The sequence below is a fragment of the Streptomyces sp. NPDC002032 genome, from assembly GCF_042890765.1.
GTDB lineage: Bacteria > Actinomycetota > Actinomycetes > Streptomycetales > Streptomycetaceae > Streptomyces.
On the sequence record NZ_JBIASM010000015.1, the window covers coordinates 110310 to 156043 of the forward strand.

Genomic DNA, 45734 nt, shown 5'->3' on the forward strand with positions numbered 1-45734 from the left:
GGTCACGGTGGTTCCGACGTCCTCCGCGACCGTCGCGATCGAGACGTTCATCACCGAGCTGTCCAGAGCCATCAGGAACTGCCCCGCCGACAGTGTCAGCAGGACGAGCTTCGCGGCTCCCGCTTTCTCGCCCGTGCGCGCCATGGCTGACATGAAGGCAGTTTGCCACCGCGGTGAAGGGCACCCGGTCGCCGCGCCGGTCAGGTCAGCCGACCGGCCGGACGTTCTCGGGTGGTGCTCACGGCTTCGCCCGCTCCGGTCGCCGCCAGTTCGGGGCCGGGCTGTTCAGCCGGCGGGCGAGCCACGGATCCTGCGCCAGGACGGCGCCCACGCTGATGCCGATCGCGACGGCCACACACAACACGATCAGCCACGACAGCAGGACGAAGACCGAGCCGGCCGCCCCGTATTCGGCCAGCGCCCGGTTGAGGGCGACGGGCATGTAGAAGCGCGCCGTCAGCGACAGCGCGGTGACGGCACCGGCGGTGATCAGCGCACCGGGGAGCAGAGGAAGCCACCCGACGGTCCCGCCCAGCAACAGGTGCTGGGTCCACCACCACGCCGCCGTCTGGAAGACGAGCGTGAGGGGGACGCCCAGCCACAGGCCGACGCCGAACCCGTCGCGCACCGGGCCCTGTACGACGAGCAGACACATCCAGACAGCGATCCACACCCCCCAGCGCCAGACGGCGATCCGGGCCCCCCTCCGGGGTATTTCCCAGGCCCGCTTGCACAACCGCTGCACGGCACGGCTCACGGCCGTCGCCGACAGCAGCACCATCAGGGAGCCCACCACCCCCACCGTGCTCTGCACACCCTCGTCGTGGGATCCGCCGAAGAGGTCGTTCAGCTGGTCGTTCGCCGCCCCGGTGAGCCCGAATACCGCGCGCAGCGAGGCGGCCAGCTGGTCCTGCAGACCCGGCGGAGCGAACGACGCGATGACGAAGAGCAGGGGCACCGCGGTCAGGAAGACCTGCGCGGCCACCCGCGTCGCGGAGTCGAAGATGTTCACCGACACCATGCGCTCCGCCATCTGGGTGATCACCGGGAACCGGATCTCGACGTCGAGCTGGAGGCGCCGCACGGCTGCCACCGTCTGCCGCGAGCGGGTCCGCCACCAGGAGGACCGCAGTACGCCGCGCACCCGCCGGCCGACGGGCATCAGCAGCACACCGGTCGGAGCCGGGGGCATGCGGAGCCGGGAGACCGACGGCCGGACGCCAGGTTCAGAGCCGGCGGAGCGGTCGTCGTCATGAGGCCTCCTTCGTGTGCGTCCAGATTGGAGGACCCGGCCGGGTGGGGCATCTCGGACGGCGGCGGGGCGCAAGACGCAGAAGATGTCGCGAAGCCGTACGGTGCGTAATGTCGTCGTGTCTTCGCGTCCGATGTCGTCACAGGATTGGGGCGTCGTGGCCCTCGACCTCATGCTCATCGCACTGGCCATCGTCCTCGACCCGCTGCCCATCATGGCGTTCGTCCTGGTCGTGTCGTCCGCCAGGGGCGCGTGGAAGGGGCTGGTCTTCATCCTGGCCTGGCTCGCTTGCCTCGTGGTGGTCATCGCGATCGTCCTCGGGGTCACTGGCGGGGAGCCCCCGGCACCCCGATCCCCGCCCGGCTTGGCGGGCCTGGTGGCCAAGCTGGCCATCGGTATCGCGCTGGTGAGCTACGGATTGCGTCGCCGCCACCGCGTGCGGACGGCCGCCGACCAGAGCTCGGCCCCGGCCGGCGGCCCCGGGCCGCCCAGCCCCCCTTCAGGCGACACGGCCTCCGAAATGACCGCCACGATGGACAACAGCTCGGTCTGGGCGGCGGCGGGCCTGGCCGTGGTGCTCCAGCCGTGGGGCATGGTGGCGGCGGGTGCGGTGACTGTGCTTGAGGCGGACACGTCGCATCTGAGCTCCACTCTCGCCCTGTTCGGTTTCTGCCTGCTCGCCAGCGCCGGCCTGATCGGCGCCGAGCTCTACATCGTGCTCGCACCGCAGAGCGCCCAGGTCCGGCTGCTGCGGTTGCGGGGGTGGCTGGAGGGCCACAAGGAGCAGGCGATCGTGGTCATCTGCCTGGTTCTCGGCCTGTGGCTGACCGCCAAGAGCATCTACCAGTTGACCGGGTGACACCGCACCGGTGACCGGGGCGGCCGCCCGCACATGCGCAGGGGCGGGCGCGGTGCTGCAATGGGGGGAGGTGACGTCCGATCCAGCACCCCGTGTGCGCCGGGAACACCGGCAGCGCACCGTGGTCGACCGGGCGCGCCGATCACCTCCCTTCGCCTGACAGGAGTTGGCATGAGCAGCGAGGCCGAGGAACGCACAGAGTTCAATGACATCGAGGACATGGGCCCCGTCGACTACCTGGTGATCGAATTTCCGGGCAACCGCATGACGGGTGAGGGCTGGCCCCTGCTGGTCGATCTCGTCGAGCGGGGCATCATCCGCGTCCTCGACCTCGCCTTCGTCCGCAAGGACGAGGACGGTTCTGTCACAGGGCTGGAGATCCGTGACTTCGGCGACGAGGTCGATCTCAGCGTCTTCGAGGGAGCCTCGTCCGGACTGCTCGACCAGAGCGACCTGGACGAAGCCGGAACGGCGCTGGAGCCCGGCTCCTCGGCCGGCGTCCTCGTGTACGAGAACACGTGGGCGGCCCCGTTCGCCCGCGCCCTGCGGCGCGGCGGAGCACAGCTCGTGGCGTACGGGCGGATTCCCGTACAGGCGCTGCTCGCTTCGCTGGAGACCATGGAGGCCCCCCCGGGGTGACGGTCGCTTCCGCCCGCGTCAACGACATACGGGGAACGTGTGCAGATACGGCGTTCCCGCCATCTGGAGATGAGTGCCATGCCCGGACTTCTTCGCGGCGTCGCCCGCACCGCCGTCGTCGCCGGAACCGCCACGGCGGTGTCCAATCGGGTGTCCCGGCGGCAAGCAGGCCGCTGGGCACAACAGGATGCCGGACCGCAGCAGGCACCGGCTCAAAACGAGGCTCCGGCTCCGGCGCCGCCGCCCGCCGCCCCGGCCGACGACATGAGCAGCAAGATCGACCAGCTCAAGCAGCTCAGCTCCCTCAAGGAGCAAGGAGTCCTGACCGAGGAGGAATTCGCCGAGCAGAAGCGCCGAGTCCTCGGTTGAGCAGAGCGGCCGGATACGGTCAGCGGCCCACCCTGCGCGGCGGCGAGTCCTGCATGTCACAGGAGGCAGGGCCCAACAAGATGCCGGCGCACGCGAAGAAGAGGGCCTGGCTCCGATCGCGGGTCCTGCTGTTGTTCGCAGAGCTCCGCAGCCTCCTGTTCGTGGCAGTGAGACCGGCCGTCCTGGTCGTCCCGCCCGAAGGCTGCCTCCAGGGTTCAGCAGGGCGTTCAGTAGGCGTGGCATCCGGGTGAACGCGGTCCTGCCTGCGCGTCCATCGGCTTCTTCTGGTTCACCATGTTGTTCCTGTTGGTCGGACGGTTCGGTCGCCAGAAGCTGCTTCTATGAGCCGTGGCAGTCGGCGCGTCCGGATTGACACGTGGGCTGCCTTCCACACCCGGCCTCGGCGCGGGCCGCGGCTTGCCCCTCTCGGCCGTCATCGTCCGTCCCACGCGAAGGGCTATCGGCTCCGGTTACGACCACGGGCCGATGCGCGCCGTTGTCGTCTCTGCCGTCGTTCTTCGTTGTGATCGGGCTGGTGATCATCCTGAGTATGGCGCCCGGCACGAGGCGGGATCACTGCGACGTGTCCATGCGATCCGCAGCCATCGGGCCGGGGTGGGCTTCATGAACGCTGGCACGGGTGGGGTTCTCCAAACACACCACGGAGCACGGCGTCTGTTCGGCCGGCTCGTATGGAGCGCGCTGCGTGTGCTGGCCTCAGTCGCCACGCTGGTGACCCTGTATTACGCCGGGCCCCTGGACAAGGTCTCGATGAGTACCTCGATCGTCATCCTGATCCTGCTCACAGGTCTTGTGGGGTTCGTCGTCCTGGTCGCGTTCCAGGTCCGTTCCATCCTCCTCTCCCGGTACCCGGCGCTACGGGCCATCGAGGCGCTGGCGGTCAGCATTCCGTTCTTCCTGTTGCTGATCGCAGGAGGCTACGTCACGATGGCCGCGCAGTCTCCCGGCAGCTTCGGCAGGCACCTGTCACACACCAACGGGCTCTACTTCGCCGTGACCGTGTTCACCACCGTTGGGTTCGGCGACATTACCGCCAAGTCCGAGGCGGCCCAGCTGGCGGTCACCATGCAGATGCTGATGGACTTGATCGTCTTCGGCCTGGTCATCAAGGCCATTATGGGTGCGGCCCACCGCGGCCGGGAGCACATGCAGACCACGGCAGCCGACCCGCCCACGGACGACGGGCGCTGAGCCGGGCTGATGTGCACTGCAGGCCCCGGGCAGAACCAGCTGAACAGGCACTGCCCGGTCCGGGCCCCGCAGCCCCAGGTGGCGAGCGACTTCTCGGTCAAACAACCTGACAGCGGCAGCGGACGAGGGTACGGCTGGCAGCCCGGATCGTTCATGGCCTTTTAGGTGCGGTCGATGGACACCCATCGGCGCCGAAGCGTCGGTCGTTCACCAACTTCCCGAACTGCACCTCCAGGCTGCGACTCGCTCTGCAGTCTGATCGCGTGGCCAATCGAGTTCAGGATCGGTCCGATCGTTCGCCGCGGCCGCCGGCGGCGACATCGCGGGGCCCGCCGTCCCGGAGCTGGCGCCAGTGCGTCCGGTACAGCACGACGTACATGGCAACGAACAGAGCGCACAGTTGCATGCCGATGCCCAGCCACAGGAAGGTCTTCTCGCTCGACAAGTGGTTGCTGAGATAGCTGAAGTTCATTCCGAAGAAGCCGGTCAGGAATGACAGCGGCAAGAAGATGACGGAGGCGATCGCGAGTTTGTTGATCACAAGGTTCTGCTGGTCGGCGACGAGGGAGGCGTAGGTGTCGGCGGCCCGTCTGGTTTCATCTCGCAGGGAGTTGATCTCCATCACCACCAGTTGCACGGTGCTCTCGTGCGTATGGTTCAGCACTCGCCGCTCCTCCGAGATACCGGGGTTGGCCATCCTGCGATGAGTGAGAAACTCCTGCGCGACTGCGGCGTAGGGAAGGAACGCACGGTGCAGCTGGGCGGCGCGCCGTCGCAGGTGGGCCAGCTGATGGACGTACTGCGACGCCCGCCCCTCGAACATCGCCTCCTCAACCTCCCCTACGTCCAGGAGCGCATCGGCGGTGGCCCTGCGAAAGGCCTCCAACACACCGTGCAGAAAGAGGAAGGCCGCCGTCGTTCCGTCGGAGGGCATGTCCTCCGGCAACCGTCCGATGAAGTTTTCGATCAGTCTCACCGGCCCGTGGTGGATGGTGACGAGGTGCCGTTCGCTGGCGAAGACGTGGATGTGCTTGATGTGGCTGCCGTCGACCACCGGCACAACACATCCGACAACTCCTGCGTGGTACACGGCCCGTACGGGTTCATACGGTCTGCCGAGCCAATCCCACGTTTTGTCATCCAGTCCCAGCAGGCGGGCGAGTGGTTGTTCGTCAGACGGGGGGTCTTCTCCTTCGTCGATGTCCACGACCACGAAGTCGGAGGTCGCTAGACGCTCCCTGACCTCGGACAACGCTGTCCGAGCGACGATACCCTCCGGCATCGACACCACCGATACGATCATTGCCCCTCACCTAAGACGACAGCGCTACCCGCAAGGCGGGCCACCATGGCTTCCCGTTCACTGCTCGGCTGAGTTCCGCGGGCAACGCAATGCGACCCAGCCCGTGCGCCCCCTGCAAGCCCACCGGCCGCACGCTACCGCTCGATGCCGCGTAGACGACGGTCTTGGCGGCCAGGCTCGCGGACACACGGGCGAATCACCCAATCCCCCCACCTCCAGCCGGTTGGGGCGCCGCAGCAGGCTCCATCTCCCTGATGTGTCACGGTCACCCCCAAGGAGTCCCATGACCTCCCCCAGCCACCCAACCCGTACGTCTGAGCTCCGCCGCGTGCGTTCCTGATCACCCGGGCCGGTTCGCCAGGGCCACCGTGCTCATCGGGGACGGCATCTCGTCCCCACCCGCCGCCACACCGTGGCCGCACCGTCGAAGAGCCATCACTTTGACGCTCACCCAGTTCGCCGGGGCTTGGTGCCGACCTCGTGGTGTGCGGGTCGGGTGTGGGACTCGCCGATGGCGAGGACGCGTCCGACGTCGTAGCGGTTGGCGCGTCGCCGGTCGGGCACACCAGCTCGCGCACCGAGACCCACCCGCCCCCAGCCCCACCCGCCGGCTCGGCTCCAGGACGGGCGGGGCAGCGTCCAGGGAGGAGATCTCCCGGCGCCCCGCCCGGCCGGTGAGCGTGAGCGCGTAAGAGAGCGGCACCCGGACGCCGTCGTGGTTCGTGCCACGCAGTTCGACCAGGACCCGCACCCGGGTCCCGTCCCCGGTCTCGCCCTCGATGGCGACCTGGTCGACGGCCAGCCCCGTGTAGGGCGGTGGTGCGCAGCTTGCCCCGGTCGTCGGTGAAGGTGTAGCTGAATTCGCCGGTCGCGGCGAAGGCAGAGCCGGGAACGGCCAGGGTGGCTTCGCAGGCGATGGCGAAGACCGTTTGATGCCGAGTTCCAGCAGCGGATGTTGATCTTGCCGGGTGGAAATATCCCTCAGTTCTGGGTTCCGGCAAAGATCTTGGGGAGCGGTCGCGGAGCGTCACCCCAGCGTTCGATTGTGCGGGAGTCCAAGTCTGTCTTCATGCAGCAAGGTTGGGCTCTCACCTTCCATGTGAGCAGGCATCGCCTAAGATCGCTCGCCTGTGCGGTGGCAGACCCACGCGGCAGCGTTCTGCTCCGAGCGGGGGTCATATAGCCGATACTGGGGGAGGCAGGCCATGGACGCGGTACGCAGGGTTGTCACACGGGATCATCTGGCAGGCGTCGCACGCGCGGCCCTGGGCACCGAGCATCGCCTTGTGAACATCGCGCGGCTCCGAGGTGGAAGCAAGAAGGGCGTGTACCGCCTCACCCTCGACAATGACTCCACCGCCATCGTCTACATCTGGGACGACGCCGAGAACTACTGGCCCACCACGTCGGCCGACCAGGCCGACAACCATGCTGACCCGTTCTCGCCCGCCTCCGGCATCGAGCTCTTCGAAGCCGCCCACCGGCACCTGGACACCCTGGGGATCCGCACCCCCCGAATCCGTCTGGCCGACCGAAGCAGGAGCCACTATCCGGCAGACGTGGCGGTGGTCGAGGACGTGCCAGGCGAGAACCTGGAGACACTGCTCCGCCAGGACCCGCACAGCGTGGAAACGACCATGGCTCGACTCGCCAAGACACTCGATTCGATGCAACGACACCAAGGCCCACACTTCGGGAAAGTCGCCCTGATCGATAAAGGCGGCACTTCCGAGGGCAGCTCATGCGAGCAAACCGTCCTAGAACGCGCGCTCGATGACCTCTCCGAAGCCGCTTCACGCGACCCGCGGATCACACGCTCCCGCGACCACTTGGAGGACGCAGTCCGGGCACTGGCCGCCGCCGTGCGCCCACGCTCGCAACTCGGGCTCGTCCACGGGGAACTCGGTCCGGACCACGTGCTGGTGGATCCGGACGGGCAGCCGGTCCTCATCGACATCGAAGGGCTGATGTTCTTCGACGTCGAGTGGGAGCATGCGTTCCTACGACTGCGCTTCGGTGAGCACTACCAGTCGTTGGACCGTAGCGATCTCGACGAACAGCGCCTGACGTTCTACACGCTGGCGATGCGCCTGTCTCTCGTTGCGGGGCCACTGCGGCTCCTCGACGGCGACTTCCCCGACCGCGACTTCATGATGGGCATCGCTGAGCACAACCTCGAAGAGGCGCTCGCTTTCCTGCCTTCAGACAACCGTTGAACACCTTGGAATGGATGGTCTAGGCAAAAGATCTTGAGGAATTGCGGAGTGTTACTGGAGGAGGATCATCTTGCGGAGTAGTTCGAATCCGGCTCGGCCGTAGAGCTGCCTCTTGATCTTCTTGATCCGGTTGACGGCGCCCTCGATGCTGCCGGAGCTCCAGTCGAGAGTGAGCCCCGCTGTCACGGCGTCGAGGTCTCGGAGCAGGTGGAGTGCGAAGCCGGTGAGGCCCGGTAGCTGGCTGGCGTCGACTGCGTCGATCCAGGTGGGGAGTGTGGAGCCGAGGCGGTTGGTGAGTATCTCGCCGAAGTCGCGGACATGTGCGGCGGCCTTGTCCAGCTCGGGGCAGCGGGCCAGGACCTCCTTCAGGCCGGCTCGGTCTTCCTCGTTCAGCGTCGTGGGGTGCCGGGTGATCCAGCCGGTCACCTGCCGCACTGTCGGCGGCCGCACCGGCGTGCCGGTCGGAGCCCCGCGGAGGGTGGCGATGTGGGCGCGGACCATCTGGTAGGTGACGGGCGCGTTGTCGGCTACGAGTTCACTGTGGAGGTGGGTGACGCTGGTGAATCCGGCGGCGAACCGGCGCTCCAGGTAGGGCTTATAGGGGTCCAGTCTGCTGGGCCGGGGGCGGTTCTCGCGGAAGGTGTCCTGCCAGCGTGCGGCGTTCGCGTACCGGAGCACGGTGTTGAGACCCCAGCCCAGGTGCCGGGCGATCGCCCGGCGTGAGTGTCCCTGGGCCAGCAATTCGTGGACCAAGGCGTGTGCTGCCTTCTTCCGGTCGGCCCGCCGGCCCGACGGGATCCGAGTCGCCCTGCGGCCGACCGCCAGCCAGTGGCGTGGTCTCCGGCAGCGTGCCGCTGGGCGATGGGTTACGCAGGCAGTCGCGGTGGGCGGCGACGCAGGTCTCCACGGCCCGGCCGAGGCCCTGCCACAGATGGAACCGGTCAGCGACCTGCAGAGCATCGGGGGCACCGCGCCGGGCACCCTCGGCGTAGGCGCCCGCCCGGTCCCGGCAGATGATCTCCACGCCAGAGTGGCGGATCAGCCAGGCGGCCAGTGGCCCGGCCTCGCGGGTCGGGAGGACATCGACCACACGATGGTCCTCGACACTGGTCAAGACCGCGGAGTAGGTCTGGCCGCGACGGATCGCGAAGTCGTCCACGCCCAGCACCCGCGGAGTGCTGAACTGCGGATCGGGCAAGGCCATGACCCTGCGTAACAAGGTCATCCGTCCCGCTCCAAACCCCAGCTGGGCCGCCAGCCGGGCTCCGGCCCGCCCGGCCAGCGCCAGCGCCACTCGCTCCAGGGCGTGGTTGAGCCGAGTGGTGAACCGCGCGTGCGGAGCGGCCAGCTGGGAGAACGGCTCGGCGAACGTCCGGCGCGGACAGTCCGCGGCTCCGCAGATGAAGCGCCGAACCGTCAGCAGGATGACAAAGCCCTGCTCAGCGAGCGGGAGGTCCTTCAGCCTGCGCAGGTATCGGTCGTGGACTCGGTCAGAGAAGCAGCCGCAGTCCGGACATGCGGAGCTGGCCGCGCGGCCTCTCGCCACCACCTCGACTCTGCCGAACGCGGCCGTCACCGCATCGACATCCACCTCGTCGATCCCGTCGAACACCAGCGAGTCCCAAAACGGTACATCGGTCTGCATGACCAGCACCATCACCGTTCACAGCCGACCACAGCAGCGGCCGGCAAGCACCTGAGGGAGCGTCACTTCCGACGATCAGACGACAAGGCGTACGCGGTCTCACGCGAACCGTCCTCTCGCAATCGAACATCGAGGTGACGCTCCGCGACAGCTCCCCAAGATCTGTGCCAGAACCCAGTTCTGAGAGCACCAGCATCGGCGTGTCGACCGCTCGGTGCAGGTGCCAGGGGGGCCGATATCATTCTGGCATGACACGTGAGTTCGATATGGTGCGGTCGCTCACCGCGGGTGTTGAAGGCCGCGGGGGTGCATGGGAGTTCATCCGTGGGTTCGTTGCGAACTGGTCGGAGGCTCTCGGTGATGACGACGGCTGGGGCGAGGCGGATCTCGTGGCCGCGGAGGAGAGGCTCGGTATCCGGCTGCCGTTGGCGCTTCGAGAGGCGTATCTGCTGTTCGGCCGCCGTCGGGACCTGACCAGCAACCACGACGTCCTGCTCAGCCCGCCCGAGCTGTATGTGGATGAGGCCAAGGAAGCGCTGGTCTTCCGGCACGAGAACCAGGGGGCCGCTTCCTGGGGGATCCTTCTCGACGAACTGGTAGACGAAGACCCTGCCGTCTTCATCAGGGCGGACTTGGCCGACAAGGCCGCCGAACGCTGGGATAGCTGGCTGGAGCGGCTGTCCCTTTGCTTCGTTGAGATCGTGCTGTCGGAATCCGTGCAGTCCGAGGGCGAGCTCTGCGACTTCCTGTGCGACTTCGACGACGACGCAATGGAGGTGCTGGAGCAGAACTGCGCTCGACTGCCTTTCCCGGCCTATCCGATGGGCGAGGAGGAGCACAGCATCCGTTGGTTCCTCGGCCGTGACGTGCTTCTGCGTGACGACGACGGCATGGCTCTCTTGGCCCGTGGCCGCACCGAAGCAGCCCTCAACGAAATACGCGACCTGCTCCCGGGCGATTGGCTGAACGACGCCCGGTAGATCATGTTCCTTCGGCGAACCTCAGCAGGGCTTCCGTATTGCCGCTAAAGGGGGTCCACCATGCCCAGCGCGCGCGACGTGGAACGCCTGCTGACGGGGGAGCGCTGACCCGGGTGAAATTCCGGCTAAAGGTTGTTGCAGAAGGATCGCCTACGGGAATTTCTCCTGTGCGGGTGGGGTGTTGCGGGCTGAGCCGGTGTGGGTGGAGACGTTCACGGGCTTGCGGATCGACCGATTCGCGAAGCTGGTGAAAGCGGTGAAGGGGCGGGGCGGCTACGGTCCGGGCGGTGGCTGGCCGTGGTGTCTGCCGCTGGCCGCCTGCCTCGGCCTCGGCGAATGCCACCGGCCTGGGCCGGGTGAGACCCAGAGAAGCAATGACGCCTGCTTGCCCCGGTCGGTACAGCTATCCAGTGGAGCCAGCACGTCGACAGCGGCCTCAGCTGGTCGCTCCTTGCGATTCTCACGGCCACGGCCTGCCACCCCAGCGCCCGCCTGTTCGAGGGCGGACGTCAAACGACAAGCGAAGTACCTGTTCCCGAGGCTCACATGACAAGGGTCGAGGGGCGGTCGACTGGGCCGCTCCCGCCGACCTTTCTTGATGTTGCTCTGGCAAGAGGTTGTTTATGGGGCCGGGAGAGGCCGGGAGTCGGACGAGACCGCGATGTAGGCCAGCCCGTCGTATTCATCGCCCAAGGAGTTCGGGCTCAGCTTGAAGCGGTAGGTCCAGCGCGGCACCATGGCGCCGAAGCTTCGTATGCCGTGCCGGCCGTTGAGCCATGCCTGTACGGCCGTCGGCGCGTCGGCTGCGCTGCGCAGGTCCACTAAGTGGTTGCCGGGGTTGGCAGTAGCCAGCTGGACCTCTACAACGCCGACGCGGGCAGGGCCGACCCGGTTCGTGACGACGGCGCCGGCTCGGGGAAGGGACCACGGACCGGGCCACATCCGACGGGCGCGGAAGGAACCGCTGCCGAACAGCAGGCCAAGTGCGCGCGCGGACGGGTTTGACGTCCGTGACGAGGACGTGCCCCGACTCTCTCACCCTTCGTGCGGCATCACATCAACGTGCTGGGCCGATACTCGCTCTCCCTGCCGGACCTGCCGGGCCCTGCCCGGCGGCCTGCGGCCATTGCGTGCTCCGGGCATCGGCGACGAGGAGTGACAAGCGCCAGCGGCCCTACTCGGCCGGGTAGGCCGGGAACCGACGTCCAGCGTAGGACGTACACCGGCCGACCGGCGTCACCGGAGACCGGACCGAGGTATGCCCGGCCGGCCGGTAGGGAGACCGATCCGCAGTCTCGAGGCAGGCGACCTCTGCCTCATTCGGCGTTGGCTTGTCGGCCGGTGGGGGTGGGGGTGTGTGGCGGGCGGCGCGGGAGAAGCGCGGCGGCGGTGAGGCCGATGAGTCCGACGACTGCGAGGGTGATCATGGCGGCGGCGTAGGCGTGGCTGGTGAGGCCGGCGACCAGGATGGTGCCGGCGATGGCGGTGCCGAGTGAGGAGCCGAGGTTGGAGACGCTGCGGGAGAGGCCGGAGATCTCGCCCTGCTGGTCCTCGGCGAAGCTCGACTGGACGATGTTGACCGAGGGGGTGAGCATCACGCCGAGTCCGAGGCCGATGAGGAGGAGTCCGGGCGTGAAGGCCCAGGGGCTGGGGGAACCGCCCACCACGACGACCAGGACGATGATGCCGGCGGTGGTGGCGGCGAATCCTGTGAGGATGAGGGTGCGCTGGGCGTGGCGCTTGGCGAGGCGTTCGGCTGCGAGGGAGGACACGAGGATCCCGAGGGTGGCCGCGGTGAAGATCACGCCGGTCTGGATCGCGTCGTAGCCGCGGACGACCTGCAGGTAGGAGGCCACGGAGAAGGACACTCCCATCAGGAGCAGCCACTGGGTGTTCTGGGTGACGAGGCCGAGGTTGGAGGTGCGGACGTGGAACAGCCTGGTGGAGAGCAGTGGTTCCTTGCCTGCGCTTTCTCTGGCTCGGACCCAGCGGAAGAAGGCGAACAGGAAGAGCGCGCCGAGGGCGAGGAGGGCGAGCATCAGCCAGGCGTTGTCGTCGGCGGCGAGGATGCCGGTGACGACCAGGATGAGGCCGACGGCGGACAGGACGGTGCCGACGGTGTCGAAGGGGCGGGTCGGGTCCGGCGGGAGGGGGTCCTCGATGCGGCGGCTGAGGACGATGATCACGACGATCACGAGGGCCTGGAAGGCGAAAGCGGCGCGCCAGCTGAGTGCCGAGGTGATGAGTCCGCCGATCAGCGGGCCGGCCGCGGCGCCGATGCCGCCGAGCGCCATGATGATTCCGAATGCCCGGGCGCGTGAGGTCGTGTCGGTGAAGAGCAGCGTGGTGAGGATGTAGACGGGTGGGATGAGCAGGGCCGTGCCGACGCCTTCGAGGATGGAGTTGCCCAGGATGAGGACGCCCAGGCCCGGTGCGGCGGCGCTGAGCAGCGCGCCGACGCCGTAGATGACGAGGCCGGCGAGCAGGCAGCGTTTGCGGCCGTAGCGGTCGGTCAGTTTGCCGCCGGGGATCATCAGGGCGGCCATCACCAGCAGGAAGACCGTGATGGCAACCTGGACGCCCTGCACGGTGGTGTCGAGGTCCTCGCTGATGTCGTTGATCATCACGTTCATGTTGGAGCCGGCGAAGCTGCAGATGAACTGGGCGAGGGCAAGGGGGGCGATGACCCGCCGCAGGGCGGCAGGTGTGTTCGGGGCCGGGGCGGGGTCAGCCATCGGTGCCGCCGCGTTCCGCCCGGTCGAGCTGCTCGTCGAGGGCGATGGCCGCAGCCACCAGAGCGAGGTGCGTGAACGCCTGGGGGAAGTTGCCGATCTGTTCGCCGGACGGACCGATCTCCTCGGCGAACAGGCCGACGTGGTTGGCGTAGGTCAGCATTTTATCGAAGGCGTAGCGGGCCTGGTGGAGGCGGCCCGAGCGGGCCAGCGCCTCGACGTAGAGGAAGCTGCAGAGGTTGAAGGTGCCCTCGGAGCCACGCAGTCCGTCCGGGGACGCCTCGGGGTCGTACCGGTAGACGAGGCTGTCGCTGACGAGCTCCTGCTCCATGGCGTCCAGGGTGCTGAGCCAGGCCGGGTCCGTGGGAGAGAGGAATCCGACGCGGGGCATCAGCAGCAGGGAGGCGTCCAGGACGTCCGTGGCGTAGTGCTGGACGAAGGCCTGCCGCTGCTCGTTCCAGCCGCGTTCGACGATCTGCCGGAACACGGTGTCGCGCACCTGCGCCCAGCGGGCGGTGTCGGCGGGCCGGGAGTGGAGGGTCGCGAGTCTGATGCCGCGGTCGAAGGCGACCCAGGTCATGAGGCGGCTGTAGGTGAATTCCTGCTGGCCGCCACGGGTCTCCCAGATGCCCTCATCGGGCCGGTCCCAGTGGTCGGCGAGCCAGTCCAGCACGTCGGCGAAGGTCTTCCAGCCCCGGATTCCTCCCATCTCGCCGGCCTGGGCCAGGGCGTCGGCGGCCTCGCCGTAGATGTCGAGCTGGATCTGGTCGGCGGCCGCGTTGCCCGCCCGTACGGGGGCCGAGCCCTCGTAGCCCTCCAGGTGGTCCAGGACTTCCTCGGTCAGGTGGGGGTCCCCGTCGATGCGGTACATGATCTGGAGGGGCTCGCCCGAGGCGGTGCCGCCGGCCTCCAGGCGATCGCGCAGCCACCGGCGGAAGGCTGCGGCCTCGTCGGTGAACCCGAGGTCGGACAGCGCCCTGACGGCCAGGGAGGAGTCACGGACCCACGTGTAGCGGTAGTCCCAGTTGCGCTCGCCGCCGATCTGCTCGGGCAGTCCCATGGTCGCGGCTGCGATCGGAGCGCCGGAGGGAGCGTAGGTGAGCAGCTTGAGGGTGATCGCGGAGCGGTTGACGATGTCGCGCCACCGGCCGCGGTAGGTGGAGGAGCGCAACCACCCGTGCCAGAACGTCCGGCATGCCTCCAGCTCCGCCCGGATGTCCTCGGGGACCAGCTCCGCCGGGGCGGCGGAGCCGCTCGCATCGGAGGTCAGGACCACGGCGGCGGTCTGCCCGGCGGTGAGGGTGCAGCGGGCGGTGAGGTCGTCGTCATCGGGATGGAGTACGAAGGGGCTGGTGACCTGCAGGTGCAGGTCGGTGCCGGGGCCGTGGAAGACCACGGCCGCCTCCCCGGTCCGCTCCAGGGTGTGCGCGGCACGGCCGTAGTCGAACCGTGGTCGGCAGGTCAGGCGGAAGTCCAAGCTGCCCCGCACCACCCTGACCACCCTCACCAGCCGGTGGCAGTCCGTCGGGGTCCCTGTGGTCAGGGGGGTCATGAAGTCGGCGACCTCACCGACGCCGCCCGGCGCCATGAACCGCGTGACCAAGACGGCGGTGTCGGAGAGGTAGAGCTGGCGGACCACCGGCTCCTGCCCGCCTGGGAGGTGCGCGGCCAGCCGGCAGTAACCCCCGCGTTCGCTGTCGAGCAGCGAGGCGAACATGCTGGGCGAATCGAAGCGGGGCGTGCACCACCAGTCGATCGTCCCGTCAGAGGACACCAACGCGGCCGTCTGAAGGTCACCGACCATCCCGTGATCGGCGATCCCCGGGTAGGCGCTCATAAGAATCTCCCCTCGTCGTTGGAGCCGCTATGACGTCCGACGCCCGGACAGGGAACGTCAGGGTGCGCCCGCGGGGAACGTCCAGCCCGAGAGACCCGGACTCGCGCCCCGACACGGGCCTGCCGGTTCGGCCGGCCGATGACACAGACAAACGAGATGCGACTTCGACAGTGCCTGCACCAAGGCCCTCAGGCGCATTCTGCCGTCAGATTTCCGGCACATTGGGATGACGCGCGGCAGCCGCACGGGGTGACTCTGCTGGCGCCCAGGTCAGTGGTTGCGGGGCAATGGGGGGCGTACATGGTCATGGCCATCGTCACGAGGCCCACGGGGCGCCGAGCCCTGCCGCCGACGGATCAGCGCCGAGCGTCTGCCGGGCGAGCAGGCTGGTCAGCTCGGCGATGGCCTCCGGGGAGGGCTTGAAGTACCGGCGGACATTTTCCGGCTTCTTGTGTCGGGACAGGGAGGAGTGCCGGTACCCGTGCAGATCCCAGCCAGTGCCCGGCCCACGTACGGCGGTGTGCTCGTCCAGCAGTGCGCGGGCCTGCCCGTACGACAGCCGGGCTAAGCCGGAATCAGGGCATACGTCGCGCGGGCTGACGACCTTCCCCGGTCCGGGGCGGCATCCGGGCGGTACCGGCGTCCCGGTGGACGGCCTCCAGCACGAAGTCCTCGCGGACCTGGCCGCGGCGGCGGGACTTCGACTTTGCCCCCTTCGCCTTGACCGGGCAGCGGCGGCCGGCGAAGTCCAAGTCCTCGATGTTCACGCCAAGGATCTCCTCCGCGCGGCTGGCGGTCTCGTAGAGCATCCGCCACAGCGTCTTCTCCCGCAGGTGCACCTCGAGGCGGGCGACCAGCCTGTCGATGGCCATGCGCGAGCGGGCGGGGGTCTCGGAGTCCGGCACCGCGAGCCGCTGCGCCCAGACCGGGACGGCGGGGCCGTCGTAGCCGCGGTCCCGGCACCAACCGAGCCGCGGCAGCACCGCCTGAGCGTCGCGGAGAGCTCAGTACCCCGCCGCCGGCCTTTGAGCGGACCCCGGTCCGTCGGGACGTCCCGACGCGGAGTCCACCACCATCCCCGGTTTCTCGCGCGCGCCGGCCCGGGGTTGGGCTCGGCTGTGGAAGCCGACAGCTGGGGGAGTCGAGTTGCCGGTCCGTGGTTTCGGGCCTGTGCCGGGCGCGTCCAACCGGGCCCGCCCGGCGGGCGGGTGGCGGGAGGTTGTTGTGGATGGTCGGGAGTCGTGGACGACGGAGGAGTTCGGCAGCTCGCATGAGGGCTGGCTCGGTGTGCTGCTGGAGGACGGGAGCGTGCCGGGGCCGGTGTACTTCGACGTCGGCTCGGGCTCGGCGGGCCGGTCGGTGTCGCAGTGGTCCGTCTACGACGGCCGCTCCCCGCGCATCCCCCGGGCCGCCGCTTTGCGCGCGGTGTGCTCCTGCGGCTGGAGCGGCCCGGAGCATCCTCTGGACTGGGCGCTGATCGGCGATGAGGGCCTTCAGGAAGGCGGGACGGGCAGGCGGACGCCTGCGACCGGGACTGGGACGGCCACACCGCCCAGGTCGAGGCCAGCGCCATCCCCCTCCCGGAGTCGGTGACCGTACTCCTGGAGCGGCTGGTGGAGGAGATCGACCGGCTGACGAAGACGTCCCCGGTGGCCGCGGTGCGCGCGACCCGCCGGCTGGAGGCCACCGCGGAGCGGGTCGGGTACTGGGCGGCCCGTGGCGCCCGCGCTGATGCGACGCCAGCTCAGGCGGCGGCCGCGCTCGGCGTGGACGAACGGGCCGCGATCCGGCTGCTGGCCCGGCTCGGCCGGTGGAGCCCCTACATGTGAAATCCCGGGCGACGGCACGGTCGGCGCGCCGCGGGCCCCTCTCCGGCGCGGGCGGTGGACTTCCCCAGGAGCATGACGGGGGACGGCTGCGGGGTTGCTGCCCGCGGCGGCAGGATGAACCGCGTGGAAGAACTCCCGCATCCTCGCGACACCGCACACCGCCGGGCCCCGGCCGGGACCCGGCGCCGGGCGGGGCATGGGTGGTGCGGACGGTGACGGTGGGCAGCGTGCCCGTCGCCGACCCGGTCACCGGCCGGGTGCGCGTTGTCGCGGAACGGTGCGGTACGTGCGACTTCCGGCCGGGCCGTCACGGCAGCCTGGCGCCCGGCCAGCTCGCCCGGCTGGTCGCCGGGTGCCTGTCCAGCGAAGGACACCTCGTCTGTCACGAGACCGGAGAGGACCGGGGCATGCTCGGGGCGGTGTGCGCGGGCTTCGCCGCGCATCCGGACGCGCACCGCTCTCTGGCCCTGCGCGTCGCCGCCGCCGGCGCCCGCCTCCTCCAACACCCGTCCCCGGCGTCCGACAGCCCCGCCCCCGAACGGTCCGGCGAGGAACCCGCCGAGCTGACCCAGCTCTCCCCGCCCGCCACCGGACCCCACACCGTCCGCCCCGGCGGACACGCCCGCCCCCGCGCCCGGCGGGGCGGGCGCCGACGCCCCACACCGATCATCACCACGGACCCGGGCGCCGAGCAGTACCTCGCCTTCGGCTACGTCACCCAGCTGTGCACCACGATCCTGCGCTCGCACGAGATCGACACCCTCACCGCGTTCGCCGCCGACTACGACGAAGCCGGCGCCCGCACCTTCGGCTGCCTCCTCTACAGCCTCGACAAACGCGAATCCGCCCTCTACTGGTGGCGCTTCGCCGCCGGAGCCGGCGACCCCCTGGCCGCGCATCTCCTCGCCGCGCACCACGCCGCGATCGGCCCCACCACCGAAGCCAGGGCCTGGCGGGCCATCTCCCAGATGCTCGCCTTCACCCCCGAGCGCCACGTCCCCGAGCCCGTCCGCCACCGCACGGAACTCGCCGAAAGCTTCGCCCGCGAGATCCCCCTGCGCGACGAGATGCGCGTCTTCATGCGCTACCCGCATCTGCCCGGCGCCCTCGTGGCCCAGTAGCCCAGCCCAGCCCGTACAGCACTTCGCGCCGGCCGGCCAACGAGCCGACCGGCGCGTGAAAGGCATGCCCACCATGAACAACATCATCGAAAACGTCATCGCCGGTGTCCTCGTCGCCGCCATCATCTGGCTCACCACACGCCTGTGGACCCACTGGCACCGCAAAGAGAGCGGCGACTGACGCCCCCCGCGCCACACATACCGGGCCCCGGGTGTGCAGTGGCGTTTCACCGGCGAACCGGGCGCCCCGGGCGGGTGAAGCCGCCACCGGGAGGCTGTTGCTGACGGTGTGTGGGCCGGTACAACCGACCGCGTGATGATCATGATGCGGGCGGCCGTTGCGGCCGCCGCCCTTGCCCTGTCCCTGCCCGGCCCCAGGCCACCAACCCGCACCTGCTCATCACCTCCCAGACCTACCGGCACCCAGCCTCTCCTCCGATCAGCTACCTCGCGATCCGGACCGCGTTCGACCAGATCGGACTGCTGCCACGGCAGGTATGGGCCGACCGCATCCTGGACGAAGCCCGCGAGACCGCCGATCCGGTCCACCTTGTCCGTCTCTTCGGCATCCACCCCAGCATCGCCGTGAAGTACGTCCACGCCGCGCACCCCGACAAGGCCCTGCCCCGGATCCACTGACCGGGCGCCACTGCGCAGAAACCCACGGGATGCGGGCCGAGACCCCACCTGCCACGGTCAGTGGATGAGGGCTGGGCTCATTCTCTGGATGTGGAGCTGCATCCGGTGGGCGGCGTGGGTGAGGGGAAGGGTGGAGCGGGGCTCGGGGCGGTTTCCTCGGTCGGCGGTTGTGGGTGGGGCCGTCTGCGGGTTCGTGGGCGGGCATGGCGGCTCGCGTGGCTCGTCGTTCAGTCGGGTGTCTCGGCCGAGTCGGCGGGCTCGGAGTCGTTGGCCGGTTCGTACTGGCCGATGTCGTCGTTGGTCGCGGCCCAGCTGGCCAGCAGGTTCAGGGCGTCCTGCGAGGGTGAGGCGGGCTCTGGGGTGTAGGTGAGGAGGAACTGGCTGGGGCCGTCGCCGACGGGGAAGGTCTCGAAGGGCAGGTCGAGGTCGCCCACGACCGGGTGGTGCAGGAGCTTCACGCCGGTGGTGTGTATCCGGACGTTGTGTGCCGCCCAGCGGCGACGGAACTCCTCGCTGCGGGTGGACAGCTCCCCGATCAGGTCCGTCAGCCGCCGGTCGTAGAGATCGCGGCCGGCTTCGGCGCGCAGCATCGCGACCGTGTCGCCTGCGACCTGGTCCCAGTGGCGGAAGAACGCGGTGGCGCTCGGGTCGAGGAAGACGAACCTGGCGTTGTTGGGCGGCCGTGCCGGGTCGGCATAGACGGGGGAGAACAGGGCGCGGCCGAGGAGGTTGGCGGCCAGGATGTCCCCGCGTCCGCTGAGGACGAAGGCGGGTGTGCCGGTCATCGAGTCGAGGACGCGCTGCACGGTGGGCCGCACGCGCTGCTGGGCGGGCCGGCGTCGTGGTGGACGGGTGGTGCCTGCGCCGCGCAGGAGGTCGAGCAGGTGGATGCGTTCGGCCTCGTCGAGCTGGAGTGCTTGCGCGATGCCATCGATGACGCCTTCCGAGACGCCGGTGGCGTTGCCGCGCTCCAGCCGGGTGTAGTACTCGCTGGAGATGCCCGCGAGCAAGGCGACCTCCTCGCGGCGCAGTCCGGTGACGCGTCGACGCTCTCCGCCGTAGAGGGGCAGTCCGGCCTGCTCGGGGGTGACCCTGGCCCGTCGCGTGCCCAGGAATTCTCGGATCTGTGCCCGGAAATCGTCACGGATGTCGCGATTAGTGTCGAGAGGGTCGTTTCTTCCTGCCATGTGCTCCACTTTACGAGTGCTTCCTCAGGCCTGGGGGTCCCTGTCGGTACCCCTCTCAGCAGGGACTCCCACGTTGCCGGGGCGACTGGTTTTGTTGGTGGTGCACCGCCCACGGCGGTGTGAACGGCCCGGATACGGCGGCGCTCGTGCCGCCGATCTCCAGCCCCTCTGTGGGGCCGTCGGCGCTGCCGGGCTGCTGCCCGCATCACCACCGCACACACCGGGTGCCGGATCACGGCATCTGAAAGGAAGCCCCTCATGAGCAAGGTCATCGTCGTTACCGGTGCCGGACGCGGTCTGGGCACGGACATCGCCCGCGAGGCCCTGGTCGCCGGGCACCGGGTCGTCGCCACCGGCCGCCGCCCTGAGGAGGTCGAGAAGACCCTGGGCGGGCCGCAGGACAACCTGCTGGTCACCAGGCTGGATGTGACCAGCCTGGACGATGCTCAGGCCGCCGCGCAGGCCGCCGTCGACCGCTTCGGCCGCATCGACGTACTGATCAACAACGCCGGGAACCTGTTCACCGGCTACTTCGAGGAGATCTCGCCCGCGCAGATGCGCCAGCAGTTCGAGACCAACCTCTTCGGCCCGATGAACGTGACCCGCGCCGTCCTGCCGATCATGCGAAAGCAGCGCGCCGGCCACGTCATCACCATCACCTCGACCGCTGGCCTGGTCGGCATGGAATTCACCTCCGCCTACGCCGCCTCCAAGTTCGCCGAAGAGGGCTGGATGGAGTCCCTGCGCTACGACGTCGAGCCGTACAACATCCACACCACCGTTGTGGAGCCCGGCTACTTCCGCACCGAACTCCTCGTGGACGGCTCCACCATCTGGCCCGAGCTGTCCATCGACGACTACGCCCCGCGTACCGCCCCCAGGATCGCGGGCATGAAGAGCATGAACGGCCAGCAGCCGGGCGACCCCGCCAAGCTCGCCCGCGCCCTGCTCACCATCGCCGACCAGGACAAACCCCTGCAGCGCTTCGTCGCCGGCGCGGACGCCATCGAGGCCGCCCAGGATAAGGCCCGCGAACTCCTCGCCCAGGCCGGGGCCTCCCGCGAGCTCGGCGGCAACCTGGCCCACGACGACGCCCACGCCTGAGCGAAACCCCCGCACCCGGGCCCAGGCGCAGCCGCCGCCGAGTGCATCTTCGACACCTTGGAGACACCATGCCACTCACAGGCGAGTACGAGCCGAACCCGGTGCAGTTTGTAGCCGACCAGGTGGAGTTGTACGAAAGCTCCGGCGGTACGCAGGGAACGACTCTCCAGGACCGGCCGGTGGTCATCCTGACCACCTTGGGCGCGAAGAGCGGCAAGATCCGTAAGTCCCCGGTCATGCGGGTGGAGCACGACGGCTCCTACGCCGTGGTCGCCTCCGCGGCCGGAGCCCCCAAGCACCCGGTCTGGTACCGCAACGTGGTGGCCGACCCCCGGGTGGAGCTTCAGGACGGCCCGGTGCGCCAGGACATGCTGGCACGTGAGGTGACCGGGGACGAGAAGGCCTTGTGGTGGGCGCGAGCCGTCGAGGCGTTCCCGGGCTACGCCGAGTACCAGAAGCAGACGGACCGTCAGATCCCGGTCGTCGTTCTGGAACCGGCCACCCAGGAGCACTGACACGGCACAGCCGGTCCGGTTCACGGATCTCCACCGCCTGTCCCTGGCAGCACCAGCGCCGGTCATCGGCTGACAGCGACCGGCCCGGATCCCCCTGCACGGCCACTGCACGCCCGGCCACCGGGACGAAGCCATGCGCATCACCGACGAGCCCGGCGTCGATGTCGTCGGCGCCGGCCTACGACGACGCCCGCGCCTGAGCGACACGCCCCACACCCGGCCGAGTCAGAGCCGCCGGGTGCGCATCCGGCAACTGACCCGCTACCCGGGGGACCGCGCCTTCGCCGACAGCGCGCGGTCCGTCAACTGGTGGCGCACCGCACTGGTCATGGCGCTCACAGGACATGACCATCCACCGGGCCTGACGGCCCCTACGACAAGGAGTACCTGATGAAGCACGTATCACTGGGCGGGCTTGATGTCTCCCGCATTGGCCTGGGAGCCATGACCATGGCCGGCACGTACACCACCGGCGGGGGGCTCGATGACTCCGAGTCGATCCGCACGATCCACCGGGCGCTGGACCTGGGGGTCACCCATATCGACACCGCCGAGATCTACGGCCCCTTCCACAGCGAGGAAGTCGTCGGCAAGGCCATCAAGGGCCGTCGCGACCAGGTCGTGGTGGCGACGAAGTTCGGTCTCGTCTCCCATTCCGGGGGCGGCCCCGGCGTGATCGACAGCAGCGCCGGCAACGTGAAGACCGCGGTCGAGGGCTCGCTCATGCGGCTCGGCGCCGACCACATCGACCTGTACTACCAGCACCGCGTCGACCCGAACACGCCCATCGAGGAGACCATCGGCGCGCTGGCCGAGCTGGTAGCCGAAGGCAAGGTGCGCCACATCGGACTCTCGGAGGCCAGCCCCGACACGATCCGCCGCGCGCACGCCGTGCATCCGGTGGCCGCGCTCCAGACCGAATACTCCCTGTGGACCCGCGACGTCGAGGCCGAAATCCTCCCGCTGCTGCGCGAACTCGGTATCGGGTTCGTCCCGTACTCGCCGCTCGGCCACGGCCTGCTGACCGGGCAGATCCGCACTGTCGACGACTTCGCCGACGACGACTGGCGCAAGACCAACCCGCGCTTCACCGGTGAAAATTTCCAGCGCAACCTGCGCATCGTCGACGAAGTACAGGCCATCGGCGCCGAGATCGGCGCCACCCCGGCACAGACCGCGCTGGCGTGGATTCTCACCCGCGGCCACGACATCGCCCCCATCCCCGGAACCCGGCGGGTCTCACGCGTCGAAGAGAACACCGCCGCCGACGCCATCGAACTCAGCGCCGCTCAACTCGAGCGCCTGAACAACCTCACACCGGCCGCGGGCGAACGCCACGACGAGGCGAACATGTCCACCATCGACCGTTGACCGCCCACGCCTTCGCAAGGACTGCGCCGCAGTCGCCGCGCCCTACTGGCCGACGACAGTCACGCGGGCGCCGCGCCGGACGTGAGGAAGCAGTCACCCACGACGAGATCGCCGTACGCGATCACCGCGGGCAACCCCTACGTCACGGTAGGCGGCCCGCAGTACGCCGCTGCGGAGTTCGCGCTCCCCAGCTCACTCCTGCGCACGCGGAGCGCGGGAGCAGGACTGACGTCCCGGCGAATTCCTGGCCCGCACCCGACCAAGCCGCACCACCCGTTCAGCCATTTCCCTGATCACTGCAAAGGTTCTCCATCGTGTCCATGGTTCTCCTTGTCATAGGTCACCCCGACCTGTCCCAGTCGAAGGCCAACGCGGCGCTCGTGGACGCCGTCCGCGATCTGGCCCATGTCACCGTGCACGACCTCTACGCCACGTACCCCGACTTCCAGATCGACGCCGACGCCGAGCGGGCGCTGCTGGCCGAGCACGACGTGATCGTCTTCCAGCACCCCGTGTTCTGGTACAACACCACTCCGCTGTTCAAGCAGTGGCAGGACAAGGTCTTCACCTATGGCTGGGCCTTCACCATGGATGGCTCGTCCTCGCAGCTGGCCGGCAAGAAGGCGATCGTCGCCGTCACCGCCGGCGTCCCCGGCGACCACTACACCCCCGAAGGCGCGAACCAGGCCACCCTGGAGACCCTCCTCAGCAGCTGGTACGCGACCCTGCGGCTGTGCCAGTTCGACATCCAGCCGATGGTCAAGGTGTACGGCACCGCCTTCGGCCTCTCCGACGAGGACCTGGCCATCGCCGCCAAGCAGTACAACGAACTGCTCGCCTCCTTCGCCGCCTGACCGCGCTCCCATCCACCGCGCTCGCTCTCGTCGACCGGCTACGCAGCGGTGATGCTCCCACCGGCCTCCGGCCGCTCTTCGCCCGATCGGCGTCGAGCAGCCGGAGGCCTGTACCCGGCGGCCACCCGCGCCCCTGAGATCAATGCGCTGCCAGCCCGACCAGCGCCCCGACGCCTTCCTGCCCGACCCCGCCATGGCACTGAACAACCAGTCGGGTCGGGCCGGGCTGGGGGCGACACGAAGAAGCACCGGTCGCGATCACTCGCGCCTTAGCAAGCCACTCCTCTTGAGAGGTCACATTGAAAACCATGATCCATTCTGAATCGGCTGGGCCTGCCGTCCAAGGCCACTGCGACGAGCGGTTCGCCTCAGTGCGGGCCGCATTCGAGGAGAACTTCCGGGAGCACGAGGAACTGGGCGCCGCGGTGGCTGTGCAGGTCGACGGGCAGACCGTGGTGGACCTCTGGGGCGGCTGGGCGGACGCCGCGCGCACCCGGCCCTGGGAGCGGGACACCGTGGTCAACGTGTGGTCCACGACGAAGGGGCCGACGGCGCTGGTCGCGCATCTGCTGGCCGACCGGGGACAGCTCGACCTGGACGCCCCCGTGGCGACGTACTGGCCGGAGTTCGCCGCGGCCAGCAAATCGACCGTCCTCGTACGTCACCTCCTTTCACACCGGGCGGGCCTGGCCGGACTGCGCGAGCCGCACAGCCTGGCCGACGCGTACGACTGGGAGCTGACCACCGCGCGGCTGGCCGCCATGGAGCCGTGGTGGGAGCCGGGCACGCAGTCCGGCTACCACGCCCTGACGTACGGCTTCCTGGTCGGAGAGGTGGTACGGCGGATCACCGGTCTGCTCCCCGGCGAGTACCTGCACCAGGAGATCACCGGGCCACTGGGCATCGACTTCACGATCGGCCTGCCGGAGAAGGAGGCCGGGCGGATAGCGGAACTGGTTGGCCCGGCCATGACGGCCGCAGTCCAGGCGGCCTTCGCGGAGCTGCCGCCCGTCGCCCTGGCCTCCCTGGCCAACCCCGTCATCACGGCTGCCGACGCCAACACCCCCGAGTGGCGCGCCGCCCATCTCCCGGCTGCGAATGGCCACGGTACGGCCCGCGCGGTCGCAGCACTCTACGGGATCTTCGCCCACCGGGGCATCGCCGACGGCCGCCGCGTGCTGTCCCCCGAGGCCGCCGAGCGTGCCCGCCAAGGCCAGGGCGTGTGCCGCGATCTGGTCGTCGGCACGGCCTACGAGCACGACACGGAGATCGCCCTGGGCATGTGGCTCGGCGGCCAGAACGCCACCTACGGCCCCAACCCCCGCGCGTTCGGCCACGACGGCACAGGCGGCTCCTTCGGCCTAGCGGACCCGGAGGCGGACGTCAGCGTGGGGTACGTCATGAACCGCATGGGCTACGGCATCGCCGACGATCCGAGGAAGAAGACTCTGATCGACGCGGTGTACGCGGCGCTGTGACCGTTTCCGGCCTTCAGTCGATGGTCAAGGTGTACGGCACTGCCTTCGGCTTCTCCGTCGAGGAGCTGGTCACCGTCGGCAAGCAGTACAACGAGCTGCTCGCCTCCTTCGCCGCCTGACCGCGCTACCACCACCGCGCCCGCACTCGTCGAGCGTGACACAGCGGTAATGGTCCCACCAGCCTCCGGCCGCTCTTCGCCCGATCGGCGTGGAGCGGCCGGAGGCCTGTACCCGGCGGCCACCCGCGCCGCTGAGATCTATGCGCTGCCGGCCCGACCAGCGCCCCGACGCCTTCCTGCCCCACCTCGCCATGGCACTGAACAACCAGAGGGGCCGGCGAGGGCCGGCTGGCCCGATGGCTTGAGACCGGGCCAGGCGGCGAGACCGCCACTACTCCGGGCAGGGCGGACTACGCAGAGGCACTCCAATTTGTCGTCAGACCCGAACCCGCACGTTCGAGCGCAGTAGCTGCTGAGCTGACCTTCCAGACCTGGAACCGGCATGCCCAACCATTCCGATCGGTAGACCACGTGTGGGTTCCCGGCGTTCGAGCTCCAGGATTCTGCGAACCCGCGCGCTTCCGTCTTCGACCTCCTCGCCCATCCCGAGCACGGGGACGTCCGCCACCGTAGCTACGAGACCCGCCGCGGCCTCTTGGTCGACCTGCTCGGCGAGTTCGGCCCGCCGCTCCAGGTCGTGCCGGCCACCGACGACCGGGAAACGGCTCTCGTGTGGTTCGAGGCGCTCCAGTCGCAGGGCATCGAAGGGATCGTGGCCAAGAGGAGCGCGGGCACCTACAGGGGTGGCCGGCGTGACTGGCAGAAGATCAGACACACCGAGGTACTCGACGCGGTGGTGGTCGGCTTCACCGGCACCCCAGCCCGCCCCGGGCACCTGCTCCTGGAGCTGCCCGACGGAACCCGGGCCCGCTCCCAACGCGTCACCGGCGCTCTGGCCGCGCAGTGCGCGAGGGCCTTGGCCGAAGCCGGCCCCGGAGTCCGGGGTCGGACAGACGACGGGGAGGCGTTCACCGTCTACGACGGGCCGCCGCTCGTGGTGGAGATCCTCGCCGGGACCACCCGGCACGTGGTCGTCACGGTCGTTCGTCTGCGCTAACCCGCCCGCGCGGACGGTTCAGGCGCGGAAGGTCTCCCCGCGCGCCTTGAGGCAGGCCATGCACAAGGGGTTCTCTGGGGGAGAAAGTGTGGCGCGAGGCAGCCGAAGGTCGGTTGGTGCAGCTCAGCGCGCGGATTGGCAACGGTAGTGGCTGCAACAGGTGTGGTGCCATCGCTGGTTCGGGTGACCCGGTGGGCGTGACGGTGCGGGGCCGCGACCGGACCCCCGTCCCGGTCACGGCCCCGCCGCTTGGTTGAGCCGTCGGTTCGGTCAGCAGCCGCCGGTGGCGGTGGGGGCGCCGATGGTGAGTGTGGTCGGGGCCGCGCAGCATCCGCCGGCGGTTTCTTCGGGGGTTGTGGGCTGGTCGAAGAGGCCGGCTCCGCCGCAGACTCCGGTTTCGGGGAGGGCGAGTTCGACGCGGTGGGCGGCTTCGTGGTCGCCGGCGAGGTGGGCGGCGATGGAGCGGACCTGTTCGTAGCCGGTCAGGGCGAGGAAGGTGGGGGCGCGGCCGTAAGACTTCATGCCGACGAGGTAGAGGTCCTTCTCGGGGTGGGAGAGCTCGTTCACGCCGTGGGGGTAGACGGTGCCGCAGGAGTGCTGGTTCGGGTCGATCAGCGGGGCGAGCGCGGTCGGGGCCTGGAGGCGCTCGTCCAGGCCCAGGCGCAGCTCGGAGACGAACGACAGGTCGGGGCGCAGGCCGGTGAGGACGATGACCTCGTCGACGGGGTCGAGGCGGCGGCCGTCCTCAGCGATCAGGAGCAGGCGGCCGTCGGTGTCGGATTCGATGGTGTCGGTGCGGAAGCCGGTGACGGCGTCGGCGTGGCCGTCGTCGACGGCGGCCTTCGCGGCCAGGCCCAGGGCGCCGCGGGCGGGCAGCTGGTCGGCGGTGCCGCCGCCGAAGGTGGAGCCGGAGATGCCGCGGCGCAGGATCCAGGTCGCGTGCGTGCCCGTGCCGTCCTCGGACTTGGCAAGGTCGGCGAGGGAGGCGAGCGCGGTGAAGGCGGAGGCGCCGGAGCCGATCACCGCGGTGCGCCTGCCCGCGTACCGGGTGCGGACGGCGGGGTCCTTGAGGTCGGGGATGCGATAGGAGATGCGGTCGGCGGCCGCGTGCTCGCCGAGGGCGGGCAGGCCGTCGCCGCCGATAGGGGACGGGGTGGACCAGGTGCCGGAGGCGTCGATGACGGCGCGGGCCAGGACCCGTTCCTCGGTGCCGTCGGCGTTCTTGATGCGGACGGTGAACGGCTGCTGCTCGCGGTCGGCGTCCACGATCCGGTCGCGGCCCTGGCGGGAGACGCCGGTGACGGTGGCGCCGTAGCGGACCTTGTCGCCCAGGACGTCGGCCAGCGGCTGGAGGTAGAGGGCGGACCAGTCGGCGCCGGAGGGGTACGTCGTGCCGTCGGGTGCGGTCCATCCGGTGGGCGCGAGGAGCTTCTCGGCGGCCGGGTCGACGACCTCGGACCAGGTCGAGAACAGTCGAACGTGGCCCCACTGGCGTACTGCGGCGCCGGCGGCGGGCCCCGCTTCCAGGACGAGGGGTTCGATCCCGCGGCCGGCCAGGTGCGCGGCGGCGGCCAGGCCGGTGGGGCCGGCCCCGATCACGATGACGGGCAAAGCGGGGGTGGCAGGGCTGGTCACGACGACTCCTCGTTCTGTTTCGACGTTTGTCGATTCGGTGGCGCCGGATCAGCATCGCACCGGCTTCGACATCCGTCAACATAGACAGACTTCAAATCAAATGGTGCGTGCAGGGCTGCCCCGAAGTGCCTGAGGGTGGTTCCTGAGCTTTTTGTTTCGACATTCACCTATGTTGACGTTTGTCGATATAAGGCGCAATGTTGAGGCGAGGACGCCGAAGCAGCGGCGCCCCGAGAGCTGGAGGAGTGCCGTCATGTCCGAGAACCCCGCCCCCGCCCCGATGCCCGCGACAGCCGGTGGCGCCGAGCTGAGGGAAACGGTCCGCTCCCGGTACGCGGCCGCGGCTGTCCAGGTGACCGAGGGCGGGACCGCGTGTTGCGGCCCCGACGCGATCGAGATCGACGAGAACTTCGGCGCCGGCCTCTACGCCGACACCGAGCGCGGCGCCCTGCCCGCCGAGGCGGTCGCCGCGTCCCTGGGTTGTGGCAACCCGACCGCGGTCGCCGACTTGAACGAGGGCGACCGCGTCCTCGACTTGGGATCGGGTGGCGGCATCGACGTCCTGTTGTCCGCGCGCCGGGTCGGCCCCACGGGCAAGGCGTACGGGCTCGACATGACCGAGGAGATGCTGACCCTGGCCCTGGCCAACGCGGCCAAGGCGGGGGCGGGGAACGTGGAGTTCCTCAAGGGTGCCATCGAGGCCATCCCGCTGCCGGCGGCGACGATCGACGTGGTGATCTCGAACTGCGTTATCAACCTGTCCACCGACAAGCGGTCCGTGTTCGCCGAGACCTTCCGCGTACTGAAGCCCGGCGGCAGGATTGGCGTCTCGGACGTCGTCGCCGACGACACCCTCACCCCCGACCAGCGGGCCGAACGCGGCGACTACGTCGGCTGCATCGCCGGCGCCCTCTCCTTCACCGAATACCGCCGAGGCCTGGAGGCGGCCGGGTTCACCGACGTCGCCATCACCGCGACGCACCAGGTCGCCGACGGCATGCACTCCGCGATCATCAAGGCCGTCAAGCCCGCCGACGCCCACAGCGCGCTCCCGCTCGCCCAGAGCGAGGCCGCGGCCGGCTGCTGCAACGCCCCGGCCGCCGAACCGGCATCGGGCTGCTGCTGACGTAGATGCCCGGGGTGCGGCCGACGACGGTCGGGGCGGCCGTTGTGCGGCCCCGGCCGGCGTGAGGGTGGCGGGTCAGTCGTGGCGGGCGAGCTTGACCGAGGAGAGCAGGAGGACGACCGCGAGGGCGGGGATGAGGATCAGGTCGGGGATTGCCCCGAGAAGGAGGCCCCCGAGCAGGGCGCCGGTGACCGAGCCAGCGATCATGACGAGCGTGAAGCGCCGATTGGCGCCCAGGACGGCGAAGCTGCCGTCGCGGCTGTAGCGGGCGAAGGCCACGAGCATGGTCGGCAGGGACACCAGCAGGGACAGGCTCCCCGCGACCTTGATGTCGAGGCCGAACAGCAGCACGATCGTGGGGATCAGCAGCTCCCCGCCGGCAACACCCATGATCGCGGCGACCACGCCGATGCCGAACCCCGCCACCACCCCGGCCGGAACCCGCGCCCACAGCGGCAGATCGAGAGCGCCGAGGGAACCGAAGTGGGTGAGCAGCAGGGCGGCGGCCATGAGGACCATGAGGGCGGCGAGGACCTTGTAGAGGGTGGAGGTGCGCATCCGTACCGCCCAGGTGGCCCCGGCCCAGGCGCCGATGAGGCTGCCGGCGAGGAGGTTGGCCGCGACCGTCCAGTGCCCGGCGATCTGGGAAGCGGACACGGCGGCCAGCCGGGCGGGCAGCGCCACGAGGACGACGGCCAGGCTCATGGCCTTGTTGAGGATGACCGCCGAGAGGGCGGCGAACCCGAACAGGCCGATCAGCAAGGGCAGGCGGAACTCCGCCCCGCCCAGGCCGATCATCCCGCCGAGGATGCCGATGCCGGCTCCGGCGGTGAACGCCAGCGGCATCGACCGGGTCGCGCGGGCGGGGAGGAGGTGCTCTGTTGCCATGACTCGCATCCTCACCCCCCGCCGGACCCTGTGGCCATGATCAGGTGTGATGTTGAAAGCAAACGACTGCGATCCGGCCATGGCCTTGTCCGGTCCTCCAAGGTCGACCCTCTGCGAGGCCGAGGAGCCTCTCATCTCGCAGGCCCCACCCCTGCGCGCTTGTTTCGATGTGTGTCAACATAGACGTATGTCGAATGCGAAGGTTCTGCCGCTCTTGGAGCCCGAGGCCGTCGCCCCGTGCTGCCCCCCGCTCAACGAACGCCCCCTGTCCGCCGGCGAGGCCGAGGTCGCGGCGAAGATGTTCAAGGCGCTCGGTGACCCGGTGCGCCTGCGTCTGTTCTCCGCGGTCGCCTCCCACGAGGGCGGTGAAGCGTGCGTGTGTGACATCTCCGACGTGGGCGTCTCCCAGCCCACGGTCTCCCACCACCTGAAGAAGCTGAAGGAGGCGGGTCTGTTGTCCTCCGAGCGCCGGGGCACCTGGGTGTACTACCGGGTCGAGCCGTCCGTCCTGGCCGCGATGGGCGCCCTGCTGGCCGGCCCGGCGAGGACCGCGTCCGCGTGAGCGGCCTCCGTATCCGCCCGTTTGAGGCCGAGGACGCCGGCCGGGTGTTGGCGATCTACCAGGCCGGGATCGACGAGGGCAACGCCACCTTCGAGACCACCGCCCCCACCTGGGCCGACTTCGACGCGGCGAAACTGCCCGAGCACCGCTTCGCAGCCATCGACGGCGACGGTGAACTCCTCGGCTGGGTAGCCGCCACCCGCGTCTCCGACAGGTGCGCGTACGCGGGCGTCGTCGAGCACTCCGTCTACGTCCACCCCGCCGCCCGCGGCCAAGGTGTCGCCCGCGCGTTGCTGGACGCACTGATCGTCTCGACCGAGGCGGCGGGGATCTGGACGATCCAGTCCGGGATCTTCCCCGAGAACACCGCGAGCCTGGCCCTGCACCAGCGCGCCGGCTTCCGGATCATCGGTACCCGCGAACGCATCGGCCGCCACCACGGGGTCTGGCGCGACGTCGTGCTGCTGGAGCGCCGCAGCCCGGTCCTGGGCTGAGCAGTAGGCACCCCCGCCCGCCTCAGCCTCCCGCCGGCGTGTCCGATCCGTCGGCGGGGTCGAGGTCGATGACGTCGCCGTCCTCGAAGGCCCGGTTCCACAGGTTGCTGTAGAGCTGCAGGTCCTCGGGCGCGAGGTCGAGGACACCGTCGACGCGGACGGTGCTGGTGTCCCAGGGCCGGTGCCCGGCAGCACGGGGGGTGAGCAGCACTCCGAGAGTGGAGGACTCCTCGGCCAGGCCGGTGCGCTCAGTGACTTCGTGTTGGCGGAGCTCTACGTAGGTGGTGAAGGCGGCCTGGATGGTGGGGTCGAAGCGGGTGGCGGCGCCGACGATGAGCTGGCGTGAGCTGTTCGTGTGGAGCAGGCGCCGGAAGCGCCACTTGTAGTGGCCTTCGGGGACGTTGGGGACGTCGCGGAGCATGTCCAGGAGCAGGTGGCCCCACTGTGCCCTGGCGGCCACGGGGAGCAGGTCGAGGTCGGAGAGCACGGTGAAGCGGTCGCGTTCCGTCATCGGGTCGCGCAGGGGTGTGAGGGCGATGTCTTCGAGGATGATGCGCAGGATGCGGTGGGCGTTGGTGCCGTCGCTGCCGGCCGGGGCCTGCGGCAGCTGCGGGGCGGAGAACAGAGTGCCGTCGGCTCCCACCAGCTCGGTGTCGATGTCCTGGGGCGGTGTCTCGGCGTCCGCGGCGGCGAGTTGGTAGTAGCGCACCGGCTCGTCGCCGAGAGCCACAGCCGGCTCGCCGGCTGCCCGGAAGAGGTAGTCGAGAACTGCGGTGGTGGAGCGCAGCTGGTCGAAGAGGAAGTCCCAGTCGCGGCGGGTGAGCGCGATGGCGGGTATGCCGAGGGGCTGCCAGGTGACGTGGGCGTTCGGGGGGACGTGCGGGTGGTCGAGGAGGAACACTGCGATCCACTCGAAGGCGTTCCCGTCGACCGTCAGGGTCCGGTCACGGCCGTTGATCATGTCGGCCGGCAGCATACGCAGCTGCCGCACGGTGCCCTTGGCCTGGCTCATTGCCTTGACGGCCACCTTCTGGATCCAGGAGATCTCGGGGGCGTCGGGCTTGGGGGTGATGGTGCGGGCCTTGACCTGGATGACCGCGCCGCGCTGGCCGGCGAGCAGGAGCCGGTCGCCCAGCTCGCGCCGGCCTGATCCCTTCGCGGCGTGCTCGGCCTGCTGGAACACGAAATCGGGCATGCCCCAGGTAGCTGCTGCCGTGTGGGTCGCCTGCTCGGCTCCTGGTCCGTGGTCGACGTGTTCCGGCAGCGGCAGGGCGGGCGGAATGCGACGTAGGTGGGTGCCTTCGGGGGTGTCCACGATGAGCGTCATCGCGTCGGCGGCATCGTCTTGTACCGGGAGCCACAGGAAGGGAGTTTGAGGGTTCGTCACACCCGCCATTAGACGCACTATTGAGCCATCGTGTCTTGATATTTACCTGGATTGGTGGCCTCCCGGCAGGCCGGAGGAGGGTGGCACTGTCTGCGGGCACGGGGCAGGCGGCAGTGAGGTTCGAGCGCCGGGTCCCGGGGGCCCCGTCGTTACGGCCGCAGGAGGTCGGCGATCTGGCGGGCGGTGTCGCGGGCGGGGCGGCCGACACCGATGAGGGTGGCTGAGGCGGGGCCGGTCCAGTCGCCGTAGCCGAGCAGGTGCAGGCGAGGCTCGTCGACCGCGCGGGTGCCGTCGGTGGCGATGTGCCCGCGGCTGCCGCGCAGGTGCAGGCCGGCGAACGGGGCGAGAGCGGGCCGGAACCCGGTGCACCAGATGACCGCGTCCGCGTCGGCGCGGGTCCCGTCGGCCCACTGGATGCCGGTGGTGGTGAGGCGGGTGAACATCGGCTGCGCGGTGAGGAGTCCGGCGTCGCGGGCGGCGCGGACCGGGGGGACGGCGACGATGTCGCCGAGGGAGGCGACGCCGCCGGTGTCGGTGCGTCCTGCGTCGAGGGCGCGGCGGCGTGCGGTGGCGTGGTCGAAGAGGGCCCGGCCGTCGATGTCGTCGGCGAGGTAGCGGGGCGGGCGCTGGGTGACCCAGGTCAGGTCGGCCGTGCCGGCGAGGTCGGCGGCGATTTGGGCGCCGGAGTTCCCGCCACCCACGACAACGACCCGCTGCCCGGCGAACTGGTCCGGGTTCTTGTACTGCACGGTGTGCAGCTGGCGCCCGGTGAAGTCCCGGCGGCCGGGAATCGCGGGCAGGAAGGGCCGGGTCCAGGTGCCGGTGGCGCTGATGACCGCGCGGGCCCGCCAGGTGCCGCCGTCCGTCTCTACGCGAAGGAAGGCGCCGTCGCGGTGGACCGCCGAGACCCACACTCCGCGCCGGACGGGAAGCTCATATCGCTTCTCGTAGTCGGCGAGGTAGGCCACGACGTGGGCGGCGTCGGGGTAGAGCCGGCCGGGCTGGGCGGGCATGAGCCGGCCGGGCAGGGAGGAGTACTGGGCGGGGGAGAACAGGTGGAGAGAGTCCCAGGTGTGCTGCCAGGCCCCGCCCGGGCCCGCCTGGGCGTCGAGGATGACGTGCTCGACGCCCAGGCGGCGCAGGTGGTAGCCGGCGGCGAGCCCGGACTGCCCGCCGCCGATCACCACCACGTCGGTGCGATCCGTCATGAGGCGAGCGTGTCCTGGGTGAACTTGCGGCGCCACGCGAGGGACACGTAGACGAGTGCGACCAGGACGGGGACCTCGATGAGGGGGCCGACGACGCCGGAGAGGGCTTGGCCGGAGGTGACGCCGAATGTGGCGATGGCGACCGCGATGGCCAACTCGAAGTTGTTGCCGGCGGCGGTGAAGGCGAGGGTGGCGGTGCGGTCGTAGTTCAGACCGATCGCCTTGCCGAGCGCGAACGTCCCGAACCACATCACCGCGAAGTACACCAGCAGCGGCAGCGCGATCCGTGCCACGTCCAGCGGCTGCGAGGTGATCGTCTTTCCCTGGAGGGCGAAGAGGATGACGATCGTGAACAGCAGCCCGTACAGCGCCCAAGGCCCGATCTTCGGCAGGAACTTGGTCTCGTACCGTTCGCGGCCGAGCTTCTTCTCACCGATCCTGCGGGTCAGGAACCCGGCCAGGAGCGGGACGCCGAGGAAGATGACGACGTTCAGCGCGATCTTCCACATGGAGATGTGGAGGTGCTCGCCGTCGCCGAGGCCGAGCCATCCGGGGAGCAGGTCGAGGTAGAACCAGCCGAGCACGCCGAAGGCGATGACCTGGAAGACGGAGTTCAGGGCGACCAGGACGGCGGCGGCCTCGCGGTCGCCGCAGGCGAGGTCGTTCCAGATGATGACCATGGCGATGCAGCGGGCCAGGCCGACGATGATCAGGCCGGTGCGGTACTCGGGCAGGTCCGCCAAGAAGATCCAGGCGAGCGCGAACATGAGGGCGGGGCCCAGGATCCAGTTGATGACCAGTGAGGAGATCATCAGCCTGCGGTCGCCGGTGACCGCGTCGAGCTTGTCGTAGCGGACCTTCGCCAGGACCGGGTACATCATGATCAGCAGGCCGACCGCGATGGGCAGGGAGATCCCGCCGATCTCCACCTCGGCGAGCGCGTCGTTCAGGCCGGGGATCAGGCGGCCGAGCCCGAGGCCGAGGCCCATGGCGAGCAGGATCCAGACCGCGAGGAAGCGGTCCAGGGTGGAGAGCTTCGCCACGACCGAGGTGTCCTCGGTGGTGGCGGCAGCTTGGGTGGGGGTCACGGACAGGCCCTCTTGTTCTCGGCGGCGGTGCGCGCGGATGCGGCCAGGTCGGCGAACTGGCCGGCGAGCTGGGCGATGACGTCCGGGCGCAGCTTGTAGTACACGAAGCGGCCGCACGGTTCGGTCTCCACGACCCCGGCCTCTCTGAGGACCTTCATGTGGTTGGAGAGGTTGGTCTGCTTGGCGCCGGTCTCCTCCACGAGGTGGGTGAGGCAGAGCGTCTCGCGGGCGAGCAGGGTCACGATCTGAAGCCTGAGGGGGTCGGCCAGGACTCGGATCACTTCAGTGTCGACTGACGTCATCATGGACTGATACTGTCACATCGCTTGGGGCTGACACCAGCCTGGGCTGACTTATCGGATCGTGCCGCAGGCCGGCCGACCTTGGTTGATGAAGGAAGAGACGATGTCCTCCACCCCGCTCGCATCCGTCCTGTTCGTCTGCGTCCACAACGCGGGCCGCTCCCAGATGGCCGCCGGATTCCTGCGCCACCTGGCCGGTGACCGCGTCGAGGTCCGCTCCGCCGGCTCCGTGCCCGGCGAGCAGATCAACCCCTCCGCCGTCGCGGCGATGGCCGAACTCGGCATCGACATCTCCGACCAGAAGCCCAAGGTCCTCACCCCCGAGGCCGCCCAGGCATCGGACTACATCATCACCATGGGCTGCGGCGACGCCTGCCCGTACTTCCCCGGCAAGACCTACCTCGACTGGCAGCTCGAAGACCCCGCCGGCCAGGGCGTCGAGGCCGTGCGCCCCATCCGCGACGAGATCAAAACCCTCATCGAGGGCCTGATCACCGACATCGACGCCAAGAAGCAGGTCTGACACCCATGCCCGAGACCACGACCGGTGACGGCATACGCGACGTCATCGTCATCGGCTCCGGCCCCGCCGGATACACCGCCGCCCTCTACACCGCCCGCGCCCAGCTCAAGCCCCTGCTGTTCGGCAGCAGCATCTTCGTCGGCGGCTCCCTGACCACCACCACCGAGGTCGAGAACTTCCCCGGCTTCCCCCACGGAGTCGACGGCCCCGACCTCATGACCAACATGCGGGCCCAGGCCGAGAAGTTCGGCGCCGAGATGATCGACGACGACATCGTCTCCGTCGACCTCACCGGACCCGTCAAGCTCCTCACCGACTCCGAGGGCACCGTCCACCGCGCCAAGACGGTGATCATCGCGACCGGATCCGGCTACCGCAAGCTCGGCCTGCCCAAGGAGGACGAACTCTCCGGCCGCGGCGTCTCCTGGTGCGCCACCTGCGACGGATTCTTCTTCCGTGACCGGGACATCGTCGTGGTCGGCGGCGGCGACACCGCCATGGAGGAAGCCACCTTCCTCACCCGCTTCGCCCGCTCCGTCACCGTCGTCCACCGCCGCTCCACCCTGCGCGCCTCCAAGGTCATGCAGGACCGCGCGTTCTCCGACGACAAGATCTCCTTCGCCTTCGACAGCGAGATCGCCGAGATCAACGAGAAGGACGGCATGCTGGCGGGCGTCGTCCTGCGCGACACCTTCACCGGCAAGAGGCGCGACCTCAACGTCACCGGCCTGTTCATCGCCATCGGACACGACCCCCGCACCCGTCCACCGGCGCTCTGGTGCTGCTGTGTTTCCACGGAACGCGTTGGGCGGTGCGATGTCCACCGTTGTGGACGCGCCGGTGGGGGCGGCCGCCCCCATGTGACCTGCGCGGCTTGACCACCTATCGATCTGTATACGCGGCGAGGAACACACGGACGCCCTCGTCGGCCAGCCGTTCGAGTTCGGCCGGGGTCTGGATGTCGTCGTGGGCGAAGAACATGGCGCGGTCCATGGGGACGGCCAGAATGAGCCAGGCGAAGTGACGGGCGGCGAGCACCGGATCCTCCAACTTCAGCAGCCCGCGCGCCGAGAGGTGTTCGAAGCAGGCCGCCAGGGCGTCGATGGTCCGCTCGGGCGCGCGCCGGTAGTAGTCGGCGGCCACCTCGGGGAAGCGGTCGGCCTCCGCGATGAGCAGCCTGCGCAGTTGCAGCCCTCCGGGCTGAATGACGGTGGTGATGTAGCGCCGGGCGAGCACGGGCAGGTCCCCGCTGAGGTCATCGGTGTCGCGCAAGGCGTCGATGACCTCGACGAACAGGCCGACCCTGCTGCTGGCGTTGGTGATGATGGCGCCGAACAGCGTCTCCTTGTCCGTGAACTGCTTGTACACGGTCTGCTTGGACACCGCGGCCGTCGCGGCGATCTCGTCCATGCTGGTGCCCGGGTATCCCTTGCGCAGGAACAGTTCGGTGGCCGCCTCCATGATCGCCTTGCGCTTGCGGGCCGAGCGGCCGTCCTCGGGTGCTTGCATGCCAGCCTCCTTGATGCTCCGCGAAGAGTACTGGACTGCTCAGTACTCATATGAGTACTGTACGGTCCAGTACCAGCGCCGTGGGTCGACCCTGGCGCCGTCACCAACCGGGGGGATCGGCCATGACGACCGCAGGACGCAAGATCATCGCGGGGCTGTTCGTGTCACTGGACGGCGTGGCGGAAGCGCCGGAACAGTGGCACTTCCCATACCTGGACGAGGAGATGGGCGCTGCCCTCGCCCAGATGCAGGCCGGAGCGGACACGCTGCTGATGGGGCGTCTGACCTACGAGGCGTTCGCCGCGGCCTGGCCGGAGCGGACCGGCCCGATGGCGGACGCGCTCAACGGCATCCGCAAACTGGTCGCCTCGACCACCCTGAACGAGGCCCGCTGGAACAACACCACCGTCATCGACGGCGACGTCGTCACCTTCCTCAAGGACCTCAAGCAGCAGCCGGGCGGGAACATCAACCTCTCCGGCAGCATCTCGCTGACCCGAACCCTTCTGGAGGCCGGCCTCCTCGACGAACTGCGACTCCTGGTGCACCCGATCGTGCTGGGCACCGGCAAGCGTCTGTTCCCGGACGGCACCGGCCGGACCCCCCTGCGGCTCACCGCCTCGGCCACTTTCTCCACCGGCGTGCTGGACCTGACCTACCAGCCCGCCTGACCTGCCCACGGCCCCGTCCCCAGCCATCAACCATCGGAGAGAAGGACCCCATGTCGTTCCAGGCATACCTGGACACCATCGAGACCAAGACCGGCCTGACCCCCCGCGCCTTCATCGCGCTGGCACAGGAGCGCGGCTTCGACGCCCCGTCGACCAAGGCAGGAACGATCCTCACGTGGCTCAAGGAGGAATACGACCTGGGGCGCGGCCACGGCATGGCGCTGGTCCACGTCATCAAACACGGCCCCCGCATCGACGCGAAGCACGTCGGCACGACCGGCTCGCACCGCGACGACTCCGACACCCTCTGGCTCGACGGCAAGGCGACGCGCCCCTCCTGAAGCGGCGCGCCTGTCCCGACAAGCGCCTGAAGCACCGCACCTCACGGACCGCGCCCACCTCCTGGAGAACCCGCCATGACCTGGACCGACCGCACCGTGGTACGCGAGGGCGTCCGCATCTCCTGCCGCGATTGGGGCGGATCAGGCCCCCCGGTCGTCCTCCTGCACGGACTGGCCGGCCACGCGGGCGAATGGGACACCCTCGCCCGGAACCTGAGCCGCCGCTACCGGGTCGTCGCCGTCGACCAGCGCGGCCACGGCGCGAGCGAGCGCCGACCGGGCGATGTCTCCCGCGCTGCGTACGTGGCCGACGTCGTCGCTGTCATCAGACAACTCGACCTGCGTCGGCCGGCCCTGGTGGGGCAGTCGCTGGGCGGCCACACCGCCATGCTCACCGCCGCCGCCCACCCCGACCTGCTGCGCGCGATCGTCCTCATCGAAGCGGGCCCGGGCGGCTCCAACCCGAACGTGCAGGCAGAGATCGGCGCAGCGCTCGACGCGTGGCCGACGCCGTTCCCCACACGCCAGGTCGCCGTCGAGTTCTTCGGCGGCGGTGCTGTCGGCGAGGGCTGGGCGGCCGGACTGGAAGAGCGCGCCGACGGCTGGTGGCCGCGCTTCGACCGTGACGTGATGGTCGACGCGCTGACGGAGAATGCCCGGCGTTCCTTCTGGAAGGAATGGACAACCATTGCCTGCCCGACGCTGGTCATCCTGGGGCAATCCGGCATCATCCCCGCGCAGGAGACGCAAGCCATGCTCCAACAGCGACCCGAGACGGTGGCCGTGAGCGTCCCCGAAGCGGGGCACGACGTACACCTGGAACACCCCGAGATCCTGCGGCAGGCGCTTCGAGAATTCCTTGAACAGGTAGCCGACCAGCCTGTTCGCGGGCAGGCCTGACCTCGACACCTTGGGACGTGTCCACGTATCAGCAGCGCGGTGGGCTCCGGCTCCAGGGCGCCCGGGCTCACTGCCGGGGTCAGGTCACCGTGCCGTTGATATCGACTGACGGAGGCCCTGGGGGTGCCGCTCCCGATCCTCCGGCCGCGGGTGACCGCCTCGGCGGTCGGCCACCTCGTCAAGGCCGGCCTCCTGGTCTACCTCGGCGGGGAGCCAGAGTTCCCCGAGGTGCACCCGGAGCAGGTTGCGGCCCTGGCCCGCCGCCGCGACCTGCCCGCGCTCCTCGACGCGCACGTCCCCCTCGGCCCGGACCAGGCCGCTGTCCGCCTCGGGGTCAGGCGCCGGGACTTCGATGAGGTGGTCCGCCTCGGGTTCCTCGCTCCCATGGGGGCGGTGGAGATCGACTACAAGCGCCAAGGCGGCGTGACCACCGTTCCGCTTTACAGCGCCCGCGACATCGCCCTGTTGGACGTGGTCCGTCCCGGGGTGGACTGGCGGGCGGTGCGGGAGACCCGTCCGGGCCGGCGGTCTCTGCTCGCCGCTTTGAGCCCGGTCAGCCCGGACACCGACCGGGTCCTGCTCGCCGGGGTGGGGCGGATCGCGGGGGTGGGCCGGAGCGTTGGGGTGGGGCGGGCGGCGGTGGTCAACTGGCGCCGCCGCCACCCCGACTTCCCCGCCCCGACCGGTGGGAGCGATGTGCATCCGGAGTTCGACCGGGCCGAGATCGTCGCGTGGCTGCTCGCCCACGACAAGATCATCATTCCCGCCGGGGCGGGGGCGGCGTCGCTGCTGGTGCGGGGCGACATGGGCGCCACGGGCCGGTTCCGGCTGGATGCCCCGTGGCTGGGCCTGGCCGACGACATCGAGGGCACCGACCAGTTGTCGGGGTGGGTTGTCGACGACGTGGACGCCGAGGCGCTGGCTGCCCTGGCGGCCGGGGAGTTCGGGGCCACGCTGACCCGGCTGACCGCACCGGGTGCGGGCCCGCTCGCGGTGCTCGGCGAGGTGCGGGTGACCGACCGGTTCCGGTCCGGCTCCGGGGGGCTGCGGATCACGTTGGAATGGCCGGCCCGCCTGCGCGGCACCGCCTCGCCAACCGGTGGGGGCGGTGTGGTCCGCCACGGTGTCCCGCGCGCGAGGACCGGCGAGGACTGTGTGTGCGCCCGGCACGACTGCGGCGGCCTGGTCCCGGTCCTGTGGTGCGACGAGCACGGGGGCGAGGTCGCCCCGGTGATGGAGTGGCACGCGGGCGGAGGACTGCGCTGCGCGCAGCTCACGCGCGGCAGGGCAAGCGCGTAGAGGACTCGTCGGCTGCGGGTGGCCCCGGCGCACCCTCGGGGGTGCCGGGGCCGGTCAGGCCCGGATTTCGTTGACCAGCATGCGCAGGGTCAGGCTGTGTTTTTCCGGGGGGAGGGCGTTCATAGCGGTGGTGGCGTGGCTGATGCCGCCTGCCTTGTCGCCGGAGCGGGCCAGCATCAGGCCCCGGTGGAGTTCCAGGTGGGTGGCGAAGCGGGGCAGGGAGGAGGGGAGTTCGGCGAGGGCCTGGTCCTGCGCCTCGGTGGCGGCTTTCTCGTGGCCGAGGCGGGCGAGGAGGAGCGAGCGGAAGACGTTGAGCCGCCACCAGGGGACGGCGTAGTCGGAGGTCTGCTCATACGATCCGGCGGTATCGAAGATCCGCCGCCCTTGTGCGTCGAGGGCGAGGGCGGTGGCGTGGTCGCCGCGCAGGGCGGCGGCGTGGGCTTTGCCGTAGACGGCGTTGAGCAGTCCGAGGGAGGGCCGGCCGTCGGCGAGGGCGAGGGCCTGGTCCGCGAGGACGTCCGCGACGCCGAGGGAAGCCCCCTCGTAGCCGAGGGCGATCGCGGCCCGTCCCCGCGCCCACACCCGCACGCCCGGATCCCCGGACTGGTCGGCGGCCTCGGCGGCCATCCGGTACCAGCGCACGGCGGCGGCGCCGTCGGAGCCGGGGAACGTCTTGGCGTAGAGGGTCATGAGCCGGGCGGCGGCCGACCACAGGCGGGGCTGGTCGAGCTGCTGCTGGACGACGACGAGTTCCCCGGCGACGCGGCGTTGGATGTCGGCTGCGCCCATGGACATGTAGTCGCTGCCGTAGGCGGCCAGCTTGGCCTCCCATTCCTCCGTGGAGGGTCCGCCGGTCAGCCGGGCGGTGAAGCCGCGCGCGAGGAGGTCTGAGGCGATGACGGGGGCTATGGCTGTGCCTGCGAGATCGGTCAGGAAGGTGCGGCGCATCATGGGGTCCTCCAGCACGGCTAACGGCACGTCCAGCACGCCCGACAGGGCCGCGAGGTAGAACCCGCGCGGGGTGACCTTCCCGCGTTCCCACCGGGCGACGTACTCGCGGGTCAGGGCGGTGCCGTGCCGGGCGTTGATCTCGTCGGCCAGACGGGCCTGGGACCAACCGTGCGCGGTACGCAGTTCCCGGATCAACTCCCCGATGTCCATGACCCCATCTTGCCCCCGCCTTTGCCCCTCCCCGAGCCCTTTCGGCGGGCCGAAGGTAGAGGCAGGCACCCGTCTGCGAAGGGACACCCCCGTGACCGCCACCGACGACCCCCACGCCTCCCACGACGCGCTCAAGCTGTTTCCCCCGGCCCTGGTCCAGGCCCCGCCGTCCTGCGCCCGTTGCCAGGGCTACGCCCACCGCCGCGACACCGCCACCGGCCCCCTGCGCGGGACGGTGGTCACCGACATGCAGGTGCTGATGAAGCGCTGCGCGCAGGACGGGCACCGGTGACGGGCCGCCGGTCGAGGCCGCCGACCCGGAGGCGGTGCGTGCGGCGCTGCGGGGCCCGGTCGGGGCCGGGGTCGCGGCGGACCGACTCTCGGAGGCGCTCGGGGTGCCGCTTCCGCGTTGCCGGCCGAGGGTGACAGCGGCGGCCGTCGGCCACCTCGTCCGCGCCGGTCTGCTGGTCTACCTCGGCGGTGACGTCGAGTTCCCCGATGTCCATCCGGATCAGGTGGCTGCTCTGGGCCGCCGTCGGGACCTGCCCGCCCTCCTGGACCGGCATGTCCCCCCTGGGCCCGGACCAGGCCGCGGTGCGCCTGGGTGTCCGTCGTACGGAGTTCGACGTGTTGGTGGAGCGGGGGTATGTCTCGCCGGTGGGGTCGGTGGCCATTGATTTCAAGCGGCAGGGCGGCGTCACGACGGTCGCCCTCTACAGCGCGGAGGAGGTGGCGCTGCTGCCGGTGGTGTGGCCGTCGGTGGACTGGCGGGCGGTGCGCACGGTCGCGGCCGGGCGCCGGTCTCCGCTTGCTGGCCTCGCCCCGGTGGGTCCGGGTGGGTACCGGTTGTTGTTGGCGGGGGTGGCGCGGATCGCCGGGGTGGGGCGGGCCGCGGTGGTGCAGTGGCGCCGCCGTTACGACGACTTCCCCGCCCCGGTCGGTGGGACCGGTGTGCACCCGGAGTTCGACCGGGCCGCCGTGCTGGAGTGGCTGCTGGCCCACGGGAAGATCGAGATGCCCACCCGGACGCCGGCCGGTGCACTCCTGATGGCACGCCCTGGTGGTGGGACGCGAACGGTCCGGCTGGACGACCCGCTCTTGACCCTGGCCGAGGACGCGTCGGGCGAGGACCGGCTCACGGGCTGGTCCACGGACGACGACGCCGACACCCTCGCCGCCTGGGCGGGCGCCGGGTCCGGCGGGGCGCTGCGCCGGCTGACCGTGCCGGGCTCGGCCGTGTGGGCGGTGCCGGGCGGGGTGCGGGTCGGGGACCGGGTGCGCACGGGCGCGGGCGGCCTGCACGTGACCCTTGCCTGGCCGGCTGGTCTGCGGGGTGCGGCCTCACCGCGGCCGACGGGCGGCGTGATCCGCCACGCGCTCCCGTACTCGGTGCCGGGGGAGGCCTGTGTCTGTCGGCGTCAGGAGTGCGGCGGCCTGGTCCCGGTCGGCTGGTGCGTCGAGCACGGCGACACAGCCGGCCCGGTGATGGAGTGGCACCCCGGCGGCGGCCTGCGCTGCGCGGCACTGGCGGCGAAGGACCGTTCGGGCTCGCGTCCAGAAACCGCCCTACCTCTCCCGACAGCACTGTGACAGTGTGTGTCCGTAATGCAACTTAAAGCGATGCTGGGAGGCAATCACATGTCGACGCCGAACTCGAAGGGCCCTGCCCGGGTTCAGCTCGTGCCGGACGCGCAGAGGATTCCCTCTGTGACTGTGCCGAAAGAGCTGGAGGGCGAAGCTCGGGCGAGCTTTCTTGCGGATGTGATCAGGAAGGGCACCTCGTGGGCCGAGTCTGGACCCAATGGGGCAGATCTGCGGAACGCGCTGCGTCACTCCACGACGTCGTTCCTCACCGACCAGTGGCGACAGGGTGCCCTGTTGGGGCGGACGCCGGACGAGGCCTTCTACGTCATCTGTGATGACACCAACAACACGCCGACCACCATCGACGGCGGCAGGGTCATCTGCGACATCGGCGTCGCCCCTGTCCGGCCTGCCGAGTTCGTGCATTTTACGATCACGCAGATCGCAGGAGAGCCCGGCCGGAGCTGATCCGTCCTGCGGCCGCCTGGGCCTGGGGTGGGGCCGGTTAGGGTGCGGGTAGCCCGTTCCGATATGGCGCGTTCGGGTGAGGCCCGGTGCCCAGCGTGTTGGGGGCAGTACCACCGGGCCGCCTCACCCTCGTCGGCGGTCTCAGTGGCCGTTGAGGGCGTGTGTGAGGGCGGTGCGGATGATGTCGCCGGTGGTGGTGATGTGGGCGGCGATTCGTTCGCGTTCGGCGAGTGCGTCGGGTGTTGCGGCCGGTCGTCCGGTGGCGGGTCCGGGGCCCCATCGGTCTTTCCAGAGTTCCAGGGCTTGGACGTGGGGCAGGTTGGTCCAGTAGATGCCCCGGTGAAGTGGCGCCCAGAGGTTGTCTGTGAGGCTGACGACGAGTCTGGCGGTGAGTCCGGTACCTCTGTTGGGTCCGGTGCCTCCGAGGGTCTGTCCGGCCCGCTGAGAGCCTTCGGGGATCGGGTCCCAGTCTCGGAGCAGGCCTCGGTGGTCGAGTTCGGCGCGGAGGGCGGGAGCGAGTGCGCGGAGCCGGCTGATCCGGTGGGTTCCGTTCTCGCGGAGCCGGTCCCGTTCGGCGCGGATCCGTGCGCGGGCCGCGCGTAGCTCGGGCCCCCGCAGCCTCAGAACGTCGGCGTCCTCCTCGGCGCTGGCCTGCCAGCGGGTTTCGGCGGTCTGCTGCTCCTGGACCAGGGCGTCAAGCCGTGTCAGTTCGTCGGGGGGTACGGCGATGACCATGGTGTGTGGCATGCCCCCATCCTTGCCGGAGAGGGGCCCGAAGCGGGCACGGATCCATCTTCCCAGAGGTCCGCGCTAGGCCGTTTCGTTCGGATTATCGGGCTGCTAATACCTGGATGGCGGCGAGGCTGAGTTTGCCCGGCGAGCATCACGGCCTACCCGGCGGCGAATGGCGTCCGCCGGCTCGGGTCAGCTCGGGGCACCCGGGTGCCGGGCATGGGGGGCAGGGTCGTCGGGGCAGGGGATGCCTCCGATGTATTGAGAGTGGCGGTTTGGTGACTCGCCGTTACGGGGAGATACACGCGCGTCGGCAGTGAGCCGGCCAGTGAGGAGACAGCCATGTCTGAGACGACGCCCAACTCCAAGGGCCCTGCCAAGGTGCAGATGTCCCCCGAGCAGCTTGCAAGCCTCGGGGTGACTTCCATGGCCGAAACGGCGGCGCCCGAACCGACGCTGATCCCGGCGGACCAGGTCAAGCCCGAGGACATCGCGACCCTGTCGATCGAGTACCGCGGCGGTCGCCCCGTCATCGTCGCCAACGGCGGGAAGTACGTTCCGGCACGCATTGCCGTCGTTGATGGATCCCGCCGGAAAAATGAGATGTTCAGAGTTTCCGACGCGGATGGTTCGTTGGATATGGAGGATGTTGATGGTTATGGTCGTCAGCTCCTCCAGTCTGATGATGTCTTCTTGATCAACACAGGGGACCACGTTTTTTGCTGGGTTGGGTCCGGCGCATCCATCGATGAACGCCGTGGCGAGGTACGCAGCTGATCCCTTCGCGAAAGCTTCTCCTTCCAGCCCGGCCGCCTGGGTGCGGATCTCTCCACTCCCTCACCGGGGCGCATCGGCTCGACACCGGCCCCGGCTATCGCTGGCTCGGCCCGTGGGTACCGGACGGGTGGCGCGTCTACGTCAACGGGTAGCGTCAGAACGGGGCACCAGCTGCCCCCAGAGTGCTCGCGCGTCTTGAGTCGGTGGCACGGACGGCAGAGCGGTTGCGCGTTGCCGTCCGTCCCGCCGCGTGCGACGCCCTCACCGACATGGTGGGGGCTTTCGCATGTGCGTAGGTCAGGCGGCCAGCATCACATGCAGGTTGCTACGACTTGCGAACGGTAACCGAGTCAGTACGGACTGTGGCTTTTGCGCCACCTTGTCGGATACCGCCGGCCTAGCCGGTTCGCTGTATCTATATAGATACTTGCAAGCACCCCTGGCACCCTTCGGGAATCTGCGACGGACATAAATTGATGGACCGTCAGATTCATTCTTGGGGGGTTGACACCGCCACACCCGCACTGTCACGCTGACTGTGCGTTACCAACTGCACAGCGGAGTGAGTCACCACGAATGCCCGCCACGCTCCCTCGTAGCCAGCCAGCCAGCCAGCCAGCGAAGCGGGCCCAGGGCCGGGGAGCGAAGCGGACCGGCCCTAACAGGCAGCGAAACAACCTGAGTTGAGCCGCGCAGCGGCTCAACTCAGGGGTCTGAAGCGCAGCGGAAGACCCCGAGGACAAGCCCGCGAAGCGGGCGCCGACCTCGCCCCCCGCGAAGCGGGGGGCCTCACACTCCGTCACCGGCCGCGCAGCGGCCGG

46 protein-coding genes and 4 pseudogenes (1 of these 50 only partly in view) are annotated in these 45734 nt (G+C 69.8%); 30 read left to right on the plus strand and 20 right to left on the minus strand.

Features of this window, described 5'->3' with window-relative positions:
* Together ACFYYT_RS28465 and ACFYYT_RS28470 are read right to left on the minus strand one after the other, a co-directional pair.
* Positions 1-153 carry the start of an MFS transporter gene (locus tag ACFYYT_RS28465; RefSeq protein WP_351822010.1) on the minus strand. 1464 nt of this gene lie to the left of the window's left edge, so 153 of the gene's 1617 nt are visible here — the first part of the coding sequence; it begins with the start codon at positions 151-153; its stop codon lies off the left edge, out of view.
* 85 nt (positions 154-238) lie between these two features.
* Entirely contained in the window at positions 239-1192 is a 954-nt protein-coding gene (locus ACFYYT_RS28470) for a YhjD/YihY/BrkB family envelope integrity protein (protein ID WP_351822008.1), read from the minus strand.
* A 217-nt stretch (positions 1193-1409) separates the two neighbouring features.
* On the opposite strand from ACFYYT_RS28470, the gene ACFYYT_RS28475 reads away from it, so the two are divergent.
* The 4 genes from ACFYYT_RS28475 (at position 1410) to ACFYYT_RS28490 (ending at position 4331) form a co-directional block, all read left to right on the plus strand.
* Positions 1410-2111, plus strand: a complete 702-nt coding sequence (locus ACFYYT_RS28475) for a GAP family protein (RefSeq protein WP_388609737.1) — start codon at positions 1410-1412, stop codon at positions 2109-2111.
* Between the two features lie 171 nt (positions 2112-2282).
* Complete coding sequence (locus ACFYYT_RS28480) at positions 2283-2750, plus strand: DUF6325 family protein (RefSeq protein ID WP_351822002.1); 468 nt, start codon at positions 2283-2285, stop codon at positions 2748-2750.
* 78 nt (positions 2751-2828) lie between these two features.
* Complete coding sequence (locus ACFYYT_RS28485) at positions 2829-3119, plus strand: SHOCT domain-containing protein (RefSeq protein ID WP_351821999.1); 291 nt, start codon at positions 2829-2831, stop codon at positions 3117-3119.
* Between the two features lie 624 nt (positions 3120-3743).
* Positions 3744-4331: a potassium channel family protein gene (locus tag ACFYYT_RS28490; RefSeq protein WP_351821996.1), complete on the plus strand. Its 588-nt coding sequence runs from the start codon at positions 3744-3746 to the stop codon at positions 4329-4331.
* A 277-nt stretch (positions 4332-4608) separates the two neighbouring features.
* Here ACFYYT_RS28490 and ACFYYT_RS28495 read toward each other — a convergent pair whose 3' ends face one another.
* Positions 4609-5634 carry a CorA family divalent cation transporter gene (locus ACFYYT_RS28495; protein WP_351821993.1) on the minus strand — a complete coding sequence of 342 codons (1026 nt, stop codon included), beginning with the start codon at positions 5632-5634 and terminating at the stop codon, positions 4609-4611.
* Positions 5635-6839: 1205 nt separating this feature from the next.
* Between ACFYYT_RS28495 and ACFYYT_RS28500 the strand changes: the two genes are divergently transcribed.
* Entirely contained in the window at positions 6840-7850 is a 1011-nt protein-coding gene (locus ACFYYT_RS28500; RefSeq protein ID WP_351821990.1) for a phosphotransferase, read from the plus strand.
* Positions 7851-7901: 51 nt separating this feature from the next.
* On the opposite strand, the gene ACFYYT_RS28505 is transcribed toward ACFYYT_RS28500, so the two are convergent.
* The 3 genes and pseudogenes from ACFYYT_RS28505 to ACFYYT_RS28515 form a co-directional block, all read right to left on the minus strand.
* Positions 7902-8528 (minus strand): transposase, encoded by a 627-nt coding sequence (locus ACFYYT_RS28505; RefSeq protein WP_351822062.1) that lies wholly within the window; start codon positions 8526-8528, stop codon positions 7902-7904.
* 39 nt (positions 8529-8567) lie between these two features.
* Positions 8568-8810 (minus strand): annotated as a pseudogene (locus ACFYYT_RS28510) (hypothetical protein); the annotation flags it as partial.
* Positions 8779-9507, minus strand: a pseudogene (locus ACFYYT_RS28515) (ISL3 family transposase); the annotation flags it as partial. The pseudogenes ACFYYT_RS28510 and ACFYYT_RS28515, both read right to left, overlap by 32 nt.
* Before the next feature lie 236 nt (positions 9508-9743).
* Between ACFYYT_RS28515 and ACFYYT_RS28520 the strand changes: the two are divergent.
* Complete coding sequence (locus ACFYYT_RS28520; protein ID WP_351821987.1) at positions 9744-10475, plus strand: SMI1/KNR4 family protein; 732 nt, start codon at positions 9744-9746, stop codon at positions 10473-10475.
* Positions 10476-11096: 621 nt separating this feature from the next.
* Here the strand turns inward: ACFYYT_RS28520 and ACFYYT_RS28525 are convergent.
* From ACFYYT_RS28525 to ACFYYT_RS28540, 4 genes and pseudogenes are all read right to left on the minus strand, one after another.
* The gene (locus ACFYYT_RS28525; RefSeq protein WP_388609714.1) at positions 11097-11417 is read right to left on the minus strand and encodes an erythromycin esterase family protein; all 321 of its coding nucleotides are present in this window, start codon (positions 11415-11417) and stop codon (positions 11097-11099) included.
* Positions 11418-11791: 374 nt separating this feature from the next.
* Positions 11792-13210, minus strand: coding sequence for an MFS transporter (locus tag ACFYYT_RS28530; protein WP_351821984.1), 1419 nt, complete (start codon positions 13208-13210; stop codon positions 11792-11794).
* Positions 13203-15044 carry a glycoside hydrolase family 15 protein gene (locus ACFYYT_RS28535; protein ID WP_351821981.1) on the minus strand — a complete coding sequence of 614 codons (1842 nt, stop codon included), beginning with the start codon at positions 15042-15044 and terminating at the stop codon, positions 13203-13205. The genes ACFYYT_RS28530 and ACFYYT_RS28535 overlap by 8 nt, the downstream gene beginning before the upstream one ends.
* 356 nt (positions 15045-15400) lie before the next feature.
* Positions 15401-16030 (minus strand): annotated as a pseudogene (locus tag ACFYYT_RS28540) (site-specific integrase); the annotation flags it as partial.
* A gap of 603 nt (positions 16031-16633) precedes the next feature.
* On the opposite strand from ACFYYT_RS28540, the gene ACFYYT_RS28545 reads away from it, so the two are divergent.
* The 3 genes from ACFYYT_RS28545 to ACFYYT_RS28555 all read left to right on the plus strand — a co-directional run bounded on the left by ACFYYT_RS28545 (position 16634) and on the right by ACFYYT_RS28555 (position 18633).
* Positions 16634-16873 (plus strand): hypothetical protein, encoded by a 240-nt coding sequence (locus tag ACFYYT_RS28545; RefSeq protein WP_351821976.1) that lies wholly within the window; start codon positions 16634-16636, stop codon positions 16871-16873.
* 212 nt (positions 16874-17085) lie between these two features.
* The gene (locus tag ACFYYT_RS28550) at positions 17086-17994 is read left to right on the plus strand and encodes a hypothetical protein (protein ID WP_351821973.1); all 909 of its coding nucleotides are present in this window, start codon (positions 17086-17088) and stop codon (positions 17992-17994) included.
* A 291-nt stretch (positions 17995-18285) separates the two neighbouring features.
* Positions 18286-18633 (plus strand): hypothetical protein, encoded by a 348-nt coding sequence (locus ACFYYT_RS28555; protein WP_351821970.1) that lies wholly within the window; start codon positions 18286-18288, stop codon positions 18631-18633.
* 227 nt (positions 18634-18860) lie between these two features.
* Here ACFYYT_RS28555 and ACFYYT_RS28560 read toward each other — a convergent pair whose 3' ends face one another.
* Positions 18861-19820: a helix-turn-helix transcriptional regulator gene (locus ACFYYT_RS28560; protein WP_351821967.1), complete on the minus strand. Its 960-nt coding sequence runs from the start codon at positions 19818-19820 to the stop codon at positions 18861-18863.
* Between the two features lie 258 nt (positions 19821-20078).
* On the opposite strand from ACFYYT_RS28560, the gene ACFYYT_RS28565 reads away from it, so the two are divergent.
* The 8 genes and pseudogenes from ACFYYT_RS28565 to ACFYYT_RS28600 form a co-directional block, all read left to right on the plus strand.
* Positions 20079-20924: an SDR family oxidoreductase gene (locus tag ACFYYT_RS28565; RefSeq protein ID WP_351821964.1), complete on the plus strand. Its 846-nt coding sequence runs from the start codon at positions 20079-20081 to the stop codon at positions 20922-20924.
* Between the two features lie 68 nt (positions 20925-20992).
* The gene (locus ACFYYT_RS28570; protein ID WP_351821961.1) at positions 20993-21439 is read left to right on the plus strand and encodes a nitroreductase family deazaflavin-dependent oxidoreductase; all 447 of its coding nucleotides are present in this window, start codon (positions 20993-20995) and stop codon (positions 21437-21439) included.
* 133 nt (positions 21440-21572) lie between these two features.
* A complete protein-coding gene (locus tag ACFYYT_RS28575) occupies positions 21573-21830 on the plus strand; it encodes a hypothetical protein (RefSeq protein ID WP_351821958.1) in 258 nt (85 codons plus the stop codon).
* Positions 21830-22810: an aldo/keto reductase gene (locus ACFYYT_RS28580; RefSeq protein ID WP_351821955.1), complete on the plus strand. Its 981-nt coding sequence runs from the start codon at positions 21830-21832 to the stop codon at positions 22808-22810. Before ACFYYT_RS28575 ends, ACFYYT_RS28580 begins: the two co-directional genes overlap by 1 nt.
* A gap of 320 nt (positions 22811-23130) precedes the next feature.
* Positions 23131-23664 (plus strand): NAD(P)H-dependent oxidoreductase, encoded by a 534-nt coding sequence (locus ACFYYT_RS28585; protein ID WP_351821952.1) that lies wholly within the window; start codon positions 23131-23133, stop codon positions 23662-23664.
* A 308-nt stretch (positions 23665-23972) separates the two neighbouring features.
* A complete protein-coding gene (locus ACFYYT_RS28590; protein WP_351821949.1) occupies positions 23973-25142 on the plus strand; it encodes a serine hydrolase domain-containing protein in 1170 nt (389 codons plus the stop codon).
* Positions 25139-25261 (plus strand): hypothetical protein, encoded by a 123-nt coding sequence (locus ACFYYT_RS28595; RefSeq protein WP_351821946.1) that lies wholly within the window; start codon positions 25139-25141, stop codon positions 25259-25261. Before ACFYYT_RS28590 ends, ACFYYT_RS28595 begins: the two co-directional genes overlap by 4 nt.
* A gap of 448 nt (positions 25262-25709) precedes the next feature.
* Positions 25710-26258, plus strand: a pseudogene (locus ACFYYT_RS28600) (hypothetical protein); the annotation flags it as partial.
* Between the two features lie 270 nt (positions 26259-26528).
* Here ACFYYT_RS28600 and ACFYYT_RS28605 read toward each other — a convergent pair.
* Positions 26529-27893, minus strand: coding sequence for an FAD-dependent oxidoreductase (locus ACFYYT_RS28605; protein WP_351821943.1), 1365 nt, complete (start codon positions 27891-27893; stop codon positions 26529-26531).
* A gap of 253 nt (positions 27894-28146) precedes the next feature.
* Between ACFYYT_RS28605 and arsM the strand changes: the two genes are divergently transcribed.
* Positions 28147-29019: an arsenite methyltransferase gene (arsM, locus tag ACFYYT_RS28610; RefSeq protein ID WP_351821940.1), complete on the plus strand. Its 873-nt coding sequence runs from the start codon at positions 28147-28149 to the stop codon at positions 29017-29019.
* A 75-nt stretch (positions 29020-29094) separates the two neighbouring features.
* On the opposite strand, the gene ACFYYT_RS28615 is transcribed toward arsM, so the two are convergent.
* Positions 29095-29907: a sulfite exporter TauE/SafE family protein gene (locus ACFYYT_RS28615; protein WP_351821938.1), complete on the minus strand. Its 813-nt coding sequence runs from the start codon at positions 29905-29907 to the stop codon at positions 29095-29097.
* 187 nt (positions 29908-30094) lie between these two features.
* Between ACFYYT_RS28615 and ACFYYT_RS28620 the strand changes: the two genes are divergently transcribed.
* Together ACFYYT_RS28620 and ACFYYT_RS28625 are read left to right on the plus strand one after the other, a co-directional pair.
* Positions 30095-30469, plus strand: coding sequence for a metalloregulator ArsR/SmtB family transcription factor (locus ACFYYT_RS28620; RefSeq protein WP_351821935.1), 375 nt, complete (start codon positions 30095-30097; stop codon positions 30467-30469).
* On the plus strand, positions 30466-30963 hold the full coding sequence (locus tag ACFYYT_RS28625; RefSeq protein ID WP_351821933.1) for an N-acetyltransferase family protein: 498 nt from the start codon (positions 30466-30468) through the stop codon (positions 30961-30963). The genes ACFYYT_RS28620 and ACFYYT_RS28625 overlap by 4 nt, the downstream gene beginning before the upstream one ends.
* 22 nt (positions 30964-30985) lie before the next feature.
* Here the strand turns inward: ACFYYT_RS28625 and ACFYYT_RS28630 are convergent, their stop codons facing one another.
* The 4 genes from ACFYYT_RS28630 to ACFYYT_RS28645 all read right to left on the minus strand — a co-directional run bounded on the left by ACFYYT_RS28630 (position 30986) and on the right by ACFYYT_RS28645 (position 34951).
* Positions 30986-32350 carry a hypothetical protein gene (locus ACFYYT_RS28630; protein ID WP_351821930.1) on the minus strand — a complete coding sequence of 455 codons (1365 nt, stop codon included), beginning with the start codon at positions 32348-32350 and terminating at the stop codon, positions 30986-30988.
* Positions 32351-32499: 149 nt separating this feature from the next.
* Complete coding sequence (locus ACFYYT_RS28635) at positions 32500-33558, minus strand: ArsO family NAD(P)H-dependent flavin-containing monooxygenase (RefSeq protein WP_351821927.1); 1059 nt, start codon at positions 33556-33558, stop codon at positions 32500-32502.
* Positions 33555-34646 carry an ACR3 family arsenite efflux transporter gene (gene arsB, locus ACFYYT_RS28640; protein WP_351821924.1) on the minus strand — a complete coding sequence of 364 codons (1092 nt, stop codon included), beginning with the start codon at positions 34644-34646 and terminating at the stop codon, positions 33555-33557. Before arsB ends, ACFYYT_RS28635 begins: the two co-directional genes overlap by 4 nt.
* Positions 34643-34951 (minus strand): helix-turn-helix transcriptional regulator, encoded by a 309-nt coding sequence (locus tag ACFYYT_RS28645; protein WP_266967092.1) that lies wholly within the window; start codon positions 34949-34951, stop codon positions 34643-34645. Before ACFYYT_RS28645 ends, arsB begins: the two co-directional genes overlap by 4 nt.
* A gap of 100 nt (positions 34952-35051) precedes the next feature.
* Here ACFYYT_RS28645 and ACFYYT_RS28650 point away from each other — a divergent pair, with 100 nt between their 5' ends.
* Both ACFYYT_RS28650 and ACFYYT_RS28655 read left to right on the plus strand, forming a co-directional pair.
* On the plus strand, positions 35052-35471 hold the full coding sequence (locus tag ACFYYT_RS28650; protein ID WP_351821920.1) for an arsenate reductase ArsC: 420 nt from the start codon (positions 35052-35054) through the stop codon (positions 35469-35471).
* Positions 35472-35476: 5 nt separating this feature from the next.
* The gene (locus ACFYYT_RS28655; protein ID WP_351821917.1) at positions 35477-36349 is read left to right on the plus strand and encodes an FAD-dependent oxidoreductase; all 873 of its coding nucleotides are present in this window, start codon (positions 35477-35479) and stop codon (positions 36347-36349) included.
* A gap of 4 nt (positions 36350-36353) precedes the next feature.
* Here ACFYYT_RS28655 and ACFYYT_RS28660 read toward each other — a convergent pair whose 3' ends face one another.
* Positions 36354-36980, minus strand: a complete 627-nt coding sequence (locus ACFYYT_RS28660) for a TetR/AcrR family transcriptional regulator (RefSeq protein WP_351821914.1) — start codon at positions 36978-36980, stop codon at positions 36354-36356.
* A gap of 122 nt (positions 36981-37102) precedes the next feature.
* Here ACFYYT_RS28660 and ACFYYT_RS28665 point away from each other — a divergent pair, with 122 nt between their 5' ends.
* The 4 genes from ACFYYT_RS28665 (at position 37103) to ACFYYT_RS28680 (ending at position 40191) form a co-directional block, all read left to right on the plus strand.
* Positions 37103-37651: a dihydrofolate reductase family protein gene (locus tag ACFYYT_RS28665; RefSeq protein WP_351821911.1), complete on the plus strand. Its 549-nt coding sequence runs from the start codon at positions 37103-37105 to the stop codon at positions 37649-37651.
* Between the two features lie 50 nt (positions 37652-37701).
* Complete coding sequence (locus ACFYYT_RS28670; RefSeq protein ID WP_351757362.1) at positions 37702-37992, plus strand: DUF4287 domain-containing protein; 291 nt, start codon at positions 37702-37704, stop codon at positions 37990-37992.
* A gap of 75 nt (positions 37993-38067) precedes the next feature.
* Positions 38068-38892, plus strand: coding sequence for an alpha/beta hydrolase (locus ACFYYT_RS28675; protein ID WP_351821908.1), 825 nt, complete (start codon positions 38068-38070; stop codon positions 38890-38892).
* Between the two features lie 123 nt (positions 38893-39015).
* Positions 39016-40191, plus strand: a complete 1176-nt coding sequence (locus tag ACFYYT_RS28680) for a hypothetical protein (RefSeq protein WP_351821905.1) — start codon at positions 39016-39018, stop codon at positions 40189-40191.
* Between the two features lie 54 nt (positions 40192-40245).
* Here ACFYYT_RS28680 and ACFYYT_RS28685 read toward each other — a convergent pair whose 3' ends face one another.
* Positions 40246-41352 (minus strand): helix-turn-helix transcriptional regulator, encoded by a 1107-nt coding sequence (locus tag ACFYYT_RS28685; RefSeq protein ID WP_351821903.1) that lies wholly within the window; start codon positions 41350-41352, stop codon positions 40246-40248.
* 91 nt (positions 41353-41443) lie between these two features.
* Between ACFYYT_RS28685 and ACFYYT_RS28690 the strand changes: the two genes are divergently transcribed.
* From ACFYYT_RS28690 to ACFYYT_RS28700, 3 genes are all read left to right on the plus strand, one after another.
* Positions 41444-41644, plus strand: a complete 201-nt coding sequence (locus ACFYYT_RS28690; protein WP_351821900.1) for a hypothetical protein — start codon at positions 41444-41446, stop codon at positions 41642-41644.
* Between the two features lie 206 nt (positions 41645-41850).
* Positions 41851-42942 (plus strand): hypothetical protein, encoded by a 1092-nt coding sequence (locus ACFYYT_RS28695; protein WP_351822065.1) that lies wholly within the window; start codon positions 41851-41853, stop codon positions 42940-42942.
* Positions 42943-42990: 48 nt separating this feature from the next.
* Complete coding sequence (locus tag ACFYYT_RS28700; RefSeq protein ID WP_351821897.1) at positions 42991-43404, plus strand: phage tail sheath C-terminal domain-containing protein; 414 nt, start codon at positions 42991-42993, stop codon at positions 43402-43404.
* A 141-nt stretch (positions 43405-43545) separates the two neighbouring features.
* Here the strand turns inward: ACFYYT_RS28700 and ACFYYT_RS28705 are convergent, their stop codons facing one another.
* A complete protein-coding gene (locus tag ACFYYT_RS28705) occupies positions 43546-44151 on the minus strand; it encodes a hypothetical protein (RefSeq protein ID WP_351821895.1) in 606 nt (201 codons plus the stop codon).
* Positions 44152-44478: 327 nt separating this feature from the next.
* On the opposite strand from ACFYYT_RS28705, the gene ACFYYT_RS28710 reads away from it, so the two are divergent.
* Positions 44479-44913 (plus strand): hypothetical protein, encoded by a 435-nt coding sequence (locus tag ACFYYT_RS28710; protein ID WP_351821892.1) that lies wholly within the window; start codon positions 44479-44481, stop codon positions 44911-44913.
* Positions 44914-45734: the final 821 nt, after the last annotated feature.

Bases quoted from the DNA above. Each gene is read 5' to 3' on its own strand.
- arsM (WP_351821940.1), top strand. From the start codon at position 28,147: ATGTCCGAGAACCCCGCCCCCGCCCCGATGCCCGCGACAGCCGGTGGC.
- ACFYYT_RS28580 (WP_351821955.1), top strand. From the start codon at position 21,830: ATGAAGCACGTATCACTGGGCGGGCTTGATGTCTCCCGCATTGGCCTG.
- ACFYYT_RS28560 (WP_351821967.1), bottom strand. From the start codon at position 19,820: ATGGCAGGAAGAAACGACCCTCTCGACACTAATCGCGACATCCGTGAC.
- ACFYYT_RS28635 (WP_351821927.1), bottom strand. From the start codon at position 33,558: ATGACGGATCGCACCGACGTGGTGGTGATCGGCGGCGGGCAGTCCGGG.
- ACFYYT_RS28665 (WP_351821911.1), top strand. From the start codon at position 37,103: ATGACGACCGCAGGACGCAAGATCATCGCGGGGCTGTTCGTGTCACTG.
- ACFYYT_RS28570 (WP_351821961.1), top strand. From the start codon at position 20,993: ATGCCACTCACAGGCGAGTACGAGCCGAACCCGGTGCAGTTTGTAGCC.
- ACFYYT_RS28470 (WP_351822008.1), bottom strand. From the start codon at position 1,192: ATGCCCCCGGCTCCGACCGGTGTGCTGCTGATGCCCGTCGGCCGGCGG.
- ACFYYT_RS28500 (WP_351821990.1), top strand. From the start codon at position 6,840: ATGGACGCGGTACGCAGGGTTGTCACACGGGATCATCTGGCAGGCGTC.
- ACFYYT_RS28660 (WP_351821914.1), bottom strand. From the start codon at position 36,980: ATGCAAGCACCCGAGGACGGCCGCTCGGCCCGCAAGCGCAAGGCGATC.
- ACFYYT_RS28530 (WP_351821984.1), bottom strand. From the start codon at position 13,210: ATGGCTGACCCCGCCCCGGCCCCGAACACACCTGCCGCCCTGCGGCGG.
- ACFYYT_RS28520 (WP_351821987.1), top strand. From the start codon at position 9,744: ATGACACGTGAGTTCGATATGGTGCGGTCGCTCACCGCGGGTGTTGAA.
- ACFYYT_RS28485 (WP_351821999.1), top strand. From the start codon at position 2,829: ATGCCCGGACTTCTTCGCGGCGTCGCCCGCACCGCCGTCGTCGCCGGA.
- ACFYYT_RS28615 (WP_351821938.1), bottom strand. From the start codon at position 29,907: ATGGCAACAGAGCACCTCCTCCCCGCCCGCGCGACCCGGTCGATGCCG.
- ACFYYT_RS28575 (WP_351821958.1), top strand. From the start codon at position 21,573: ATGCGCATCACCGACGAGCCCGGCGTCGATGTCGTCGGCGCCGGCCTA.
- ACFYYT_RS28590 (WP_351821949.1), top strand. From the start codon at position 23,973: ATGATCCATTCTGAATCGGCTGGGCCTGCCGTCCAAGGCCACTGCGAC.
- ACFYYT_RS28700 (WP_351821897.1), top strand. From the start codon at position 42,991: ATGTCGACGCCGAACTCGAAGGGCCCTGCCCGGGTTCAGCTCGTGCCG.
- ACFYYT_RS28650 (WP_351821920.1), top strand. From the start codon at position 35,052: ATGTCCTCCACCCCGCTCGCATCCGTCCTGTTCGTCTGCGTCCACAAC.
- ACFYYT_RS28705 (WP_351821895.1), bottom strand. From the start codon at position 44,151: ATGCCACACACCATGGTCATCGCCGTACCCCCCGACGAACTGACACGG.
- ACFYYT_RS28675 (WP_351821908.1), top strand. From the start codon at position 38,068: ATGACCTGGACCGACCGCACCGTGGTACGCGAGGGCGTCCGCATCTCC.
- ACFYYT_RS28490 (WP_351821996.1), top strand. From the start codon at position 3,744: ATGAACGCTGGCACGGGTGGGGTTCTCCAAACACACCACGGAGCACGG.
- ACFYYT_RS28685 (WP_351821903.1), bottom strand. From the start codon at position 41,352: ATGGACATCGGGGAGTTGATCCGGGAACTGCGTACCGCGCACGGTTGG.
- ACFYYT_RS28525 (WP_388609714.1), bottom strand. From the start codon at position 11,417: ATGTGGCCCGGTCCGTGGTCCCTTCCCCGAGCCGGCGCCGTCGTCACG.
- ACFYYT_RS28495 (WP_351821993.1), bottom strand. From the start codon at position 5,634: ATGATCGTATCGGTGGTGTCGATGCCGGAGGGTATCGTCGCTCGGACA.
- ACFYYT_RS28565 (WP_351821964.1), top strand. From the start codon at position 20,079: ATGAGCAAGGTCATCGTCGTTACCGGTGCCGGACGCGGTCTGGGCACG.
- ACFYYT_RS28670 (WP_351757362.1), top strand. From the start codon at position 37,702: ATGTCGTTCCAGGCATACCTGGACACCATCGAGACCAAGACCGGCCTG.
- ACFYYT_RS28480 (WP_351822002.1), top strand. From the start codon at position 2,283: ATGAGCAGCGAGGCCGAGGAACGCACAGAGTTCAATGACATCGAGGAC.
- ACFYYT_RS28710 (WP_351821892.1), top strand. From the start codon at position 44,479: ATGTCTGAGACGACGCCCAACTCCAAGGGCCCTGCCAAGGTGCAGATG.
- ACFYYT_RS28695 (WP_351822065.1), top strand. From the start codon at position 41,851: ATGTCCATCCGGATCAGGTGGCTGCTCTGGGCCGCCGTCGGGACCTGC.
- ACFYYT_RS28620 (WP_351821935.1), top strand. From the start codon at position 30,095: ATGTCGAATGCGAAGGTTCTGCCGCTCTTGGAGCCCGAGGCCGTCGCC.
- ACFYYT_RS28645 (WP_266967092.1), bottom strand. From the start codon at position 34,951: ATGATGACGTCAGTCGACACTGAAGTGATCCGAGTCCTGGCCGACCCC.
- ACFYYT_RS28535 (WP_351821981.1), bottom strand. From the start codon at position 15,044: ATGAGCGCCTACCCGGGGATCGCCGATCACGGGATGGTCGGTGACCTT.
- ACFYYT_RS28585 (WP_351821952.1), top strand. From the start codon at position 23,131: ATGGTTCTCCTTGTCATAGGTCACCCCGACCTGTCCCAGTCGAAGGCC.
- ACFYYT_RS28655 (WP_351821917.1), top strand. From the start codon at position 35,477: ATGCCCGAGACCACGACCGGTGACGGCATACGCGACGTCATCGTCATC.